Raw genomic sequence first — 57,671 nt, forward strand, 5'->3', positions numbered from 1 at the left:
GAAAACACCGCCGGCATCGATTCACCTGAAGAGATGATTGAAATATTTGGCCTGCTTTACAACCGCTATGCCATTGAGCAGGACAATATTTGTCCGTCCGGATGGAGCGTTCCCTCACGCGACGACTGGCAGGAACTGATTGATTACCTGATCGATCAACACGGATACAGCAATGAAAGAGACGACCCAAAAAGCGTGGGCCAGGCTTTGAAAGTCGCCCGGCAGATCCGGCACCCTTACGGCGGTCCATACGACACCGATGAACACCCGCGATGGGAGCTTAACTCGGATCATTACGGTCTTGACCCATTCGGCTTTTCAGGTCTGCCGGCCGGACTGCGTTCTCAAACCGGAAATTATGGCAGCATCGGAACCCATGCTTTCTGGTGGAGTTTAACCGATGAAGAGCTCTCGCCCATGTCGTCTCCTTTCACCACGATGACAAGTACCCATAACTACATGGGGTACAATGCGGTAATCAACGACCGGTCGGGTTTGTCGGTGCGCTGCGTCAGAGAGGCGCCCCGCGAGGAACCGGATGAGGATAACGGAGATCATGACGATGATAACGGCGACCAGGATGATGGCGATGATAATGGTGACCATGACGATGATAACGGTGACCAGGATGATGAAGATGAACACATTACCGACCGTGACGGCAACCAGTACAAAACGGTGATCATCGACAATCAGGAGTGGATGGCCGAGAATCTGAGGGTAACCCGTTATGCCAATGGTGATGAAATTGCCACCGACCTGAATACTGATCAATGGCCGTTCACCCGTGTTACAGAGCAGGGCGCGTTCAGTATTTATCCCCATACGGGCGGACCAAGAGACGGCGATATTGAAGGCATTGATTCCGATGAAGCAATGGCCGAAGCATATGGATTGCTCTACAACTGGTATGCTGTCACGGATCCCAGGGGCTTGTGTCCTGAGGGATGGCATGTTCCAGGTGAGCAAGAGTGGCTACGGTTGATCGAATATGTTGAAAGCCAGGGCTTTCCGAACGAATCAAGGAACACGGACGGAGCAGGGAATGCTTTGAAGTCCTGTCGCCAGGCGGGATCTCCCCTGGGCGATAATTGCGATACCGGCCAGCATCCCAGATGGAATGAAATTGATCCTCTGATGGGCGGAAATCACTATGGCACCGATCATTTCGGATTCTCTGCGCTGCCAGCAGGCGGCCGATCCGGTAACACCGGCGGGTACTTCGAGATCGGAGCCCAGGCCCGCTTCTGGAGTGCCGATGAAAACAACGAGCTTATGGCACATGCGTTTTATCTGGCCCAGGCCTCAGGGCATGTGCCTGGTATTCCCATGGAGAAGCCCAACGGCATGTCCGTTCGTTGTGTGCGGGAAGAATAGTCCGGTTGTTGCCGTGTCTGTGCCGCAATAAAAAAACGGCCGGGAGCCCCAGTCCTATCAGGCCCCCGGCCGTCCGCCACCAACCGACATGTGTTGTCTGTGTTTATTTCAGTTCGCGGATAATCAGAGACACCGCTTCATCCACTGGCATGGAATCCGTGTCGATGAGCAGAGCGTCTTCTCCCGGCGGTTCATGGGAGGCGTCATACCCCGTTAGCCCGCGGATTTCTCCTTTTTCTGCTTTTTTATACAGGCCCTTCGGGTCACGGGCGATCAGCGTTTCCCGGCTTGCCGTAACATGTATCTCCGTAAAACGGCTTTCGGGAAACAACGCCTTAACAGCTTCGCGATCGGCCCGATACGGCGACACGAAGGTGCAGATGACCACATTGCCATGCTCGAAGAAGAGCCTTGCCAGTTCACCGACCCTGCGGATATTTTCCCTGCGACCGGCCGGATCAAAACCCAGATCACGGTTCAGCCCGTGCCTGACCTGGTCACCGTCCAGCAGCATGGTACGGCGCCCCTCATCCCACAACGTACGCTCCAGCGCCTTTGCAATGGTCGTTTTTCCGGCGCCGGACGGACCGGTGAACCAAAGGACTCTGGCCGTGTGCCCGTTCCGTTCTTCCCGTTCGGTTCGCCCGATATTCCACGGCTCCGGGAATACCTGCCGGCTGCCCGGTGTATCCACAGAAACCCTTCCGGGTGCTTCTGCCGAATCCCTGCCAGGCCCAACCGCCTTACTCTCCGGCAATTGATCCACACTCTCCGGTGCCGTTGTACTGCTGCTGCGAATCATGCCCGCACCGACCGTCACATTGGTATCGGGATCGATCAGTACAAAGCTGCCGGTGGCGTTGTTGAGCTTGTAGGCATCGAAAAAGACCGGCTGTGCCGTCTCCAGGCAGATCCGCCCGATTTCGTTCAAAGTAAGGGTATCGGTCTCTTCACGGTGCAGTGAATCCACATTAATCCGGTATCGGACCCCCGTAACGCGGACCGGGGTTGTCCGAGTGGTATGCATCACGAGATAGTCCTTGTCTGTTCGAAGCGGCTCCTTGTTCATCCAGCTCACTGTCGCCTCGAACCGGGTTTTAACGTTCGGGACATTGTTCCTGCGAACCAGCATATCCCCTCTGCTGATATCAATTTCGTCGGCAATTTCCAGCACTACCGATTCCCCGGCTTTTGCCCGCTCGGCGGCTCCGTCGGGATTCTGGATGGAAACGATCCGGGAGGTTGCACCCGACGGGAGTATCTTCACCTCCTCGCCCACTTCGACCGATCCCGAGACTACCCGCCCGGCAAACCCGCGGTAATCCTGATCGGGTCGAATGACATACTGCACCGGAAATCGGAAATCATTGGGGTTCTTGCGCGAGCCCACCCGCACATGCTCCAGGTGATGCAGCAGCGTCGCTCCCCGGTACCACGGCATCCGCTCGCCGCTGTTCACGATGTTGTCGCCGTTTAGCGCCGAAATGGGTATATAGGTGATATCATCCACTTCCAGATTCTCTGAAAACGCCTTGAAGTCATCGGTGATTTCGTTGAACCGCTCTTCGCTGTAATCGACCAGGTCCATTTTGTTGACGGCTACCACAAGGTGCGGAATCTGCAACAGGGAAGAGAGAAACGCGTGGCGCCGGCTCTGGGTGAGCACGCCTTTCCGGGCATCGATCAGGATGATGGCAAGGTCGGCCGTCGATGCGCCGGTCACCATATTCCGGGTATATTGCTCATGGCCCGGGGTATCGGCAATGATGAACTTGCGGCGGGGAGTCGCGAAATAGCGATAGGCAACATCGATGGTAATACCCTGTTCCCGCTCGGCCCTGAGTCCGTCGGTGAGCAGTGCCAGGTTGACCGGTCCCTCGCCCCGGTTCCGGGTGGTCGTCTCCAGCGCCTCCCACTGATCCTCGAATATCGACTTGCTGTCGTACAGCAGCCTTCCGATGAGCGTGCTCTTGCCATCATCCACACTGCCGGCGGTGGTGAAGCGGAGCAGGTCCATGTTCAGGTATGCGGGATCGACCCCATCGGGGACGGCCTCGCTCGTCAACTCCGGCCGCCCGGCATTGTTTGCATGGGTGGATGAGGATGAAGCCGATGCCTGGCCCGCGTCAGAGTGCTTCCGTTCTGCGGATCCCTTCCCGGTTTCGGTCCGGTTTATGCGGCCGGTTTCCTCTCCGGATCGCCGGTTTCGGGAGGATGTTCCATTGGTCGTAGTCTGTTTTTTGATACTCATATTAAAAATACCCCTGTACTTTACGATCTTCCATGGCCGCCTCCGACCGTTTATCGTCATGTCGGTTTCCCCGTTCGGTTACCCGGGCCGCTGCCACCTCGGCTATGATTTCCTCCATGGTGGACGCGTGTGAAAGTACCGCGCCGGTGCAGGTAGCGTCTCCGATGGTGCGAAACCTTACCACCTTATCCTCAGGCTCCTCTTCCGGATATCTTGAAATAAAATTGGTATCGGCCAGCCAGGTGCCGCGCCGATTGAACACCTTGCGCGTATGGGAAAAATAGAGAGATGGAATGGGGATCCGCTCGGCGGCGATATACTGCCAGATATCCATCTCGGTCCAGTTGCTAAGCGGGAACACACGGAAGTGTTCGCCCACATTCTTGCGCCCGTTGAACAGGCTCCAGAGCTCGGGACGCTGGTTCTTGGGATCCCATTGTCCGAAAGCGTTGCGGTGTGAGAAAAACCGCTCCTTGGCGCGGGCTTTCTCCTCGTCACGACGGCCGCCGCCGAGTGCGCAATCCGCCTGATGCCGTTTAAGCGTATCCAGCAGGGTGACGGTCTGCAGCGCGTTTCTGCTGGCCTCCGGACCGGTTTCCTCCCGTACGCGGCCCTCTCTAATGCTCTCCTCCACACTTCCCACAATCAGACGGGCGCCGGTACGCCGCACCAGTTCGTCCCGGAATTCGATCGTTTCTCGAAAATTATGACCGGTGTCGATGTGCATCAGCGGAAACGGGAACCGGCCGGGGCGAAATGCCTTGACGGCCAGATGAACCATGACAATGGAGTCCTTTCCACCCGAAAATAGCAGAACCGGACGCTCAAACTGCGCCGCCACTTCCCGCATGATGAACAGGGCCTCTTCTTCCAGTACTTTAAGGTGAGAGTTGCGCGGTGCTTCGATTTTTGTTACGTGTTGCATGGGTTGATGTTTGTATTGTTTAAGTCAGTTTTTCAGTTTCAATTAAAAAATTGCCGGACAATTGATTGACCCCGGTTCACACCCAAAGCCAGCTCACCATGCCGACGGTGACCGCCATCAGGATCAGGGTTACCGGAAAACCCGCCTTCATGAAATCGGTAAACCGGTATCCTCCCGGCCCCATCACCATCAAATTGGTTTGATAACCGATAGGTGACAGGAAGCTGGCCGAAGCGGCCACCGCTACAGTCACTCCCACCGCCTGTGGATCCATCCCGAGCGCCGACGACGCGCTCAGCGCCACCGGTATCATCAGTACAGCCGCGGCATTGTTGGTGACCATCTCGGTGAGCAGGTTGGTGATCAGATAAACTCCGGCCAACACCGCTATCACACCAAATCCGGAAGTTTGATGCACGACGGATTGTGCCATTACTGTGGCCAGCCCCGTTTGCTCCATGGCAACTCCCACACCCAGTGCGCAGGCGATCACAACCAGCACGGGCACGTGCACCGCTTTGATGACCCTTCGCAGCGACAGCCTGCCGGTAGCCAGTATGGCCAGCGCGGCACCGATCACCGACCAGTGAACCGGGAGAAGGCCGCTTGCCGAGACCCCGATCATCACCGTGACGATAACCAGTACGGGCAGTGCATTCGACCAGGTTACGCATTGCTCCCGCTCCTGTTTTGCATTTGACGACCGGTATACGCCGCTGGGGACATTCGCACCGGTTTTTGACGTTCCGGTTGCCATCGCATATCGCGTGGTGTAGACTCCGCTGGGCCAGTTGTTATCGCCCAGAGGGTTATGGAACACGAAATTTCCCTGAAAGACCCGCCGTTCGAAGAACCGGTTGCCGGCGCGTGTGACTCTGGCCTCGTTGGCCTCGTAGTAGTCGGCTGCCGGAGCACCGGCCGGATTCTCACGGTCGGGCAGCAGCCGATGGCCGATCGTCGCAAACCAGATGATAACCAGGATGGTGGCGGGAATACCGATCCATGCCAGTTGAAACATCCCGAACGGGGCGTGACCACGATCCGACATCATCTCCGAAACAATCAGATTGGTGGAGGTGCCGATCAGGGTTATTGTGCCGCCGACAATGGCCGCATAGGACAGGGGGATGAGCAGTTTGGATACCGGGATGCCGATGCGCCCCGACCACTGCTGCAGCTGGGGAGTGAACATGGCGACGATCGGAGTGTTATTCAGGAAAGACGACATCGCCGATGTGGATCCCATAATACGTAACAGAGTGGCACCGATTCCCCCTTTGCGTGACAACAGAAGCTTGTCCAGATGAGTGAGCAGCCCCGCCTGTCGGACTCCCTCCGCAACCACGAAAAGGGCCCCGACCGTCAAAACCGCCGTGCTGGTAAAACCGGAAACGGCCTGAACCGGAGTGATGATACCGGCGACCAGCAACAGCAGCAGCACCGCAAGAAACAGATGGTGCGGACGAATCCGGCCTTGTATCAGCAACGCAATCATCGTAACGATGCTCGCTGCGGTAAACCAGGCCTGCCAGTCGATTTGCTCTGAAATCATGGTTTGTTACTTTTTGGGATGTGTTCGATTCATGGAGGACAGTCGGATTGAAGAATCGGGGCGGGGGATCGTCAGGTTTTCAGGCCTTTCCGGAGACCCTTAGGATGGCTCCGTTGCCGATTTGCGGGCAAAAAAAAAGCCCGCGACCTGATGAGGCAGCGGGCTTTCGGAACACTCGTTGATCCTTAAGATCAGAGCATACAACAACCACTACCTCTCCAGCGGGGCATCATACAGCACATACAGAGACAAATATGGCTATGGATCGGGTTGGTTGTCATAAGTATTGAATTATCAATCATTTTTGGTGATGCGAGAAATTTACACCATCTTCGAGTTCATGTCAAACAAAAAGTTTGGCGTTTTAAAAAATCATACCACACGGGCAACACCACCCCGCCGCGGATCGCCTACTCCGTGAAAACCGTCGGGTCCGGATGACACCGAGTGCGTGCCGCCGAAGAAAAGATTGGACTCCCCCCAAATCTTGTGGGCGGGCCAGGCGTTCAGTACCGGTTCAAGCGCCGTGAGGTCAAAGCCATGTTCCACCGACAGGAACTCTTTTTCACAGTGTATGCGCGGACTGTTAACCGCCTCTTCCAGCGACATGCCGTAATCCGTCACATTCAGAATCACCTGGAGGATGGCGGTGCGCAGCCGGTTGGAGCCGCCGGAACCCAGGGCAAACACCGTACCATCGGACCTGTTCAGAATGGCCGGGGCCATCATGGAGGTGATGCGGGAATTCTCCGGCCAGGAACCGAAGCCCATCGGATGCAAATCCTCCTCTCCCAGCATGTTATTCATCATAATGCCGGTGCCGGGAATCAACCGTCCGCACCCTTCGCCGTTGCTGGTGGTCAGACTGGCGGTATTGCCCTCCCGGTCCATTACACTGATGTGAGTGGTTCCCCTGGAGAATCGAAGTCTCTCCCGAATCTGACGCCGAAAAGCTTCCATATACTCCTGATCCAGCATCTCTTCACCGGGCGCGGCCATATTGCGGTTCATCAGAAAATCGAGCCGGGCGGCGTCGGTCTGTTGCTGCACTGCCGCCAGGGTCAGCAGATGTTCCGCAGAACCAAAAGGGCGTGTGTCCGGAGTTGACTCCTCCAGCAGTTTGAGTGCAAACGCGATGAGCGTACCGCCCGAACTCGGACCGGGATTGATTGCCAGACCGCCACCCCTATACCGGATGTTCAGCGGCTTCCTCCGCGCTACCCGGTACGATTCAAAATCGGCCAGGGTGACATGCCCCCCCTTTTCGCGTCCCGCGTGATCCACCAGGCGGGCGATCTCCCCGTTATAGAAAAACTCCTCCCCCTCTTTTACGAGCTGCTCCAGACAGTCCGCGAAATCGGGCAGCTTCAGCACATCGCCCTCGGCAAGCAGCTCCTCGCCGCCATGCACACGGGCGTACCGTTTCATGGCCGCCTTTGACGCGCGGAAAACCGGACTCACGACATCGATGATATACGCCTGGAACCGGTTCATCTCCACACCGAAGCGGGCCAGCCGTACGGCCGGTTCAATCAACCGCGACATGGGCATGGAACAGAGGTCACGGTGGATGGCATAGAGGCCCCGGACCGTTCCGGGCGTCGCGAACGAGCCCATCCCAATGTGAAACTCCTGCCGGGTCTCACCGAAGTCCGCCGTGATGGGGAAAAACTCCACGTCCTCCGGCGGCCGGCGTTTACGGGGGGTCTGCACAAAAAAATCATACAACTGCTGGTCACCTCCGGATGTCTGCGACAGAAGAAAACCACCCCCGGCCAGAGAGGTAAGCACCGGCTCGGCCACACAGGCGGCAAGATGCGCGGCAACTACCGCGTCAAACGCATTCCCTCCATCCTTGAGCATCTCTTCGGCGGCGCGTACCGTTTCCGGGTGGCCCGCTGCAATTACACCATTGGCCTTCATTCCATTACCTCAAATTTCACACTTTCGGACACGCCCGTCGCACCGGCCGGGGGCCGCGTCATGTCCATTATTCGACTTCCGGCTCTGTTCGAACACAGAAACCTGCAAAAAACGAAAGCAGACATTTCCCCCATGACACTCAAACGAAATTCTGGACAGGCCGTTACAACACCGGGAATACTTTTGTCATGCGCCGCTGTACATCCCGCAGAATACGTACGACGCCATCAGGTTTCAGAGATAACCATTCTGGCGGAGAGATACAAGCTGCAGGGGTGAAAGTACGGATACCGCGATAAAATCAACCGAAGAAACGTGCGCTCCGCTGAACAGCAGCAAATCTGCCGAAAAACGGAGAGCCCTATTAATACAGATGCAGGCAGCCGCGTCTTCTGTATGGGTCCGCCGATAACAGAAAAACAGGCAGGTTGAGCCTTCTTCAGTCAGATGTCTGAAGAATTCGTTTGTCGTTTGTCCTTTGAACTTTGGCAGATAAAAAAAATGCGAACCCGGAAGATCTCCGAATTCGCATTTTGTGCTCCCCCGACTGGATTCGAACCAGTAACCCTTCGGTTAACAGCCGAATGCTCTGCCATTGAGCTACGGAGGAGTGGCAGAAATTTTCTTGTTTTCACAAGAATTCTAATATAAGAAGCCTTTTACCTTTGTGTCAAATCCAAAACCGATTTGGGGTAAAAAACTTTTTCAAGGAACAGCCCCCCGGCTGGAGCAAGCGCAATATTATCGATTTCCATTCCTTGATTCAAGTGTTTTTTAAACCAGCTGAACTCTTTTTTACCGCTGGCAACAGAGACCATACCGCCAACAAGTGCTCGCACCATCGACCGGAGAAACCGGTTCGAGCGGATGCGATAGCAGACCATCCCCTCTCCACTCATTTCCATGTCAGATTGCAGGATGGTGCAACGGCTGTGAGGAAGGTCTTCGGTATTTCGGGAAAATCCGGAAAAATCGAGTTCGCCGTCCAGCAGCCCGGCACATCGTCTCATCGTCTTCCAGTCCAGCCCTTCGCCGGGGTACCAGGCGTACATGCGCTGAAACGGATCGGGCTGAAGCAGCAACTGATACCGGTACTGGCGCCAACCGGCATCAAACCGGGCATGGAAGTGCTCGGCAACTTCGCGGATTCCGGCAATGTAAATATCGTCCGGGAGCATCCGCCGAAGGCTGTACAAAAGCTTATCGGTCTCGACCGGAATATGGGTATCGAAGTGAGCAAACTGCTCTTCGGCATGCACTCCCGCATCAGTCCGTCCCGACCCGTATAGCTGTACATCCTCCTGAATCACTCTGGCGGCCGCTTCTTCCACCGCCCCCTGCACGGTCGGCACATTCGGCTGCCGCTGCCATCCGTTATAGCGCGTGCCGTCGTAGCTTAGCTGTATGACATAGCGTGGCATCAGGCGGTGAATTTATTCAGGGCGGATTGGGGGATTATGACATACCGCTCTGTTCCCGTTAAAACGAGACACGAACATGGGCCTGCACACCCTGGTGCTCCGGTCCCGGAGCCAGATGAAGTGACGCCTGCCCTCCGGTGAAGGAGCGGGCCCGGTTGAACGCGCTGACGCCGCTCAACACGCGATTGACCACCATGATGGCGGCAATGGCGGGCAGCTGCTGGTCGAGGTTATCACGCCGCGACCGCAAATCCCGATATTCGTTTTGCAACGCTTCCGATTCCCACTCCCAGCGATAAACCGGGGAGTCGGGGAAATCCTCCAGACGGTGCCAGTTCCTGGTGCGCTCCATATTCTCAATATATGCGTCATAGGACCGGTAGTTGCCTACCGCCAGCTCAAACTCCCTTCCGTAGGCGCGGATATCCACACCAGAATATGCCGCGGCATGGGTGTACATGTTTTTTTCGAGCACAGACGATTGGCGGTTAATTCCAAGCCAGGAGGCCAGCAGTACGACTTCAGCCGCAAGGTGATACTGACCCATGCGCCAGTTGTCCGAATCCACATAATGGTGGCCCCATCCCGGAACGACAAAAGAGCGCAGAAGGGCACCGACGGGCGACGGGCGGTTCATATCGTTGCCGTTGTAACTGACTTCCGATTCCATCGCCGGCAAAGCCGTCAGTGAGACTGCATATCCGTCGGCGGCATCGGGTCCGGCCGGTACCAACTGAGCCCTGGAGTCGGTAACGGTACATAAAAGCATTGCGGCAACCAGCATTGCGCCGGCAAGGGACTGTTTCGGGGGGCGTGTGATCCGGTTTCTCATTACTGATTGATCTCCTCACGGGTACCGGCCAATTCATCCTCCGGCACATCCTTCAAATTAATATTCTGATTCTGATTCTTTTTTTCCTGGCTCTCCCGCTTTTTCTGGTCGGCCCAGCGATACATAATAGCGACACTGAAACCGAACATCAACAAAAAGGTCCCGAGCCAGACCACCGATATCATCGGCTTGTGTTCGGCGGCCAAAAGAATCCATTCGCGCTCGGCCTCCCCTTCCACGCCACGTATTTCCAGGGCGATCTCATCTCGCTCGGGTCGAATTTCGGTGAACCGAACCATGCCGTCCTCAACAAATTCCAGTGGTTCCGGCGGGTTGAAGGCGTACTGCCCGTCTTCCTGCGTAACCAGAACATACTGCGGATGAACCTCCCGGCTCTCCCCGCTTTCCCGGTGCACCATCAGCAGGTCGGCTTTCACCCCGATGATGCTGTTATCAGGCAGTTCCGCCTCATCGATATAAATAAAATTCCGGAAGGTGATGGTATACTCACCCAGCTGCACCGTGCTGCCGCGCCGAATGGTCACCTCGGTCAGGTCCGGATCATACTCAGCCATTTGCGGCCCCAGCTGGTCAATGGACTGGAACTGCCCGGGGTTTTCCCTATTCATGCGCTCGATTTCCCGGTCAACCAGAGAAGAACCCGCCACATACATAAAAATATCCCGGTACCAGCCGGTGCGCACATCCGGATCCACGGTCCACTCCACTGCTCCGGGGGAGGAGTTTGAGAGCATGGGGTAGACCGTCGGCCGCATCACAAAAGTACGCCCGGAATTGATGTCCTCAAACTGTACTTCATACTCCTGCTCCCCTGGCCTTCTGTCCTCTGTGATCTCGGCACTCAGAAACGTGACCATATAGCGTCCGTCGATCAGTTTCGGCAGACCCTTTTCGAGTTCCACAAATTCCACCGGCTGATTAACCCGGAATCCGTCATCATCATACACCTGTCCGGCCGCAACGGCCCTGTTGTACTCTCTTGTCTGCGAATCGACCATGGGCCTGTCGAATGCCGCGCCAAGGAAGCCGATCATGAGTACGGCGAAACCGATATGGGTGAGGGTGCCGCCGATCCGCCTGGGGTTGGAGCGCATCAGGCGGAACATGATGATCCCGTTACCGGCCACTGCGAAAATGGCGGCGAAGAGATAGATCATATAGGCAAGATTCTTCATGTCGAGCCAGACCACCACCGATATGGTGAGAATCGAGGCGGCGAGTGTCGGCGCGATGAGTGCGGAGGCGAGGGATTCTGCGTTATGCCGCTTCCACCACAGGTACTGGGTCACGACCGTGAGCAGACCGATGAGCACTCCGAAGGGCAGGCTCCAGTTGTTGTAGAACTGCTGATCGGGCGGGGTGGGATTGTCGACAAACAGCCGGCCAAGTACCGGTGAGCTGGTTCCGAGGATAATCACCAGTCCGACCAGAAACAGCACCATCGCCCCGGAAAACATCATAAACTCCCGGCTTAACAGCGGGGATTCCTTCTCTGGCTCGGGCAGCTCGCGGTAGCGGTATGCCAGCAGGCCGACACCTGTGGCGGCGGTCACCAGCATGAACATCAGCAGGTAGTTGTAGAGCCCAAGGTCCACGAAACTGTGCACTGAAGAGTCGCCCAGGATGCCGGAGCGCGTCAGGAAGGTCTGGTACACAATGGTGACATACGCCAGGATCGCGAAAATGATGGATGCCTTGTGCGAACTGGCGTGTTTTTTCTGGATGAGCATGGCGTGGATACCGGCCATGCCGAAAATCCAGGGGACCAGCGAGGCGTTCTCCACCGGGTCCCAGGCCCAGTATCCACCGAACGAAAGGGTCACATATGCCCAGTACCCACCGAGAAAGATGGCGGTCAACAGGCACAGATTGGCGCCGAGGGTCCATGGCAGCGCGACATGGATCCACTCGTGGTACTTGCGCTTCCACAGGGAAGCCAGCGCGAAAGCGTAGGGCACGGTCATCATCGCGAACCCCAGAAAAATGACGGGGGGATGGATGATGATCCAGGGGCTGCGAAGCAGGTCGTTCAGACCGCTTCCCTCGGCGGGCACAAAGTCGGGATTGCGCTGGAATATCGGTGAATCGGCCATTTCGGAGGCAAGGGTGCGGAAGGGCGAGGCGCCGAGTTCGCCAAGGCCGGGTACCGGGAAGCCGGACACCATGGAGAGCAGGAATACCTGGGTCAGGCCCATGAAAACCATCACCGGTGCGCGATACTCTTTGGTGGTCCATTTGATGAGAGCCAGCCCTACCAGAAACGAGGAGAGCACCCACAGCAGCAGACTTCCCTCCTGCCCGCTGTAAAACGCCGCCCACAGATAAACATTCTGAAGGTCGGTACTGGTGTAGTTGAATACGTAGTAGTACTGGAACTGATGGGTGAAGAGCAGATAAACCAGCAGCCCGGACGCAAAGAGGGTAAACGACCCTTTCAGGAAAAACAGGACGTTGCCAATGGACTCGTACTTGTCGGCGCGGAGCACCAGTGGATCATGTGCAGCGGATGAAGCGGTACCGGATCCGGTGGTTTCATGTTCGGCGGAAGCGGTGCCGCCATTCGGATTGCCATGAGCAGCGGGGTTGCCGTCAGCGGCCGATCTGGCGCCGCTCGGGGTTTTTCCGTTCTGCGTATGCCCGCCTTTGGCAAGGATATCCCCGATCCGGGAAGCACGATAATAGAACCAGGTGGCAAACAGGGCGCTTACAAAAGCAAGAGAGAGGGCGACGTGGCCGAGAATTCCAATCATGGAAGGTTACTGCAGTTCGGAAAGTTCGGGGGTGACGGCATCGTTATACTTGGACGGGCATTTGACCAGCATGTCGCGCGATACAAACGTTTCACCGCGCATCTCTCCGATTACAACGATCTGGTCTGCCTGCTCGAAATTATTGGGCTTCGGCCGCGGATAGGTCACCCGACGAGAGTTGCCCGCTTCATCGTTCATATAAAAAGAGAACGTCATGGTTTCGGTGGAAAATCTGGCGGGCCGGGTGTTGTCCCATGTACCGATGACATGGATATTGTCACCGCTAAGCGTTGCTGCCTGCTCAAAGTCGACATACGAGCTGATGCTCTGACTGAAGTTGAACATCACCAGAGAGGTGAAGGCGATAATACCGATGATTCCGAAAACAAGTCTGGGTCGCATGGTTAACGTAAGCTGATCTTTGGGGTGATTTCGTATCGCTGTTGCCGTGTGGTCCGGGTCAATGGTCCGGTGCCCAGTTTGCCGGATTCACAGCAGCCAAATGGTGTTGGAGCCTTAGCTGCCCTCCATCCGTTTTTCGAGTTTATCGAGCTTTTTCTCAAGCCGAATCAGATAGGCGGCCAGTACAAACCATATAATAAGGCTTACACCCAGTACGACAAATATCAGGTTGTTGGATGCCATGGCCTGCATGAATACATTGCCCTGTTCCGAAGCCTGGACTCCATCCCACGACTCACCGTAGGCGGTATTCAGTGTATCGGAAACAAAAAGAAAGATGGTGATTAACAGGGAGGAAATTGCGGTCATTGGATTGAGAAACGGATGATCAGATAGAGATATTCTGAAGTTTTTCGGTGATATTCAATGTCGAAGACAGGAGGCGTGTCACGGGATGGTCCCTCGATCCGCCTGAAGCTCAAGCGTCCGGTACCGGTAGCGAAGCTGGATCATCCAGGCGGCCAGTCCGATAAACCCGAGTACCGCCGGATAAAAAACCAGTCGGAGTTCGGGAGCGGTCAAATCGCTGAACGCGGGATTGCCGTCGGCGCCGGGGTGCAGACTCGGTAATTGGCGCGGAACCACATAGAGAAGAAAAGGCACGGTCGTCGCTGCGAAGACATTGTAAACGGCGGCGATTTTAGCTCGCTTTTCGGGATCATCGAAGGCGGAGCGCAGGATAAAGTAGGCCACGTAAATCATCATGGCCATTGCCGAAAGGTTCATCTTGGGTTCGGCGAATGTCCACCAGGTACCCCAGGTAAAACGGGCCCACAGCGAGCCGGTAAGGAGTCCGCAGATGCCGAACAGCAGCCCGATCAGGGTAGCCGATTCGGCAAGCGTATCCATGCGAATGTTATTGCTCGCGAGATAGCGGATACTGAAAACCAGCCCGGCACCGAAAACGACCGTCATGGTAAACCACATCGGCACATGAAAAAACAGGTTCCGGGTCGTTTCGTAGAGGATGGGCATGTCGGGGATGCGGATCAGGAACGCGGCTACGAGTACAACGGTCATCCACAAAAGAACAACATATTTCCAGATGGAGAGTCCGGGCATGATAAACGTGAGCAATTACTTACATAACTTTGCTGACCCGGCTGATTCTTCCGAATTCCTGAATAGCCGGTCAATTAGGGCTAAATTACAAAAAAAACAGAACCGGGACTACGAAAAAGCGAATTTCCCCCGGACCGTAATTGTTGTATTAGCATTAACGGAGAAACCATATGACTACTGGAAAAAATTCCGGCCTCGCTGAAAATGTCTTTCGCCTGAAACCCGACCGCCGGCTGTTTCTTGTGCCGATCGTGCTTGGAATCCTGCTGGTACCTCTGTTAGGATTGGGAATCTGGGTTTTGTACCGATACCATCAGAAGTGGAAACGGATAGCGTACCGGATCACCGATCATGAGGTAACGCTTCAGGACGGCGAACACGAAACGATCATTCCCGTTGCGGAGATCGAATCCTGCGAGGCCACCTCTCCCCGTCTGCTGTCGAAATTCGGCCTCGGCCACATTTTGATCCGCCACAGCGGTGAAACTTCGGTCATGCTGGCGATTGAAAACCCGGAGCCCATAGCCGGGCTGCTGGAACAGGCCGCATCGTCCGAACGCGAGCGCATGAAACTCCGCGAAGAGGTTGAACAGACCCGGCCAACACATCCCACCGGCACGCTTGACAAAAAAAACGAGCTGGTCGGCTACTGGCAGCAAGGGCTGATATCAGAAGAGGATTACCGCCGCGAGCTAAAGAAATTCGAGTAAAAGCGACCGGGGATATCAGCCGTCGGTTACGCACCCTTTCGAAGCGGACGACACATTTCGCAGATACTTCACCAGGGTGCCGCGGGTGGCCTTTAACTCCGGCGCCTTCCATTCGGCACGCCGCCGTTCCAGTTCGGTCTCGTCGAGATCCACCTCCAGCCGGTTTCGGGCGGCATCAATGGTGATGGTGTCGCCGTCCCGTACCAGCGCTATGGTTCCGCCTGCCTGCGCTTCCGGTGTAACATGGCCCACGACAAAGCCGTGCGTACCACCCGAAAATCGTCCATCGGTGATGAGAGCGACGTCATTGCCGAGACCGGCGCCCATGATAGCCGAAGTCACCGAAAGCATTTCGCGCATCCCGGGTCCGCCCTTCGGACCCTCATACCGGATGATCACCACATCACCGGCTCCGACTTTCCCTTTCGATATCCCCTCCAGACACTCCTCCTCGGAGTCGAACGCACGGGCGGTACCGGTAAACTCGGTGCCTTCCTTCCCGGTGATTTTCGCGACAGACCCCTCCTGCGCCAGGTTGCCATATAATATGGAGAGGTGACCGGTTTTTTTGATCGGTGCGGATACGGGCGCGATGACGGTCTGGCCCTCCGACAGCCCGGGCAGTTCTTCCAGATTCTCTTCCAGGGTTTTGCCGGTTACCGTGAGGCAGTCACCATGCAGAAAACCCTCTTTAATCAGAAGCTTCTGCACCGCCGGAACCCCGCCGATATCGTAGAGGTCTTCCATCACAAACTTGCCGCTCGGCTTGAGGTCGGCCAGGAACGGGGTTTTGTCGGAAATTCGCTGGAAATCGTCAATGGACAGTTCCACCCCGGCCGAATGGGCCATGGCGAGCAGATGGAGCACTGCGTTGGTGGAGCCGCCGAGCGCTATCACCACGGTAATGGCGTTCTCGAATGATTTTCGGGTGAGGATTTTGTCGGGGGTGATGTCGCGCTCCAGCAGGATCTTCATGGCGGCGCCTATACGCTCGCACTCCTCGCGCTTGTCGTCGGAGGTAGCCGGGATGGAGGAGCTGTAGGGCAGACTCATGCCGATGGTTTCGATGGCCGAGGCCATGGTATTGGCGGTGTACATGCCTCCGCAGGCTCCGGCGCCCGGACAGGCGTGCTTCAATACATTGTCCAGCTCCTCGTCGTTGATTTTTTTGGTCACATATTGTCCCCAGGCCTCAAAAGCCGAGACAATATCCAGTTTGCTGCTGTGAAAATTTCCGGGACGGATGGTCCCGCCATACAGCATTATTGCAGGGCGATTGAGACGGGCCATGGCCATGACCGAGCCGGGCATGTTCTTGTCGCATCCCGGAAGAGCCACCACACCGTCGTACCACTGGGCGGCTACCACGGTTTCGATGGAGTCGGCGATGATATCCCGTGACTGAAGCGAGTACTTCATACCGGTGGTACCCATGGAGATTCCGTCACTGACCCCGATCGTATGGAAGATGTATCCGATCATGGATTCGGCGATGACTCCGCTCTTGACCAGCTCCGCCAGTTCGTTCAGGTGCATGTTGCAGGGATTACCGTCCCAGCCCATGCTCGCGATTCCAATCTGGGGTTTATCAAAATCCTCTTCCTTGAGTCCTGTTGCGTAAAGCATGGCCTGTGATCCCACCTGGGAGCGCACCTGGGTCAGTCTGCTGCTGTATTTGTTCAATGCCATATGTAATAAGGATAAATAATACGTTACCAATAGGTTCTAATGATGTTACGGCCGGTGCCGATCGCTATGCTACCACATTGCCACCTCATTCTCAACCTGAAATCATGAATTACAGATAACTTTCTTAATTTATTCAAAATAACAGCGATAATTACGCAAGAAGCGCTTACAGATATGAACTAAATCATGCTTATTCGTAAATATCCTGTAATTTATAAGGTAATGACTAATTGGTATTTTACTTTATAATGCAAAACTCCGGCAACTTTTAGTGGTTTTTTATTTTTCTCTGAAACGTGCAGTTGACAAAGCCGATAAAATGATTAGTTTGTGTCGTATCACATTAACAGAAATGCACAAACGGCATATTTGATTTTTTTCTGATGACAACGCATAATCCAAAAACGGTAGCTCGAACACTCCCCTCCGGCGGCTTCTCCGCCCTGAGCAACCGGCTTGTCACTGAAGGTTATGTGAATATACTCTCCGAGTATGTCGATACGGTTGTACGGACATCTGTCGTTGTCGTATCGATTATTCTTGTTATTGACCTACTAATTGGAATTCTATAATTCCACTCAGAGGTCAACCTTAAGCCCACCCCATACAGGTAACAAGAAATCGGATTTTAGGTAACGACCTCTGAAAGAGGAACCAACCCGAAACCGATGATCTCCAGCCATATTACTGTATCTGTTTGTAAAGCAACCCATCCCGGGCCATCTGCTCTCACAGCTGGCGGGCACACTTCATATATATGTGTCAACGGAAAAGCGACGGGCACATAGGTTACTGTATTCCCGAACACACCATCTTTCCCATCTTACGGCACCAACAATCAACACAGATCCCAGATAACACCATGAAACAGTCCCATACGACCCAAACAGCTACGGAAGCGGCAACCAGCCGACAGGCATCCGGTTCCGAATCCGGTAAACAGAACCAACAAACCGCACCTTTCGTAAAAAAGGAGATGAACGGTGGCGAGATTCTGATTCAGTCGCTGCTCGACCAGGGTGTGGATACCATTTTCGGTTACCCCGGAGGTGTGGTCCTGGGAGTGTACGATACTCTGTTTAATACGCCGGAGCTCCGCCATATTCTGGTGCGCCACGAGCAGGCCGGCACCCATGCCGCCGACGGCTATGCCCGTGCGACCGGCAAACCCGGGGTGATACTGGCGACATCCGGTCCCGGAGCCACGAATACGGTAACCGGCATTACCACCGCCATGATGGACTCCATACCGATGGTAGTGCTCACCGGCCAGGTGGCTTCATCGCTCATCGGAAACGATGCTTTCCAGGAAGCAGACATTATCGGGATGACACGTCCGGTCACCAAACACAGCTTTTTGGTAAAGGATGTCGCCGACCTCGCCGATGCCATCCGGGATGCCTTCTACATCGCCACTTCGGGACGGCCGGGCCCGGTACTTGTGGATCTGCCCAAGGATATGCTCTTTACAAAGGCAATGTACGAGAAGAGGGATCCGCAGACCGCACTTCGCGGATATCAGCCCCAGGTGACCGGAGAAAACGACCAGATCCGCAAGGCGGCCGAGCTGATTAATGTTGCCAACAAGCCGCTGCTGTATGTCGGCGGCGGTGCCATCTCAAGCGATGCCCACAAAGAGGTGATCGAACTCGCCCGCAGAAACAACATCCCGGTAACCACTACGCTGATGGGCCTCGGCGCGTTTCCGGAAACGGACCCGCTCTCGGTCGGCATGCTCGGCATGCACGGTACCTGGTACGCCAACATGGCCATCCAGAACTGCGATGTACTGATTGCTGTTGGAGCCCGGTTCGACGACCGGGTAACCGGCCGTGTTGACGGTTTTGCACCGCACTCCCGCAAAATCCACATCGATATCGACCCCTCCTGCGTAAATAAAAACGTGCATGTGGAGGTACCGGTAATCGGGGATGTCAAAGTGGTCCTCAATCAGCTCAATAAACTGGTGGATGGAGTTGATACCACCGAATGGCGGGCCACCATCGACAAATGGCGGGAAGAGCATCCGCTGCGCTACGAACCCAGAGAAAACGAGATCGCCCCGCAATACATGATCCAGGAGATCTCGCGGGTTACCGGCGGCGAAGCCATCATATCGACCGATGTTGGTCAGCACCAGATGTGGGCGGCGCAGTACTACAAATTCAACCATCCGAAATCCTGGTTGTCCTCCGGTGGACTCGGAACAATGGGCTTCGGCTTCCCGGCCGCCATGGGCGCCGCAGTTGCTCGGCCCGACCGCGATGTGTGGAGCATTACCGGCGACGGTGGATTCCAGATGACCGCCATGGAGCTGGCAACCGTGGCCGCGTACAATATCCCTGTCAAAATCGCCATCATGAACAACGGATACCTCGGCATGGTGCGCCAGTGGCAGGAGATGTTCTACGGCGGACGCTATTCCCACTCCTTCCTTGAGGAAAGCAATCCTGATTTTGTGAAAATGGCGGAGTCCTTTGGTGTTACGGCGATGCGGGCCCAAACTCCGGATGAACTCAAAGAGGTACTCGAAAAGGCACACGCGATCAAGGACAGGCCGGTATTAATGGATATCCGGGTATCGCAGGAGGAATGCGTCTATCCGATGATTCCCCCGGGAGCCGCGGTCGACGAGCTGGTTGATACGCCTTACCCTGTTAAACCCCGGAAATAATCTCACATAACCATTAGAACCGAAACCAACATGTCCGAAGGCTCCAAAAAGGGAAAAAAACACACCATCTCGATGATGGTGAACCACAACTTCAACGCGCTGGCCCGGATCGCCGGGCTCTTCACCGGCCGCGGATTCAACATCGACAGCATTAGCATCGGCGAAGCGGAAGAAGAGAAAATGGCCAGCTGTACCATCACCACCCACGGCGATGAACGCATCATCGACCAGATCATCCTCCAGCTCGACAAGCTGGTGGATGTCGTAAGTGTCGAGGATCTCACGTTCCTGCCCCATGTGGAGCGGGAACTGGCGCTGATCAAGGTCAAATCCAGCAAGGAAAAACAGACCGAAATCATCCAGGTGGCCAACGTCTTCCGGGCCAAGGTGATCGACATCAGCACCGAAAGCCTGACCATCGAAATCACCGGCCGGAAGGACAAGGTGGACGCCGCCATCGGCATGTTCGAGCCGTTCGGCATCCGACAGGTAGCCCGAACCGGTACCGTCGCCATGAAACGGGAGTACCGGCCCAAAGAGTGAGTACCATGCTAACCGGCGCTTCCCGCCAGTTGCACAGAATGTCGGGCAATCCACATGTAACGACATATCACATTATATTTCAATACTTTAACCCATAACACACCATCCCCGGATGAACAGCCGTCACTCGACTCAGCCACCCCGCAAGGCAGCAACGGCCGGATTGGTGCTGACGCTCGGGCCGGCATTCAACGGGATGATCCATCCATCTTACATCCAATCATTAAAACTTATACCAACAGATGAAACATCCATGGCCAACAATTCGGCACACAGGCGGATGATTAAACCCATGGATGCTGCATGTGACAGTATGAGTCAAAAAAATTTAAACACATGAAACTTTATTACGACAACGACGCCGACCTTTCCGTCCTGAAAAACAAAACCGTGGCCGTTCTCGGTTACGGCAGTCAGGGACACGCCCATGCGCGCAACCTGCACGAAAGCGGAGTTTCGGTGATCGTCGGTTTGCGAAAGGGGAGCAAATCCTGGAAAACGGCGGAATCCGACGGGCTGACCGTCCATGAAACCGCCGTGGCTGCCGAAAAGGCCGATATTGTGATGGTACTGCTGCCCGATGAAAAGCAGAAGGAGGTGTACGAATCGGATATCGCTCCGAACCTCAAGGCCGGAAACGCGCTGGTATTCGCGCATGGCTTCAACATTCATTTCAGTCAGATCGTACCGCCTGAGAATGTAGGCGTATTCATGGTAGCGCCAAAAGGACCGGGACATCTGGTGCGCCGCGTGTACACCGAGGGGGCCGGCGTACCCTGCCTGTTTGCCATCCACCAGGATCCCGACAACACCATGCGCGAAATTGCCCTGGCCTATGCCAAAGGCATCGGCGGCACCAGGGCGGGTGTTATCGAGACCACCTTCGAGGAAGAGACTGAAACGGACCTGTTCGGCGAGCAGGCGGTATTGTGCGGCGGCGTTACCGAATTGATCAATACCGGTTTTGAAGTGCTGGTGAACGCAGGCTACAAACCGGAAATCGCCTATTTCGAATGTCTGCATGAAATGAAGCTGATCGTGGACCTGATGTACGAGGGCGGTATCGCCGGCATGTACTACTCGGTGAGCGATACGGCGGAGTACGGTGGAATGACGGCCGGCCCGAAGGTGATCGATGCCGGAACCCGCCGTCGTATGGAAGAACTTCTGGAGAATATCCAGAGCGGGAAGTTTGCCCGCGACTGGATCCTGGAAAACAAGGCCGGGCGCCCCTCGCTCGAAGCGTTGCGGAGAAAGCATGATCGGCTCCCCATTGAAAAGGTCGGTGGTGAATTGCGAAACATGATGAGCTGGATCAAAAAGGACTGAACAACTCATGAAACTTCGATCGATAGACCTGTTCGATACCACCTTGCGTGACGGCACCCAGGGCGAGGGCATCTCACTCTCTTCGGAGGATAAGCTGCGCATCGCCCGCCGTCTCGACAAGATGGGCATCGACTATATTGAGGGAGGATGGCCCGGCTCAAACCCGAAGGATATGGATTTCTTCAACCGGGCCCGGGAGCTGTCGTTCGGGCATGCCAGCCTGGTGGCCTTCGGCAGCACCATGCGCCGCGGCAACACCCCCGAAACGGACCCCAACATCCAGGCGCTGGTCCAGGCCGGCACCCCGGCGGTCTCGATCTTCGGCAAAACATGGCTGTTTCATGTAAGGCAGGCCCTGGGCATCTCCGAGGAAGAGAACCTGGAGCTGATCCGCCAGTCGGTCGGCTACATGGCCTCCAACGACAAGGAGGTCATCTACGACGCCGAACATTTCTTCGACGGATACAAGGACAATTCGGCCTACGCGCTGTCCACTCTTGAAGCCGCCGCAGCCTCCGGAGCGTCGGTACTGGTGCTGTGTGACACCAATGGCGGGACTCTTCCACAGGAAGTGGCCGATATTGTACGGATGATTGTCGACCGGTTCCCCGACAAGACGATCGGTATCCACGCGCACAACGACGGTGAACTGGCGGTCGCCAATACGCTGGCGGCGGTCGAAAACGGGTGCCGGCATGTGCAGGGGACCATCAACGGATACGGTGAGCGGTGCGGAAACGTAAACCTTTGCTCGGTGATTCCCAACCTTCAGCTCAAGCTCGGTTACGAGTGTATGGCACCGGAGCAGATCGAAAAACTGACCTCCCTCTCCCATTTCGTAAGCGAAGTGGCCAATGTGGCGCCCTTTGACCATCAGCCGTTTGTCGGCAAGAGCGCATTCGCCCACAAGGGCGGCATTCATGTGAGCGCGGTAATGAAGGATCCGTCCACCTACGAGCACATCCGGCCGGAACAGATCGGTAACAAACGGCGCGTGCTGGTTTCGGATCTATCTGGCAAGAGCAACATCCAGTTCAAGGCACAAGAGCTGGGAATGGATCTGAAGGCGTGCGGTGACAAAATTCCCGAGGTGGTTCAGGCTTTAAAAAAGCTGGAAAACGAAGGCTACCAGTTTGAGGCGGCCGAAGGCTCCCTCGACCTGCTGATCCGCAAGATCACCGGGGAGTGGGAAGATCTGTTCGAGCTCCGCGGCTTCCGCGTGATCATCGAAAAGAACGAGAAAGGCGAAGTTTTTTCGGAGGCGACGATCCGGCTGATTGTCAATGGTGAGGAGGAACACACCGCCGCCGACGGCAACGGCCCGGTCCACGCCCTGGATGCCGCCCTTCGCAAGGCGATTTGCAAATTCTATCCCGAAGTGGATCAGATGCAGCTCTCGGACTACAAGGTCCGGGTTCTAAACGAAAAAGACGGCACCCAGGCCAGGGTCAGGGTGCTCATCGACTCCCAGAACAACAACTCCAGCTGGGGAACGGTCGGTGTTTCGGAAAATATCATTGAGGCCAGCTGGCAGGCGTTAATGGAAAGTATGGCCTATTATCTTCAGCAACATAAACGTACCACTGAAAATCACTCACAATTATGAAAAAACGGATTCAGATTTTCGACACGACTCTGCGCGACGGTGAACAGGCACCCGGGTTCAGCATGAACCTGGAAGAAAAAGTTCGGATGGCGAGTCAACTCGAACTACTGGGGCCGGATGTGATTGAAGCCGGCTTCCCCATCTCTTCCGAGAGTGATTTCATGGCAGTTCGCGAAATTGCGAAGAAAATCAAAAGCTGCACCATTGCAGGACTCTCCCGTGCGATTAAAGGCGACATAGACCGCGCCTGGGAAGCGGTGGAATACGCGGAGAAACCGCGCATTCACACCTTTATCGCCACCTCCGACATCCATATGAAATACAAACTCAAAAAGTCGCGGCAGGAAGTGCTGGACGATGCGGTCTGGGCGGTGGAATACGCCCGCAGCCTTTCGCCCGATGTTGAGTTTTCGGCCGAAGATGCCACCCGCACCGACATCGACTTCCTCTGTCAGATTGTGGAGGCGGCCATCGATGCCGGCGCCAACGTCATCAACATCCCCGACACGGTGGGGTATGCCCTCCCCTGGGAGTTTGGCGAGATGATCCGCACGATTCGGCAGCGTGTATCCAATATCGACAAGGCCATTCTGAGTGTGCATTGCCACGACGATCTCGGCATGGGTGTCGCAAACTCCCTGATGGCCATTCGAAACGGGGCGCAGCAAATCGAGTGCACTGTGAACGGTATCGGCGAACGGGCCGGCAACGCCGCACTTGAGGAAATTGTAATGGCGATCCAGACCCGGAGTCCCGAGTTTGAGCAGGAGACCGGCATCAACGCGACCGAAATCTACCCCACCAGCCGTATGCTCTGCGAAATCACAGGCATGAACGTGCAGGTGAACAAGGCGATTGTCGGAAACAACGCCTTTTCGCACGAGGCGGGAATCCATCAGGACGGCGTGCTTAAAAACCCGCTCACCTACGAGATCATGACACCGCAGTCGGTAGGTATCTCATCCAACAAGATTGTGCTGGGCAAACACTCCGGGCGACGCGCCCTGAGCGCCCGCCTGGAAAACCTGGGCTACAAGTTCACAAAGGAGGAGATGAACGAGGTGTACGAAGCGTTCATCCGGATCACCGACAGCAAAAAGATTGTCGAGGACGATGACCTTCACGGACTCGGTCCCGCCGGAATTTCCGATCTCAGTAACAAGTTTATCAAGGAGACCGTGCAGGAAATCCTTGAAAAGAAATAGCCGGTGGAACTGCCCCCGCTCTTTCGTGAGGCATTTGCGGAAGAGTCCGCCGTGCCACATTATACTATCAACAGCATACGAACTATCTAATTATCTGTAATCATGTCAATGACTTTAACGGAAAAAATCCTGGCCAGGGCATCGGGCCGCACACATGTCGATGCCGGAGAAACCGTATGGGTGAATGTGGACGTTCTCCTGACCCACGACGTCTGCGGACCACCCACCATCGGAATCTTCAAGCGGGAATTTGGTCAGGATGCCCGGGTTTGGGATAAAAACAAGATCGTTATCATCCCCGACCACTATATTTTCACCAACGACAAGTACGCCAATCGCAACATCGACATCCTCCGTGCCTTTGCCGCCGACCAGGACCTGCCGCACTATTATGATGTCGGCACCGACCGGTATAAAGGGGTCTGCCATACCGCCATGCCCGAAGAAGGCTTCACACGTCCCGGCGACGTGCTTTTCGGTACCGATTCGCATACCTGCACCGCGGGAGCGTTCGGACAGTTCGCCACCGGAATCGGAAATACCGACGCCGGATTCATCATGGGTGCGGGCAAGCTCTGGGTAAAAGTGCCGGAGACCATGAAGTTTATTTTTGAAGGAGAAATCCCGCCGTATGTGATGGCCAAGGACCTTATCCTTCAAATTATCGGAGATATCGGTGTGGACGGCGGAACCTATCGTGCCATGGAATTTGCCGGCGACGGTGTGATGAACATGGATATGGAGGGGCGCATGACGCTGACCAACATGGTGATCGAGGGCGGTGGCAAAAACGGAGTGGTTGAACCCGACGAAACAACCTTCGAATACGTACGCAAACGCACCGACTACCAGTTTACGCCAATGTACAACGACCCGGACGCAAAGTATCACAGTGTGCGTACCTATAAAAGCTCCGAGCTTCAGCCCATGGTCGCCAAACCCCATTCGCCGGATAACAAGGCGACCGTATGGGAGGTCAGAAACACGCCCCTTACCCGCGCCTACATCGGCTCGTGCACCGGCGGCAAGCTCTCGGACTTTGAGGCCGCCGCGAAAATCATCAAAGGACACGAGGTTGGTATTGAGACCTACGTGGTTCCCGCAACAACCAAAGTTCGCGAAGATCTCAAAACCACCTATTACGAAGGGGAAACTCTCTGGGATATTTTTGAAAACGCCGGTGCCCGCATGGGTGAAGCCTCCTGCGCGGCCTGTCTGGGCGGCCCCTCCGACACCTTTGGACGCATGCAGGGCGAAGAGGTCTGTATCTCCACCACCAACCGGAATTTCCCGGGGCGGATGGGATCCAAAAAAGCGCAGGTGTATCTGGCTTCGCCCTATACGGTTGCCGCATCGGCCATCACCGGAAAGATCACCGATCCGCGGGAATACCTGCCGGTTGAAAGTGCCGTTTGACGAATTTTGGTGTACCGCAGGACAAAGCCGGTCAACCGGCGGGCCGATAGTCAGGGTACCGGACCGGAACCGCGACTTGCGATGCCTGTCAGGCCGGCCTGTTGTCCGGAAGCGGCCGGGCTGCCCGCACAGACAGCATACCGGTTACCATGCCAATCGATTTTTACCCATTAACCACATTTACTCATGAGCAAAGTTATTAAAGGAAAAGCATTTGTCGTTGGAAACGACATCGACACCGACCAGATCATCCCCGCCGAACACCTCGTGTACAGTCTGGAGGATCCGGAGGAAAAACGGTTCTACGGACGCTATGCGCTTTCGGGAGTGCCGGATGCTCAGTCGGGCCTTCCCGGGGGAAACATTCCGTTTACCGACCCCGACAAGTTCGAATCGGAATTCAAGGTGATTATCGGAGGCAAGAACTTCGGTTGCGGCTCCTCGCGGGAGCACGCTCCGTTCGCGTTGCAGGTTGCCGGCGCCGAAGCGGTAGTGGCCACCGGGTACGCACGGATCTTCTTCCGGAATGCGGTCGACGGCGGTTTCATCATCCCCTACGAAAGTCACGATGACCTCAGCGAGCATATCTCGACCGGTGACGAAGTTGAGATCAACGGGGAACTGGATATCATCAAAAACATCACCACCGGCAAGAGTTATCCGCTGAAAAAACTGGGCGATGTTGTGGACATCGTCGATGCCGGCGGAATCTTCAAATACGCCGCCAAACACGGTATGATTTAGCGGGAAATCCGCTATTTTGCAGGATGGGGAAAGGGGGATTATTTGCCATCCGGGATCCTTCTCCGCCGGTACATCGGTGGGGGCGGGGTCTGAAGGCAGAGACCCGATACCGCCGGAAGCCTTCCGGTGGTTGATTACGGCGCACCTCCTGTCGCCACCAATACAGCATTTTAAAGCAATAAAGGACGTTATGAGTAAAAAAATTGTTCTTCTGCCCGGTGACGGCATCGGTGTGGAAGTTGTGAGGGAAGCGGAAAAAATCATCACCTTCATTTCAGAGCGGTACGGGATGGAGATAGAGACGGAGCGTCACCTGGCAGGTGGTGCCAGTCTGGACGCCCACGACATTCCGGTAAAGGATGAGGTCATCGAAGCGTGCAAAAGATCGGACGCGGTTTTGCTGGGAGCGGTAGGCGGACCAAAATGGGACGATTTTCCTGCCGACAAGCGTCCGGAGAAAGCGTTGCTCAGGCTGCGGAAAGAGCTGGGCCTGTACAACAACCTGCGACCGGTAACCGTGTTTTCCTCCCTTAAAGACGCCTCCCCCCTCCGCCCGGAAGTGGTTGACGGGGTGGATCTGCTGGTGGTGCGCGAACTCACCGGCGGACTCTATTTCGGCGAGCCGAAAGAGATCACGGAAAAAGACGGGGAGGAAGTGGGCGTGGACACCATGGTGTACACGACATCCGAAATCGAACGAATTGCGGTTGCGGCATTTGAAGCGGCTAAAAAACGCCGCAACAAGGTTACCTCGGTTGACAAGGCCAACATCCTGGCGAGTTCGCAACTGTGGCGCAAGACGGTCAGCCGTATTTCCGAATCCTACCCCGATGTGGAGCTGGAACATATGCTGGTGGATAACTGCGCGATGCAGCTAATCCGGGAGCCGGGACAGTTTGATGTGATACTGACGGAAAACATGTTCGGAGACATCCTCAGTGACGAGGCGGCCATGCTCACCGGGTCGATCGGCATGCTGCCATCGGCCAGCCTTGGCGACGGTACCGGCATGTACGAACCTGTGCACGGATCCGCTCCGGATATTGCGGGAAAAGACATCGCCAATCCGCTGGCTACCCTGGCCTCCACTGCCCTGCTCTTCCGCTACTCGCTGAACCACGAAGAGGCGGCGGTGGATATTGAAAAAGCGATCGCCAAAGTGCTGAATGCAGGATACAATTGCAAGGATATGAGCCGACACGCCCGCCACATCCTGTCCACCTCCGAAATGGGCGATCGGATTCTTGAAACCATGAAAGAGTGATATATTATGTTCAAGGCTAAAAGTATTACCGTAATCGGCGGAGGCAAAATGGGGGAAACGCTGATCTCCCGTCTGCTCTCCACAAAAACACTCAAAAAGAAACATCTGTTTGTCGCCGACAAGCACCCGGGACGTATTACTTTCTTCAAGGAGAAACTTGGTGTGTCCGGATCCACCGACAATGCCGAGGCGGCTGAAAAGGGAGACATCATCCTGTTATGTGTCAAGCCCCAGACCGCCACGCAGGTGATCGCCTCCATTCGCGATGTGCTCAGGCCCGACCAGCTGGTGATTTCCATTATGGCCGGCTTTACCTTGCAGCAGCTTCAGGAGGCCATTCAAAAGCCGGTTCCGGTAATACGGGCCATGCCCAACACTCCGAGTGAAATCGGCGCCGGCATGACGGTTCTCGCGGCGGGAAACAAATCCAACGGCGAGCACATTCAACAGGCCCAGAAACTGTTTGACGCGGTCGGAAAAACGCTGGTCCTGGACGAGCATCATTTTGACGCGGTTACGGGACTCAGTGCAAGCGGGCCGGCTTTTTTCTATGTGATTATCGAAGCCCTGGCCGAGGGTGGTGTCAAATGCGGCCTTCCCCGTGACATTTCGACCCTGCTCGTTGCCCAGGCATGTCTCGGTTCGGCAAAGATGGTGGTAGAAACGGGACAGCATCCCGCTATTTTGAAAGACCACGTGACCACCCCGGCCGGATGTACCATCGACGGTTTACTGAAACTGGAGGAAGGCGGCCTGCGAAAAACCCTGATCAAGGCGGTTGACGAAACAGCCCGGCGTGCGAGGGAACTGGGTCAGGAATAGTGATTGGAATTATCCCCGGCCTGAGTTTTCTTCGGCCCGCCTGTTGCTCAACTCCAGTGTAATGCGGTCCATCTTTTCCTGATTCAATGGATAAAATGTCATTAACACGGCTGCCAGCATCGCTATGACTGCCGGAATCCAGCTCATCAGCATGATGATACCCGGAATAGCGCCCTGAATGGCGACGGCATCCTGACCATCATAGTGAAATGCCGCCAGTACCAGTCCAATGATGGCTCCTGCAACTCCGCCACCGAACTTGGTTGCAAATGATCCCGCCGAATAGACCAGGCCGGTGGCACGACGTTTGTTTTGATATTCCGAATAATCCGCGGCATCCCCGAGCATGGCAAAAAACAACGTCGGAAATATGGCTGCCCCTACCTCGGATACGATGCCAATCATAAAAATGGGAATGATATCATCAGGTCCGCAGAAAAAAAACAGTGCATTGATACCCCCTGAAAAGATCAGGGCATAAATAAACAGGCTTTTCTTGCCGAATATACGGCTTAGTGGAGCAGTGATCATTGCCCCACCGATCGAGGCAAGCATCAGTCCGACCATAAACGTACCGGCCATCAGCGGTTCGTTCAAATAGTGGGAAAAATAAATGACAATAATCCCCTGTTTGATGGAATTATAGACACTGAATAACAGTCCGATGACAAGAAGCACCAGCCACGGCCGGTTTTTGATCAAATCCTTTAGATCATTTTTCAGGTTGGTCTGCTGGGATACCGGTGGCGTAACGCGCTCTTTGGTACTGAAAAAAGTAACAATCAGGAACAGCGCCAGAAAAACCGACATCAGGAACATCGAATAACTGTAGCCGCGCTCCTGGTCAATGATCACAATGTCAGCGGCCTGCAGATCCTCCTCCCCCGAAATGATAAACGTATAGGGCTCATTGGCCTCCATGGTAAAACTCATCCCGGGGGCAGGTTCATGGGCAGGGTTCAGCTCATCAGGATCCGCCCATACAAACAGGGCGAGCCCGGCATCGGTGCTGATATTGGCATTTTCCACATTTCTCGATGACGATACCGTGACCCGGAACTCCTCCGTATCCATTTTCGTCACATGAATCTCGGGGCCAACATTACCGAACAATGAAACCAGCAGCAGCAATGAACCCTGTACCAGCATGCCGCCGGCAAAAGCTCCAACCATTCTGAACGATCCGATACTGGCACGCTCCTTGTTATCGCCGGTCATCACCGCCATCAAAGCTCCATAAGGAACGTTATTGGCCGTATATATGAGCGTAAAAAGGATATACGTGGAGTAAGCATAGATCAGTTTACCCGTGTAGCTCAGGTCAGGGACAAAAAACAGCATCGAGAGCATCACGGCCAGGGGAACAGCCGTCCATAAAATCCATGGGCGGAACTTGCCGAATCTGGAATGCGTACGATCTCCGATGATACCCATGGCCACATCGCTGAAGCCATCACTGGAACGGGCAATAAGCATCAACAACCCAACTGATGCCGGATTCAAGCCATAAACATCGGTATAAAAAACAAATAAAAAGGTGGTCACACCTCTCCAGGCAATATTGGCAGCCCCGTCTCCAAGAGCATAACCTGCTTTTTCCCAGAAAGAAAGCCTGCTCTTAGCAGAAAATTCCATACCCGTATGATTAATCCTTTATGAGTTATTTTTTAATAATTCATTTTGATTAATTGAATATAGAAAAATAAATCATTATCCCTGATCCGGAACTGCAGAAATTTGATGTTTACGCATATCCTCCCGCCAGGGACGGGCTGCCTGCATGCGGTGCCAGCGCGACTCTTTCCGGGCCACAATCCACAACCATGCCACTCCTGTTATGATCAACCCGGTGGCCACAACAGGCAACCTCACCATCTTGAAAATGCATGCAATCATCTCTCCTCACTTCACAAACATCATCTGCCTGGTCTCCACATACTCCCCGGCCTTAATCCGGTAGATAAACACACCGCTGGAAAGGGCAGACGCATCAAAGGTGGCATCATGCCAGCCTGCTGACCGGATCCCGTTTACCAGAGTTGCTACCTGCTGGCCGATCAGGTTATATACTGAAAGTTTTACATGAGCCTGTTCCGGAATAGCGAAACGGATCCGGGTGGAAGGGTTGAAGGGGTTGGGGGAGTTTTGGTGCAAAATGAATTGTTCGGGTTGATCATATTCATGTTTTTCTGCAAAAACTTTTATTGATTCTACATCTTCCCAATGCAATGCCGGATAACCTTCGGTTAATAGCCATATTTCTTCAAAGTCAAATTCTTCCATGTTACCATGTGCAGATGTACCGGTTATTTGATCGGTTGATAACCCAATAACTCCTTCAGAAGAGCCTCTGCCAATTCCCTGTTCTTGTTCGCCGGAGTTGGTGTCCCAGTAACAATTTTCTATTGTTCCCCCGTTATATCCTGCAAAGCCACCCACATCCGTATTCCCGGATACGGTACCGGCAGAAAAACTTATTGTAATTTCTCCATCATTTCGGTTTGCACCGACGAGCCCACCAACTTCTTCATCGCCATCAACTGTTCCAAGCGCATAGGAGTCTTGAATCAAACCACCCAAATTGTCACCGATAAAACCTCCTATACGATTCCGCCCGTTAACAACACCTATGCCAAAGGATTCGGTGACATTGCCATAAGCATTCCACCCGATCAGCCCGCCGACGTTATCACCTGTCCCGATGACATTTCCTTCAGCATGGGAACCGGTGACATCGCCGGAAGCATTCCACCCGATCAGTCCACCGGCATTATTACCTGTTCCGATAACATTCCCTTTGGCGTGGGAGCCGGTGACAACGCCGCCTCCATTTCTCCCGATCAACCCGCCGATGGTATTACCTGTTCCGCTCACATCGCCGGTGGCATAGGAATCGGTGACAGTGCCTCCGGGGGCGAACTCACTGCCTATACTCCCGATCAGCCCGGCTGTAAACCAACTCCCGTTCACATCGCCTGTAGCATAGGAATCGATAACAGTGCCTCCGCCATTCTCCCCGATTAACCCGCCTGTAAACCAATTCCCGCTCACTTCACCTGTAGCATGCGAGCCGGTAACATTGCCGTAATAATTATACCCGACCAGCCCACCAACATATTGGCCCTCTACGCTGACATTGCCTGTGGCATACGAATCGGTGACCGTTCCCCCTTCATTATACCCGATCAGTCCACCGATATATTGACCCTCTACGCTCACAGTGTCCGCGCCACCCGTTTGCCCAACAATAGCATTTTCAATCAAGCCGATATTACTGATGGAAGCATCCTTGATGTAACCAAAAAGGCCGGTGTAATACTCACCAGGTCGATTGATGTACAGCCCGTCAATTTCATAGCCGTTGCCGTTATAATTTCCGGTAAACGGTATTGTATCATCCCCGATCGGCTCAAAGCCCGCCCCGTCATTCCATTCGGCTGTTGCGCTTGCATCTATATCGGCGATCTGAATGAAGTGCTGGTCCGGGTGACCGGCCACTTCCTGCAATTGTTCAAGCGTCGCCACCTGAAACGGATCTTCCATTTCGCCGTTGCCTCCTTCGAATTGAGCGGAAACCGAAGCAAACAGCCCCATAAAAACCATCATTCCCGTCACCGTTAGTGCCCTGATTACAGCAGTGGGCGATATGTTCGAAATCGGCTTCCTCATATACCACTCTTGGGAGTTCATAAAATGTAATTTTAAGGAGTAAAAAAAATCTGCCATGTTTCGGTTTTATTGGGTCATCCTGGTTTCAACACCGGAATTCTGAGGTAGTGAATCTAAAGAAACCAGTATAACAGCAACCAACAGGTCACATAATCGCTTACTTATAGTCGATTATGCATTTTATTTCAAGTTCAACTTTATAAATAGTCAGGTCTCTCATAGTTTTAAAAATAACCTTTATCGAATAGTTTGTATCATCTATGTTTATGAATTAAACTCTCACTTTTAAGAGCAGGAGTATCGAAACAACAATTTGTATTCAATGTTTACCATTTCTACTTGAACCAAAGCCAATTAAATAATATTTGGCGAGTGCTAATGACCTGAAACTTGTACGGTAAGGTAGCAGGTTATTTTGATGCTGGTTTATGTCGGATGCTGCTGGAATCAAATCAGTGATTCTTTAGTGGGAATCGGACTGTTTGAAGCAACCGAATCGGACATCATCAAACTGGCGGTATAATAACATACTATCCCTGATCCGGAACGGCAGAAATTTGATGTTTCCGCATATCCTCCTGCCGGGCATGGGCTTCCTTCATTCGGTTCCAGCGCGACTCCCTTGATGCCACAAGCCAGATCCAAAGCACTCCGGCAATAATGAGTCCGGCGGAATAGATCCAGATAGCCTGCCGTAGTGTCAACAGGCCAAACTCCATAATCAATGAGGCTCCGGTAACCGACAGTGCCTGCAAGGAGGTAAACAGCAGCCACTCCGAGCTGAAGATTCGTCCGCGAAACGCGTCCGGTGACCGCTGTTGCAGCAGAACGGTGCTCATCACCCAGTTGGCGCCGGATCCACAGTGCGCCAGAAACACCAGGATCAGCATTACCCAGGCGATCCCGATGGAGCCGATAACCAGGTAGAACAAACCGGCGGAGATCATCGCCAGCCCCATCATCCTGACCCAGTTGCGTTCGTCACTGAAATAGCGTCTCACCAGAACGGGCCCGACGGCCGTTCCGAACCCCCGGCTGGCATACAGCAAACCGAGCCCGATGCTGCCCATCAGCAGGATTTCTTCCGAGACCAGAATCAGCATATACACCAACGCTCCCAGAAAGAACGTAATAGTGCCTTTGGCCAGGGCCGGCCTGAGAATATGCGGGTTGGAAAAAATGAAACGATAGCCGTCGATAATGCCACTGACCGGGTTGCTCAGGGACTGCATCGTCTGTTCATCCCGGTGATGCGGGATGGTCGCCTTGAAAATAAACCAGGTGGACAGGATATATCCGGTTCCGTTGATGACAAAGACGGCATCGGTACCGAACCAGGCGGTGGCCAGGCCGCCAATTCCCATGCCGGTGGTAAAAATGATGCTCCAGGACAGATTGGAAATGATGTTGGCCTTCACCAGCTCGTCCCCGCTGGTGATGTTGGGTATGGAGGCCTGTTTGGCGGGTTCAAAGATGGAAGCGAAGCCCATCTGCATGGTGGTAAGCACATACACCAGCCAGAGCAGCGAGGGATCGCGCACAAAGAGGAAACTGAGCACAACCGCTCCGCGCCCGAAGTCGCAGATTATCATGAGCATGCGGCGGTCGTACCGGTCGGCGAGGTACCCGGCGTAGGGAGAAAGTGCGGCAAAGGCCAGGAACTTGGTGACAATGACCAGCCCCAGCAGGAATTCGGAATCGGAGTACTCAAGGACGATGGTGAACACCGCAATTACCCCGAACCAGTCACCGAAATTGGAAATAATCTGACTCAGCCACACCCTTCGGAACTGATGGTTGCTGCGCAGTACATGAAGATATGGCTGGAGTTTACTCAAGACTTTCCTGTGCTTCCAAAACCGCCGACTCCCCGTTCGGTTTCAGGAAGTTCCTGCACACCGGTCACAATAGCCCTGGTTACCGGTGCGAATACCATTTGGGCGATGCGGTCGCCGTGTTCGATGGTAAAAGGCTCCTCACCCAGGTTTATCGCCAGCACTTTGACTTCGCCACGATAGTCGGCGTCGATGGTTCCGGGGGTATTAAGCATGGTGATTCCGTGTTTGTAGGCCAGCCCGCTGCGCGGCCGGATCTGGGCTTCGTAGCCTCGCTGAATGGCCATCTGGAGGCCGGTGGGAATCAGGGCGCGTTCACCGGGTTTCAGAACCACCGGCCGGCCGGGTGCGGCCCGCAGGTCCATTCCGGCCGAATCCGGCGTTGCGTAGGCGGGAAGGTCCAGGGATTCCGCGTGCGGCAGCTTTTTTATCATTACATGCATGAGTATCACACGAATATTTTAGGTGTCGGCCGGAGCCGTCAAATGGCATTACTACAAAAAGTTGATTCTCAAGATATCGGGATTCAACAGCCAATCAGGGCCAAATCGTTACCCCGGACCAGCGGGGAGATCCGGAGCGGAATTCTCCTCAGCGGATTAATACCGCTCGTACTCCACGAGTCTGACCCTCACGCTGCCCAGCCAGATACTGACTCTGGCTTCCAGCGGTATGCGCAGCTCGTCGTCGCGGAAATAGGCTTCAAATTCTCCTGAAAAGCCGAAGGGTCCTTCGAAATCGGCATTTCCCTCCATATAGTATGCAGAGATGGCTTCATCCGGAAATGCTTTCGATTCATAAGGTTCCTTTCGGCTGGTGAAAGCCATTTCGATTTCAGAGGCCTCATGGTCAATATAGATCGGGTAGGTTCGGTTGCTGTCGGTTCCGGCAAATAAACGGGCGTAGAACATGATGGCGGGTCCGCTGTCGGACGGTCGATCGAGATCCAGCGTATCCACCGGTTCCCCTTCCTCGAAGCTGTAGACCCTGCCCTGTTCGTAATCATAATCATAGAGATACCGTTCCATCATGTCGTGGTGCAGGCTGTTCTGCCAGAATCGCACACCATAGGGAACGGAGTCGTTGAAGGCGATATAGCTGTGGTAATGCACCTCACGATAGCCCACCAGGGGCAGGCGTCGGTTGGAGACCATCTCGGTGACCAGATGCCTCACCGGGGTGTCCCGGTAGACGGTATCCCTTTCAACATACACATGTACATTGCCGAGCCGCAGAAATCCGTATCTCACTTCGTAGGTGAACCGCTCGTTGAGGTGTTCCAGCACCTCCATGCTGGGCGGGCCCGCGCCGGTGCTTTCGGTGTGATTGTTGCCCATAGCAATGCTTCCACCGATTCCGGATGCGATAAAAAACAGGCCGGCCACTCCAAGAGCCACTACGATGGATAACGGTCGCGGCATTACAGGCTTTCCTCCAGGAATATTTCGATGGCGTCTTCATCAAAACCCACCAGTACGGCATCCCCGTAGCGAAGAACCGGCCTTTTGATCATGGTCTGATGCTCCAGGAGCACATCAAACAGGTCGTTGTCGGAAAGTTCTTTATCCGCCAGACCCAACATCTTCCACTTGCGGCCGCGGCGGTTGACCAGTGTGTCCAGCCCCGCCTTCATCACCAGGTCGGCGAGTTCGTTCGGCGTTAGCGGATCCTTCTTCACGTCACGGAAGGAATACTCAATTCCCTGTTCTTCCAGCCAGTCTCTGGTTTTTTTTATGGTATTACAATTGGTTATGCCAATTACTTCCAACATAATTCGTTATTTTTGAGTTACCGCTTCCCCGGGGCATGCCGGATTTCTCATTCCCCGGGTTGCGGGCCTGAACCTGTTTTGTGACACCGGCCAAATATACTGTAGCACTGCAACATCCGGCCCACAGGAAATTACATATTATCGCATGAAACCCCATGTCGATTTTTTAAAATGACCATGAACCGATACAACACTGAAGCACCACTCCTGGCGTTCCTTTTTGCTGCCATCATGATTTCGGCGGCCGCGATGGGATGCAGCCGCAGCGAGGATCAGATAGAATTCGAGCGAAACGCCTTCCGCACACCGGAAAACTTCACCCGGGTATCGTCCGGCGGGGTGGTGGATACCAGCCATGTTGATGACAGCGACTGGCAGATCGGACCCATGTTCCGGATGTTCATAGAGGTGGAAATTCCCGCTTTCCCCAATCCCACCGAAGATCAGCGTGTGGAAATTGAGCTTTTTGCTACCGGCAGCGGTACTATTGAAGGAATATACGCAATGGCTTACCCCGATATGCACGACCTCAGCTACCGAAGGTTGCTCGATGCGGAAGAGCGGACCATCCGTGCGGCGGAACGGGTGGTACTCAGCTTTGAGCCGGCCGACTTCGCCTACAATGGTGTCTACAGGGTGGCCCAGCAGACCAACAACGGGTTGCATCGGGTATTCATCTTCGACCGCAACAACAATCTGATCACCTACGGTGACGTCCAGCTTTTGTAACCATGAGCAACATAACCGAAAGCCAGAGAAGCATTTTGCAGCAGCTGATCTATCCCGAATCGTACCACCATATCCGGGAAGAGACGGGGCTCAGTCCGGGTGAGGTGCGGGACGACCTGACCACCCTGCTGCATCTCAACATGATCGAGGTGTACGAAGGCTTTGGTGGCAATATTGGGCAAAAAGTCCGACATTTCGACAACGACCATCCCGAGTCGTTCTTCTATCGAGCTACAAAAAGCGGCCTGAACGCCATGCACCGGTAGCTTCCATTTTCTGTAACTACACAATCACCCGTATCATTGGACAAATTTGTAATCCTGGGCGGAAGCCCACTGAAGGGGACTATTTCTGTCAGCGGTTCGAAAAATGCCGCCCTGCCGCTCATGGCCGCCGCACTGCTGGCCGATGCTCCCGTCACCATCACCAACATCCCGCTTCTCAAGGACATTTTCACCTTCAACAAGGTGATCTCGGTAACCGGTGCCGGCTTGTCCTTTGATGAGGATCGAAGGGAGCTGACCATCGACCCGACATCATTGACTTCGTACGAGGCGCCCTATGAACAGGTTCGCAAGATGCGGGCGTCGTTTTACATGGCCGGAGCGCTGCTTGGAGCTGCGGGGTATGCCCGTGTATCATTACCGGGGGGATGTGCCTGGGGTCCGAGGCCGGTGAATCTCCACCTGGAAGGGTTGACCGCCCTTGGTGCCGAAATTGAAATGGATCAGGGCTATGTGATTGCCAGGGCACCAAACGGGAGGCTGCCCGGCGGCACGTTTGAGCTGAAGCCCAGCAGCGTCGGGGCAACGGTGAATTTGGTTTTGGCGGCAGTCCGGGCCCGGAAAACCTCCGTGATCCGCAATGCGGCCATGGAGCCGGATGTCGTGAACCTCTGTGACAACCTGAATCGGCTCGGGGCACGCATCGAAGGCGCGGGCACGCCCGTCATTACCGTGGAAGGTGTCGAACGACTGGAAGGCGGCCGCATGGACAACACCCCCGACCGCATCGAAACCGGTACGTTCATGATCGCAGCGGCCATGCTGCCGGGGTCGGACCTGACCCTCACCCACACCCTCCGGGAGGATCTCGGCTCCTTCACCGAAACCTTTGCCAGACTGAATACCGGACTCGACCTTGCGGAGAACACCATCCGGGTCCGTGCCGCCGATACCATCCCCCCTGTGTCTGTTGAAACGGCCATATACCCCGGTTTTCCAACGGATTTGCAGGCCCAATGGGCGACGATGATGACCCAGGCGAAGGGCCTGTCCACAATCACCGACCACATTTACCCCGACCGTTTCAGCTATGTTCCGGAGCTGAACCGCCTGGGTGCGGATGTGCGGCGCAACGACAATCGGGCGACTATTTACGGGAAGTCACACCTCAAGGGGGCGTCGGTGATGAGTACCGACCTCAGGGCAAGCGTGAGCCTGGTGATGGCCGGGATGGCCGCAGAGGGCGAGACCGAAGTGCTTCGCGTCTACCACCTTGACCGAGGCTACGAAGCGCTGGAGAAGAAACTCAACGGTGTCGGTGCGCAGATCCGCCGTGAATCGGAATAACCTCCCGGAGTCCCGGTGCGAGACGAAAGTGACAGTCTGGCCGTAGTCAAAGTGCATATGAAGACTCAAAGACAGGGTGTCATTATTCCGGTATTTACATTATATTGTCATCCAAAGTATCGGTGTTTTTCCGACACATCGCCGCCGGGACAATGAGACCTCCTAACCGAAAACATTCCGGCCGCAGCCCCCGATACCCAGCATTTTTATCATAAGCGAAACAGGATATACACATTGATCCCTCTTCTCTCGGATCTCTGATTGGATGACCGGTGAACAAGACCCGGCACGATGGTTGCCGCTATCGGCGACGAAAAACCGGAGAAGAAATCAGCACACATCTGTTATCGCCCTTTTTACAGGAATTATACGCAAAGCAGAATCGCATGTACGAGTCAAACAACAGTTTTCCAATGACATTATCGGCATACAGAAATCCAATTTCCCTCCCAATCAGAGATTTGGTTTTTGATTCCTGCATCGTCTGCTTTTCAAACTGGAATCCACATGAAAAACCAAATCATTATTCACGCGGCAGCAAATCAAACCCGCGTAGCCCTGATTGAAAATGGTGAATTAGCCCAATTATTCATAGAGTCCCCTGAAAACCAACGTACCGTTGGTAATATTTACCTTGCGGAAGTCCACAAGGTGATGGCCGGTATTCGCGCCGCGTTCATCAACATGGGTACTCAGAAAGACGCCTTTCTTCACTTCTCCGACACCGGCGAGCATCTTGAGGATTACCTTGTGATGCTGAACGGCAAGGAGGCGGTTCCCGATCAGAACCAGCAAAATGCCCGCGTACGCAATATCAAAGGCTCCGGCAGCGGGTCGGTGACCGACGAACAGAACCGTGCCGGCGCGTTGCTGCAATCAAAGCAGAGAGTGCTGGTACAGATAGTCAAGGAGCCGATCGGCTCCAAAGGACCCCGCGTATCGACCAATATCACGGTAGCAGGCCGGTTTCTGGTACTCATTCCGATGGGCGAATACGTTGCGGTTTCCAAACGCATCCGTAGCCACCGTGAGCGCCGGCGCCTGCGAAGCTGCATCTCCTCCGTACTGCCGGACGGATTCGGGGTTATTGTACGGACTCTTGCCGAAAAACAGAGCGAAGAAGCGCTTCACGAAGACCTCAAGGATGTGCTCGACAAGTGGAACAATATACTTGATAAACTGAAAGAGGCGCGCCCTCCCGCCCTTCTGCATCAGGATATGGACATGACCGAGAGTCTCGTTCGTGACCTGTTCGCCAAAGATTACAGCAGAATCCTCATAGACGATGCCAAAATCTACCGGTCGATCAAATCCTACGTCTCCCGGGTTGCTCCGAACATGGTTCCCAACATCGAGTTGTACAAGGGATCGGAGCACATTTTCGACTATATGAAAATCTCCAAAGACGTAGAGTCGGTGTTCAGCCCCAGGGTCAAGATGCCCAGCGGCGGCTATCTTATTTTCGAGCAGACCGAAGCAATGTACGTGGTTGATGTGAACTCCGGCCGATACGCCGCCAAGCGGGAGCAGGAGGAAAACTCGTTGAGAACCAACCTTGAGTCGGCCCGGGAAATTGCCAAACAGCTGCGCCTGCGCGATATCGGCGGTATCATCGTTGTGGATTTCATCGACCTGCGGGAGGACTCCAACCGAAAGAAGGTATTTGACGAGCTGAAGCGTGAGTTCCGGAAAGACCGCGCCAAGACCAACGTACTGCCTATGAGCGACTTCGGACTGGTTCAGATTACGCGGCAGCGCATCCGGCCCAGTGTCGTCAAATCGGTTTCCAAAGTCTGCCCCATGTGCGGCGGCTCGGGCAGCATTGTCTCCCAGAACACCATCTTCGCAGACATCGAAGGATGGCTTACGAAATTCAAGTACAACTACAAGGGTCAATATTCGCTGGATCTTCATCTGAATCCGTACGTGAAATCGATGCTTCAAAAAGGCTGGGTCAGTCAGCGTATTAAATGGTTTTTCTCCTACCGGCTGAATGTGAACCTCGTCAGCGAAGACACCCTTTCCATGAACGACTTCAAGTTCATGCTGCCCAACTCGGAGATTGAAATCACAGATACGGTGCTCAACGATCAGCCTCTGGACAAGGCCATCACCGAGGCGAACCTGGACGAGGAAGCGGGGAGGCAGAAAAAAGAAGACGACCCCGGCCTCGACTACTTCAGGAAGGAACAAAAAAAGGCAGATGGCGGTCAACAGGCCGAAAGAAGCACAAGAGGTACGGCCAATCAGCGCGGCGGCGCCCCTGACAAGAAGAAACACGGAGAGTCCAAATCCGGTGGTGGTACTCCTTCCGGAGGTGGTCGCAAAGAGCGTCCCGACAGTACAAAAACCCGGCGTTCCGACACCAAGGCCAAATACTTCAAGTCCTCGAAAGAATCCGGCGAATCCCCTTCCGGTGACCAGGGGGGAAAATCACAAAGGAACCCCGGACCTCAGCAAGGATCCGGCAAGGACCGCAACAACCCTGCACCTTCTGAGCAGCAGGATAGAAAAAGTTCCTCCAGCAACACATCCAAAGAACAGCCCGGTGAAAAAAAATCGGACAGGGTGATCGATTCACAAAATGAAGCTGTTAAAGGAGAAACTGCGGCTGCCAAATCCGGAAGTTCTCGGGAACCGGAGCAGGAGGACAACTCTCACCTGCCCTCGGCCATTGAAGTTGCCCGCAGGCATCGCATCGAAAAGGAGAAAGCCCGGGAGGCGGACAGGCTAAATGTAGAAAAGGAGACATCGCCCGGAGCTCAGAACGATAAAAACGAAGCCGGTCAAAACAACGAAAACGCGGATAGCGGCTCAAAAGTCAAAGATAACGACAGCCGGAAAACCGAAACTGCCAGGGAGACCAGCCAAAGCGATACCGGTCCAGGCGGTGAAAACGGACAAAATGAGCCGGAGCACGACTCCCGAAACAAATCAAAATCATAGACAACCGGAGTACCATGTCATTTCAACTGGATGCCACCACGGTCATTGGAATTATCCACGAAGGCAAGGCCTGCATCGGTGGCGACGGACAAGCTACCCTGGACAAGGTGGTCATGAAAGCCAATGTGCAGAAAGTCCGCTTTCTTCACGACAAACAGGTGCTTGCCGGATTTGCCGGTTCTACCGCCGATGCCTTCACCCTTTTCGAACTGTTTGAGGACAAACTCAACCAGTATAACGGCACGATCGAGCGCGCCGCGGTGGAGCTGGCCAAGGAGTGGCGACGTGACCGCTACCTGCGCCGTCTTGAAGCGCTCCTGGCGGTAATGAACAAGGATCGAGGACTGCTCATTTCGGGCCAGGGTGATGTTATTGAACCGGACGATCACATTCTGGCTATCGGAAGCGGCGGCTCCTACGCGCAGGCGGCAGCCCGGGCGCTGAAAAGCAAGGCGGCCCATCTCTCGGCCCGGGAAATGGTCGAGGAATCACTGAATATCGCCGCAGACATCTGTATCTACACCAATCATAATTTAACACTGCTTGACCTTGAGTAATCTTACCCTCCTCCACAACGAATCAAATCTGACACCCCGCCAGATTGTTGAAGCGCTGGACGTATACATCATCGGTCAGAGCGAAGCCAAGAAATCGGTTGCCATCGCGTTGCGAAACCGTTGGCGAAGGCTGAATTCGGACGAGTCAATTCGCGACGAGATTGTCCCGAACAACATCATCCTGATCGGTCCGACCGGAGTGGGGAAAACGGAAATCGCCCGCCGGCTGGCCAAACTGGCCAAAGCGCCGTTTGTGAAAGTGGAAGCCTCCAAGTATACCGAGGTCGGCTATGTGGGCCGTGATGTCGAATCCATGATCCGCGACCTCACCGACATCGCCGTGTCGATGGTCAAGTCGGAGATGCAGCAGCGGGTGGTAAAAAAGGCCTCGGAGCTTGTTGAGGAGCGTATACTGGATCTGCTCATACCGCCGATGAAAAAATCGCGCGGAGAATCCCGCACCGGCTTTCAGTCCACCGACAGTACCTTCGACCCCGATCATGCCGGAGATGAGGAGCTCAACCAGCGCACACGGGAGAAGTTCCGTGAAAAGCTCCGGAACGGAGATTTGGAAGACCGCAAGATCGAGATTCAGGTACAGCCCTCCGGGCAAAACCCCATGATGCAGATCTTCGGGCCCGGCGGCATGGAAGAGATGGGGGTTAACCTGCAGGATATGCTCGGGAACCTGACCAAATCCCGCAGCAAGAAACGTCAGATGAAGATCAGCGATGCCAGGCCGATTCTGCTCAATGAAGAGACCGAGAAGCTGATCGACCACGATGCCGCGACCGGCGAGGCGATCGACCGGGTACAGAACTCCGGCATTGTCTTTATCGATGAAATTGACAAGGTAGCGGCAGGATCATCCGGCGACGGCAGAGGCGGCCCGGATGTCAGCCGCCAGGGAGTGCAGCGCGACATGCTTCCGATTGTGGAAGGGTCCAATGTCTCCACCAAACACGGCATGGTAAAGACCGACCACATCCTGTTCATCGCATCCGGCGCGTTTCATACGGCAAAGCCGTCTGACCTGATCCCCGAACTTCAGGGCCGATTCCCCATCCGCGTGGAGATGGACTCACTCACCGAGGAGGATTTTTACAACATCCTCACCCGTCCAAAAAACGCACTCACCAAGCAGTATGTCGCAATGCTGAAAAGTGAGAAAGTGGATCTGGAGTTCACCGACGAAGCCATCCGTGAAATCGCCCGGGTCGCCGCCCAGGTCAACGCATCGGTCGAAAACATAGGCGCCCGGCGGCTTCACACCATCCTCTCGACGGTGCTGGAAGAGTTGCAGTTCTCCATTCCCGACGACATCAGCAGCGGGAAGATCACCATCGACAAATCATACGTGGACAAGCAGCTTGAGCGGCTCACCAGAGACAAAGACCTCAGCCATTACATTTTATAAAGCACCGGTTTCATTACATTCCATGATGAAACTTTTTCGAACCGACGAGGTATAGTCATAAAGTCGTGCATGGAACGCTCCCTTATCATTACATCCCCATCGTCCATTGGAATGAATGATAATTCGGGATAACAATGTTATCAGGGAAGCGTTAAAATGAATGTAATTATCTGAATACGAAATCCAACCCTTCTCGCATAATGAGTCTGAAACGATTTGTAACTCCGCCGCTGGTTTCCATCCTGGTACTCTCCTTTCTTTACATCAGCGGTCTGGACCGGGTCACGACCAGTAACAATTCCCACGAAATCAATCTCCGGAAGTACACCGAAGTCCAGAGTAAAATATATGAGAATCATGTGGATGAAATCAGCATCCTGGATTTGCATGTCAACAGTCTGAAGGGTTTTGTCGGGAATATCGCGGACACCACCCTGGATATTTCAGGCACGCCGCTCGACACCACATTCGCCGACCCTGATTTCTCTATCGGCTCCCTGCGTGAATCGGTTTCCCGTTTTGAACGCGCCTACCTGTTCCTCAAGAACAACTCTTCGGAGGAGGAAGACATGGTAGCCCGCACCGAAGACGCCATTAACGCGATGTTCCGGCCCCTCGATCCGCATTCGGTCTATATCGAGCCGGAAACCAGCGAGCGTATTCAGGATGAGTTCTCCGCCAGATTTGAAGGCGTCGGTATACAGTTTCAGGTCATTGACGATACGATTACGGTGATTTCCGCAATTTCCAACGGACCAAGCGACCAGCTCGGAATCCGGTCAGGCGATCGGATCGTCACCATCGACGGCGAAAGCTCCGTAGGGTTCAGTGAGCAGGATGTGGTGAGCAGCCTCAGAGGTCCCAAGGGAACCCAGGTGAATGTCGGTATCCTGCGGCCCGGCATCGATCGGATGCTGGATTTTGAAATCACCAGGGATGAGATACCGCTCTACACGCTTGACAGCTCCTACATGCTGGATGAAAAAACCGGCTATATACGCGTTAACCGCTTCGCCGCAACCACGCACCAGGAATTCACCGAGGCGATGACCGACCTCCGGCGGGAGAATATGGAGCGGCTGATCCTCGACCTCAGAGGAAACCCCGGCGGCTATCTGGAGCAGGCCGTGAGAATGACCAACGACTTTTTCCCCAGAGGCACCCGTCTTGTGGCAACACAAAGTCGCCACTCGCGCTTCACTTCGGAGTACCGGGCCCGCTACAACGGCCCATACCGCGATATTCCGCTCATCGTACTGGTGGATGAAGGGTCGGCATCCGGAAGTGAAATCGTCAGCGGCGCTATTCAGGACCACGACCGCGGGCTGGTCGTAGGGCGACGAACCTTCGGCAAAGGACTGGTTCAACAGCAGTACGAACTCCCCGACAAAAGTAACATCCGTATTACCATCTCGCGATATCTCACGCCGAGCGGACGGGAAATTCAGAAACCCTACAAGGATGGCCGCGAGCAGTATGCCTATGAAATCTATGCGCGGGACCGTCAGGACGCCAGTGGAGATGTCAGCAAATTCATCCAGAATGTCCCCGATTCGCTGCGGTACACAACCTCGGCCGGCCGTGAAGTGTTTGGCGGCGGCGGAGTGGTGCCGGACCATATCGTCGATCTCGAGCCCACCAACGAGCTGTTTGTGCTGATGCGGCGGAACAACGTCGGTTCGACTTTCGTCCGCGAATACATCGACCGTAAAGGCGAGTCTTTCCGGGACGAATGGCTGGAGCGCTTTGACGATTACCGAAGTGATTTCAGCTGGTCGGAGAGCAACCGGAACGAGTTCGTCAGCCGGCTTGAAAGCAAGGGACTGGTGGTTGCGGATACCGTCACGGCCGCCCGCATGGAGGATGACAAGCTCTACCTGAACCAGGAACTGCTGAAGGAGCAGCTTACCATACCCCTGGGTTTCATGAAAGCGGATCTTTCCCGCCAGGTCTGGGGAAATGAGTATTTCTATCCCGTGATCAATGACGAGGTGGATGATATGGTGCGCATCGCCCTGACACTCTGGCCAGAAGTTCAGGAACTCAGGGTTATGCGTGAAAGCATCGAGGAGCGCTGGTAGCCGGCCGAATCCATCCGTTTTTAGGGGCTCTGTTCCCCTCACCGGCATTCCAGCAACGCCAGCAGAGCACAGACCGCCGTCTCCGCGCGCAGACGGGCACTGCCAAGGCTCACTTCTCCCGCCCCGGCGGTAACCGCGTCAGCTATCTCCTCTTCGGAGAAACCACCCTCGGGACCCACCAGCAGCAACGACGGAGCATCATTACTCCTTCCTGCGGATGGATCCTGCAGCCCGGACTCCTCGCTTGACAGATGAGCCATTAGCACCTGCCGGCCGGGGCCGTAATCCAAAAGTACCGATTTGAAATCATCACGCTCCTCCCACGCCGGAAGGTGGCAGCGGCGACTCTGTTTCATGGCCGAAAGGATGGTTGCGGCAACCCGTGACGGACGAATTCCTGTTTTTTCGGCATGGTCGGAGTGAACCAGTACGATACGCGATGCCCCGAGTTCCACCGCTTTTTCGATAGCAAACTCCAGCCGGTCGCGCTGTTTGATGACTCCCATGGCAAGAATCCGGTCCGGTCCGGGCGGTATCGCCACCCGCGAAATCACCTCTCCGGTCACGGACTTCCTGTCGGCATGTGTCAGCCTTACCTCCAGCAGGTTTCCCGTGCCATCGGTTACCTGCACGAGATCCCCGGCCCGTTTTCTGAGCACCCGGACCATGTGATGCGCCTCCTCCTCCGGAAACACGATGTGGTCAGACCGACTCTGCTCCGGGGGCACATAAAACAGAAAATGTGAATCCATAGGTAAAATCTCCCGGTGTCATTCCCGGAAATGCTTCCCAAGCTTCAGTGACTGGCCCTGATAATTGCTTTTCAGATCCTGTCCGTAGAGATCATCCGGCAGTACGGTATTCGGCTCAAACACCATCCGAAAAAACGTCTGGCCGTCCTCAACGAGGAACGGAACGTCGTGAGAGCGCACTTCCAGTACCGCCTTGGCTCCGCCCTGGTCGACATCCCCCCCGAACCCGCTGTCGAAAAAGCCGGCGTAGTGGGTACGCAGTTCGCCGGAACCGGTATCGTAGGGAACCATTTCCGCGGCGAGATGGCGCGGGATACGGCAACGCTCCCTGGAGGCAAAAATGTAGAACGCCTCCGGTTCCAGGATCATGTAATCGTCCTTGCGGGCATAAATGGGGTCCCAAAATTCCCGGACGCCGTAACAGCCGGTTCTATCAAGATCGATAAGGTCGCGGTGCTTTTTGGCCTTGTACCCGACGATATCTCCCTCCTTTCCCTGGAGGCTGACCCTCATGAAAAGTCCGTCGCGGACATTCAGGTCATCCACCGGCAGCGCTATACCCTCTTCGTTAAACAGGATCGGGTCCTTGATATGGGTGTGCAGAATATCCTGGTCGCTTAGCATTGCCTGGCCATGTCGAATCCGCAGCTGATTGAGCCGCTGACCGGTTTTAACCCGCACCGGGAATGATTTCGGAACAACTTCCAGGTAGAGCTCGCCCCGGTATCCGCCCATGATTTCCTCAAAGCGATGCGAATAGTCGGTGATCAGCCGGGTGAAGATGTCGAGCCGTCCGGTGCTGCTTTTGGGATTGGCCTTGGCGGTAAGCGGCACTTCGGTGGAGAGCGTGCCCATCGATCCGCCGTCGAACAGGCCGGGCGGCGGAAGCTCAAGAGTTTCCAGCAGCGGAATCAGATAGGCGCAATTCTGTTCCAGCACCGCCCCGTCCCGGATGTCCAGGGTATGCTGGGTGAGGCGTTCCATTTTGCTTTGCACCGTCTCGTTTTCCGGCAGAAAGCTGCATCTGACACGGTAGGCGGTGGTGCCCAACCGCAAATCCAGGGAGTTGGGCTGAAACTGATCCTTCCGGATGGGATAGTCCGGGTGTGACCGTATGATCCCCAGGTCGCACAATTTCCTCAGATGCTGAATGGGCAGGATGCCGCGGGTGCGGATGGAGAGTGAGCCGGACATGTTACCCGGTTTATCGGCGGCTGTTTTGCTCATTTCGGATCCACCCCGGCCAGTTCATGGATGATCTTCCACTCCTGCTCGGTCACCGGCTGAATGGAAAGTCTGCTTCCCTTGCGAATGACCATCATATCCTCCAGGCCCGGTGTCTCCTTGATCTGCTCGCGGGTTACCGGCGGATCGAATTTCGCCGTGAACTGCACATCCACCAGAATCCACCGGGGGTTGTCTTTCGAGCTTTTCGGGTCGAAGTATTTGGAGCCGGGGTCAAACTGGGATGGATCGGGATAAGGTTCGCCGGCAACATTCATCGTACCGACAACCGCCAGCGGTTTCGCTCTCGAATGGTAGAACAGTACTCCGTCACCCACTTTCATCTCATCCCGCATGAAGTTCCTTGCCTGGTAGTTACGGATTCCCTCCCAATAGGTGGTGCCGTTTTCCCGGCTGATCAGGTCGTCGATGCTGAATTCGTAGGGTTCCGACTTCATCAGCCAATAATTTCTCGCCATGGTCTCCTTCGTTTTAATCTGTGTGTTACGTTCGTGCCGCCTGGCTCAAGAATAGCGGTTGATGTACCAGGCAACGGTTTGCCGAAGCTGGTCTTCAAAATTCATTTTGGGCTTCCAGCCAAGTTCCCCGGATATTTTGGACGGATCGATGGCGTAGCGCAGATCGTGTCCCGCCCGGTCGGTTACAAAGCTGATGAGGTTGTTGTAATCGCCATCGGGGCCTTCGCCTTTCTCCTCATTCAGAAGGTTGCAGAGGAGCCGCACCAGGTCGATGTTCTTCCACTCGTTATGCCCGCCGATGATGTAGGTCTCCCCGGTCCTTCCGCGCTCAAACACATCCAGGATGGCGCTGCAATGATCATCCACATAGAGCCAGTCACGCACATTTTCCCCTTTGCCGTAGACCGGAATCGGCTCGTGCGCCAGCGCTTTCCGGATAACGGTGGGAATCAGCTTTTCGTCGTGCTGATGCGGACCGAAATTGTTTGAGCAGTTGGTGGTAACGACATTCATGCCGAAGGTTTTGTGATACGACCGCACCAGGAAGTCGCTTCCCGCTTTGGTGGCCGAGTAGGGAGAGTTCGGCGCGTAGGGTGTTTTTTCGGTGAATACCCCATCCCGGCCCAGCGATCCGTACACTTCGTCGGTGGATACATGCAGGAACCGTTTGGTGGCGAAGGTGTCGGGATCCTTGAGCCAGAACTGCCGGCACTCCTCCAGCAGGTTGAAGGTACCGACCACATTGGACATCACAAACGGTTCGGGTCCCTTGATGGAGTTGTCCACATGGGATTCGGCCGCCAGATGCATCACCGCGTCGGGACGAAATTCCCGGACAACTTTGCTGACGGTGCTGCGATCGACCAGGTCGGCCTGGACAAACCGGTAGGCCGGATTGCCCTCCACCGGTTTGAGGTACTCCGGATCGGATGCGTACGTCAGCTTGTCCAGGTTCAGGATTTCAAAATCATTCTGCTGCGAGAGCAGGAACAAAATCAGGTTTGAGCCGATAAAGCCGGCACCGCCGGTCACAATTAGTTTCATAGTAACGGATTTTTCAGGGTAAGGGGCCGTACATCCGGGGATAATCTCGGAAAGAACACGCCGGAAGCACAAATGGGCTATCTGTTGCCGGGAGCCGTTTAGTGCACATCCTGCCGACCGGTGACATCACCCCCCGAAATCATCGGACTTGAGTTCAGAAAGAAACGGAAGTTTTTGATCTTTTGCAGATAAAATGGGCGTCGAAGAGGGCCATTCGATTCCGATTTCCGGATCGTTCCAGCGAATGCCCCGTTCCCCTTCAGGGTGATAGTAATCGCTGCATTTGTAGAGGAAAGTCGCTTCCGCGGAGAGTACAAAAAAACCGTGTGCGAAACCCTCGGGGATGTAGAGCATCTCCTTGTTGGCTTCGGAGAGACGGCAGCTTACGTGCCTCCCGAATGTCGGGGAATTCCGGCGCACATCCACCGCTACATCCAGGATTTCGCCGGAGGTGACCATCACCAGTTTGGCCTGGGGCCGCTCTGCCTGGTAATGGAGCCCGCGCAAGGTACCCTGCACCGACCGCGATATGTTGTCCTGTATAAAACGCTTGTCAATTCCCGCTTGCTCAAACAATTCCTGTCGATATGTCTCTGCAAAAAAACCGCGGCGATCCTTGAAAATTTTGGGCCTGACCAGCACCACTTCTTCCAGTTCTGTGGGAACAAACTCCATTGCTGCTATTCTGTTAATTCGTTAATTATTTCGAAACCGGATTTCAGTCCGGCAGGTCCCGCATGAATTCCGCCAGCTCTTCCTGCCAGGGCAAAATACGTGATCCTTTTACTTCCGCCAATCTTTTGATGCACAATCGTGACCATTCCGGCCTGGCGGCTTTGGTCGGGTACTCCGAGGTCGGAATGGGGATCACCGAAACCGGGCCATGGTTCCGGTCGGTACCGTTTCCCCGGCTTCTGTGCTTTTCGAAGACGGCTTTGGCGAAATCGTACCATGTTGTCTCTCCCGCAGATGAAATGTGCCAGGTTCCCCGCTGTTCCGCTTCGATCAGAGCCATGGTATTGAGGACGGCGGGCCGGGTAAAGGTGGGACACCCGTGCTGGTCGTTGACTACGTTTATCTGTTTTTTTTCGCGAGCCAGTCTCAGCATGGTATGGATGAAATTATTGCCGTAATGGCCGCACAGCCAGGAAACCCGAACGATGAGATGCGGGCACCTTTCTTGCTGAATCGCCTTTTCCCCCATCCACTTGGTTTCACCGTACCTGTTCACGGGATGTGGCTCGGCGGCTTCCGGATACCCTTCAGGGTAGGCGGCGCGGTCTTCCAGCTTCCCGGCAAAAACATAATCCGTGGAGTAATGGACCAGCAGTGTGCCGTGGTCCGCGCATAGCCGGGCCAGATTGCCGGCAGCCACCGAATTGACCTTGCCGGCGGTAACCGCGTCCTCTTCGGCCTGGTCGACCGCCGTGTATGCCGCCGCATTGATTACAATATCCGGACGAAATTTCGCGATCACACCGCGCACCTCATCGGGACGGGTGATGTCCACCTCCTTGCGGGTACATGCTTTGTACGCATAGCCGTGGGTTTTGAGATACCGGGCCCATTCCGCGCCAAGCTGACCACCCGCGCCAAGGAGCAGCCAGCGCTGATTTTCAGGTGTCATCGGGTCCATATCCTGATTCGGGTTTGATTTAGGTTAGTTTTTGCGGTTAGCGGATGTAAAACAAAGGCTCTGTTTGCCGGCGGATCGTGCCGGCGACTCTGTCCTCTTCAGCGAGATCGTTCGCTTCAGCGTTTCCGTCTGTTTCAGCAAAACCGGCTGCTTCAGGGAATGCATTCTGCTGATCGATTACGGCTGTTTCAGCATAATAGGACATTCCCGCCAATTGCTAAAGGATGGCTTTCTGCTTCCGGGAGCAACAGCTGCAAGGAAACACCCTCTTATTGCGGCACAGCCCTGGCAACAAGTATCACCAATGATCCCGTATAATCTCTGGTAGCAATAAGATGGGCGTCATCGCCCATGCGGCACTGAAGTTTTTTGTAGAGCTGATCGACGGTCAGGGGAAAACCGCGCCGGTGAATATGTACGCAGCGCATGCCCATACCGGACAACCATTTATTGACTTGCTTCGGCTTGTACGGAAGTATTGCATCGACCCTGTACGTGCGTCCGGGAAAATCTTCGATTGTCCTGTTGCCGGTTAGATAACCGATCTCCGGATGTACTCGACGCAGGCCAAACCGTCCGGAGAGCGCATCAATCAGGCGCATTTTAAATAATGCCGGATCCGCTTCAAAAAGATATGTGCCGACAGCATCGACCTCGGGGGCGGGCGTGCCGGTTTGCTCCCCGGCCAGGCGAAACCGCACGGTACCATCTCTGTGAAGCAATACCGACTCAAATATAACAGCGGAACGGGCGGGCCGCGCCGGGTTGCAGTCAGCCAGCAGCTCCTTGACCTCACCATCGACCGAAATGGCCATCAGGCGCTCCGCATCAGGGAGCAACCGTGCTGTTTCGGCCGGATCCACCATCGGTGACAGCTTAATCAGGTAGCGGTCAGCTGAAGAGCGAAGCAGATCCAGGTGATCCAGCACCGGTGGATCGCTCTCCTGCAGAGCATACACACGTCGGCCGGAAAATCGGCGGGACGGATCGACGTAGATCAGCGAGCCTGTTCGAGGAACTTCCGGAGTGCCGGTGGTTTTTCCGATGGCTGCTGTGGATGGGGCCGAACCGTGTTCCGAACCCTGGCCGGCAAATGTGTGTGCATGGGTTTCAAGCCACCTGATCGCATCCCCACTGAAATATTTGATGCGGTCTGTCAGTTCCTGCAAGCGGTGATTATGCCGCGCCAGGCCGGCCAGCACGGTATTGCGCTCACAGTAAAATACGCGGGCACCCGCCGATGCCCATGCTGCGGAATCGATTCCGAGTCCGCCGGTAAGATCGGTCACCACGGCGGCGGGCCACTCCGAGGCCCTGAAAACGGCAGCGGCGAACCCGGATGACTGTTCAAGCGCCTCGCGGGTGTAGATCATTCCCGGTCGGTGAAACGCTCCGAGTTTTGATTCTGCCCTGGGGTAGCAATGCAGCTGGTCGGCGATCTCCCGGGCGGGGAAGTCTCCATTGTCACGAAAACGCAGCGCAAAGTCCGCCGGATCCGCATCCTGATGCTCCTCCAGCACTTCAAGCCAGTTCCTGCAAGCAATCAGCGGATGCGTTTCGGATGCCGGAGAATCAGGCATGGGGTACGGTTGGGTTGTTGTCAGTTATTCGCGGGCAGCAGCCGGTGAATAACACCCGGGTGCTCCACGGCGATATAAAGATAACCATCCGGGGCGAGACGTACATCACGAACCCTTCCAATTCCATCCAGCAGTTCTTCCTGTTCAATCACCTCTTCTCCGTCAAGCACCACCCGGTGGAGATACCTGGGAGCCAGGGTGCCGACCATGATGTCGCCCTGCCATCCGGGATACCGGTTGCCGGTTACAAATGCCATTCCGGACGGGGCGATGGAGGGCGTCCAGTGCAGAAGCGGCTGCTCCATACCATCTCTGGCGGTATCCGGTGTGATGATAGATCCGTCGTAATTGGTTCCGTGCGTGATTTCTGGCCAGCCGTAATTGAGTCCGGCCCCGATGATGTTGATTTCATCGCCGCCACGCGGACCGTGTTTGTGTGACCAGATTTCGCGGGTTTCCGGATGGATCGCCATCCCCTGGATATTTCGCAGGCCGTACGCGTAGATCTCCGGAAGCGCCCCGGGCTCATCAACAAACGGGTTATCGGACGGGACCGAGCCGTCGTCGTGCAGCCGGATGACCACAGCGGTGTGCGAATCCAGCTCCTGCGAGGACTCCATCACGCCCCGGTCACCAATGGAGAAATAGACATATCCGTCGTCGTCAAAAGCGATCCGGCTGCCGAAATGTTGCCCGGTATGATAGCCAGGGGTGCCGGTGAACAACTCCTGGAAATCAATGGCCCGGTTATCCTCAAGCCGGAATCGTGCCAGAGCGGTATTGGCTCCGCCTTGCGGCAGCGTCCGGGAATAGGTGACATAAATCCAGCCGTTCTCGTCATAATCGGGATGCAGAAGGATGTCGAGCATGCCGCCCTGTCCGCTGGCATACACCTCGGGGGTTCCTTCGATCGGTTCGGAACGGCGTTCCCCATTCTCAATGACATAAATTTCACCCGACCGCTCGGTTACGAGCACTTCTCCGTCGGGCAGGAATGCCATCGCCCAGGGAACCGAAAACCCTTCGGCGACGGTCTGAACATGAAAGCGCTGATCGCGGGACTCGACAACGTCCGGAGTCTCATCCGGCATCGGGAAATAAAACGTATCGCCTACCAGCGGATCCTCGTCTTCTATTCCCGAGTCAGACGCACATGCCTGCATTGTTAACGCTGAAAGGATGAGCAATGGAAGTAGCTTTTTCATAAGAAACTGCTTTTAGTGACGGGCCACACGGTGCAATCCCGCGTTTGCCCAATACAATTATTATTCGTAACTGATGGAAATAACTATTATTTTAAAGCATATTTATATTGAATTTGCAACAATAAACAAGGCAGTATCATTTCGATCGTTAATTATTGTTGTTTGAATTGGCAAGACCTGTTTTTATATGACACTTTTGCACACGTTCCACATACCGGTCATGGGAACCGGGCACTCAATCGACACTCCCATACGCGTAGCCCCTTTTGGAATTGATTCGGTTATCTCCGTTGTTGACGACCTTCTGGTTGAGCGCATCCGGAAATACTATGCCGGAGAATTTGACCTCCCTTTTGAAAGCATCCCCCGCAACGCCGAAGACGGGCGCGCACGACGTATCACCGCCTATCTGAACACAGTAGAAGAGGTGGTTCGCAAGAAGTTTGATGACATCTGCAGTCAGCCCTTCTTTTCGGATAACGACAAGGCCCGTTTCTTCGAAATGCTTCCGGACACATCCACCCTGAAAAACGGATGGCAGCAATTGATGGACATGGCCCCGTCGTTTGAACGCGAGGAGCTTGAGAAAAAGCTCACGCAAAGGATGAAACCCGGTTCCATCGATGTAAACATTATGGCCAAGGTGGATCGGCTCCTCAACAACGACGAGGGCAAGCCGCTCAGCAATGAATTCAGTGATGCCAATGCGGCATTTCGAGGTTTCGCGCGCAGCAATCTGCGTGCGTCCGTTATCCTGTCGGCCGGTTTCAATCCCCGTCTGTACAACTACATGTCCGAGTTCCGGGATTTCTATCGCGACGCCACCGGCGACTTGAAGAAACGCATTGTGCTGAAGGTCAGCGACTTCCGCTCAGCGCTTATACAGGGCAAGTTTCTGGCCAAGAAAGGATTGGAGATCTCGGAGTTCCGGATTGAGTCGGGTCTGAATTGCGGCGGACACGCGTTTGCATCCGAAGGCCAGCTGCTTCCGGTCATACTGCGTGAATTCCGGGACAAGAAAGACCAGCTGAACAAGACCTTCCAGCCGATGATCCGGTCGTTTTATGATAATATGGGCTGGGAGTATCCCGAGTCAGCCGCCGCCGAAGAGCCGCTGGTAACGGTTCAGGGAGGCATCGGCACCCATGGCGAGACGCGCCGCCTGATGGAGCAATACGGCATGGACAAAACCGGCTGGGCCACTCCGTTTCTGCTGGTACCGGAAGCGACTCCGGTGGACGGCCCCACACGTGAGCTGCTGCGCGATGCCGGAGAAGAGGATTTGTACCTGAGCGGGGTATCGCCGCTGGGCATTCCGTTCAACAATGTGCGCAATACCGGATCGGAAACCTGGACCAAAAACAGGGCGCAAACCGACAAACCCGGCTCACCGTGCCCGAAAGGATTCCTGCAGTTCAACACCGAGTTCACCGAGAACCCGATCTGCACGGCTTCGAGTCAGTATCAGCTGCTTAAAATTGATGAGATCAACCGGTCCGAGCTGGATGATGGCGAGAAAGAGAGCAAGCGCAACGCCGTACTGGAAAAGACCTGCCTGTGTGATCACCTGGGCAACGGAGCCCTGATCTCGCTGGGCATATTGAAGGAGCACCGCGGTCCGCAGGCGGTGTGCCCGGGTCCCAATCTGGCGTGGTTCAACCGGTTCTACTCGCTGCGCGAGATGATCGACCACATCTACGGGCGGGGCAAATCACTTGTTCCCGAAGAGCGGCCCCACATGTTCGCCAAGGAGATGTCGATGTACGTCGACTATGTCGGTGAACAGCTTCGGCAGCTCGATTTCTCGGATGCAAAGGCCGTCAAAAAGATCAAAACCCTCCGTGACAACCTGGTGGACAGCATGGTGTACTGCCGTGAACTGGCTTCTGGCGAACGGTACGGGGATGAAAATCTGATGTCGCTGATGGAGGCCGCCGACCGGGAGGAAAAACGCCTGCATCAACTGTTTGAAGCGGAGCCGGTTTTTGCCTGAGACAACCTGCGGATCCGGGCTGCACAGGCTACACTGCTTTTAGTTAAGTGATTGACAGACAGCCAGACCGTTGACCGGGGGTATCAGCCCTTGTAATCGCGAAGGGCACGGTGGATCTGGCGGGTGGCCTGCCGGATCCGGTGGATGTTCTCCACCAGACTCATTCGAACGTACCCTTCGCCCGCTTCACCGAATCCGGTTCCGGGCGTTACCAGCACTTCGGCTTCATCGAGCAGCCACTCTGCAAAACGGTAGGAGCCCATTTTCCGGAAGGCTTCCGGTATCTGGGCCCAGACAAACATGGCGCCCCGCTGAAGCGGAACATCCCATCCCGCCCTGGCAAGACCTTCGATCATGGCGTCGCGCCGAAGCTCGTACTTGTGGGCCAGTTCCCGCACCTCCGACTGGTCTTTTTTCAGAGACACGATAGCCGCCACCTGGATTGGAGTAAACATGCCATAATCGAAAAAAGCCTTTATACGCGATAGCATTGCGATGATTTCGGCATTGCCGAGGCAAAAACCCACACGCCACCCGGCCATGTTATAGGACTTGCTCATGGTAAAGAACTCCACGGCAATATCGCGTGCGCCGGGAACCTGCATGACGCTGGGCGCCTTGTAATCACCGAATGTGATGTCCTTGTAGGCAAAATCATGGATCAGGATAACCGACTCAGCCCGGCACCAGGCGACCATCTTCTCGAAAAAGGGCAATTCAACCGTGATTCCCGTAGGGTTGTGGGGATAGTTCAGATAGAGAACCTTGGGACGCTCATCCAGCTTTTCCAGAGACCGGATAAGCTCATCGGCGTCATTGGTCACCGGAATATTGATAACCCTGGCCCCGGCGATCACCGCGCTCCACATATGCACCGGGAAATAGGGCTCCGGTACCACACAGGTATCACCGGCACCCAGCAGCGCCAGCGACAGGTGCGATAATCCCTCCTTGCTGCCGATGGTGGAGATGATTTCGGTTTCGGCGTCCAGATCGACATTGTACCAACTTTTGTAGTGGGTAGCCACCGCTCTAAGCAGATGAGGGATGCCGGTAGCGCGGGAATAGCGGTGCGACTTGTCATCCTCAAGGACCTCCCTGATTTTTTCCACCGCGTCGCGCGATGCGGGCATATCGGGGTTCCCCATGCCGAAGTCGATAATATCAACCCCCTCGGATCGCCGTTTCTGTTTCTCGGCATTCAGGCGGCCGAAGACATATTCCGGCAACTGACGCATCCGGTCGGCCGGTTTAATTACGGGTTTTTTATCCGTCATCATTCGGAATTAGCTGTATGTTTCTCTGGTAGTCAATTGCGCAATATACAAATAAGCTGGTTCTATGTGGACGGGAAAACCGGTACCTATCCATATTGAATAAACCGGTTTCGGTCGGCGCGTGCCGTTATCCTGTTCGTCCCGGCAATATGCCGCCCACCTGCAACTTATCGACGGTTTACCGAAGCGAGTCTTCCAGAGCCAGCGACGCGTCGCTCTTCTCATCCCTGTACTTGATAATCAGGGCGCAGCTCATTTGAAATCCGGACTCCCGGGCCCATGACAGACGTTCTGAAACCGGCCGGGTACCCGAAACCACCACGGCCCGCTCGGGAATGGGCTCCCCTCGCTCCAGAACTCTTTCATTGACACAATCGTACACCGGAACACCCTGTGACAGGACCACCCCCGGAGCGATAACCGCTCCTTTCAAAACCTGAACCCCTTCAACCAGAACCGCGCCGGCACCGACAAATGCACCGTCCTCCACAATTACCGGCGACTGATTCACCGGCTCCAGAACTCCGCCAATCTGTACGCCCGCCGACAAATGCACCTTCTTGCCGATCTGCGCACAGGATCCGACCAGCACATGGGAGTCGATCATAGTTCCTTCATCCACATACGCTCCGATATTCACGTAGGATGGCGGCATGATGATGACCCCGGAGGCAACGTACGAACCGGTGCGCACCGAGGTACCGCCGGGAACCACCCTTACATTTCTGTCCAGGGTGAATTTCTGCGGAAGCAGATTGTGCTTGTCGACAAACGCTTCATGTTCCACCATCTCTCCGGCCTTGAACGCCGAAAGAATTGCCTGCTTTACTTCGGTGTTTGCCTTCCAGGTGCCGTTTTCCTTGTTCGCGCTGCGAACCGTTCCTTTTTCCAGTTCCTGAAGAGTCGTTTTCCAGTCACTCATACACGTTGTTTTCTTTAAGATTTAGATTTCAGTTCACCATCCCGGTGTGTGGCTCCGCAAGTCCGATATACGCCCGGATCACACAGGAGCTGTGACAGCCGCTTCCGGCTGGAACCGGGGATTTACAATTTGTTGATTGCCGGCAATTGAAGCGATTGTCGATCAGCTTACCGAAAGACCGGCATGACTTCTTTTTCCATGCCACTCACGAACCTCTTCGGAGAGTCTGATGAGCCTGTCCAGGGAGTTCATGTCATCGGCATGCAGCGGAAGCTTCACATTGGGGGTTCGGATACGCCCTTCCCTGTGCATAACGGCCTTGGCAGGAACCGGGTTGGGAGCTACGAACAGCTCATTGCTGGTACGTTTCCAGAACGTTCGGTCTTCTTCCGACAATTCGCCTGC

47 protein-coding genes and 1 tRNA gene (2 of these 48 only partly in view) are annotated in these 57,671 nt (G+C 54.9%); 19 read left to right on the forward strand and 29 right to left on the reverse strand.

The genetic code is table 11. The annotated features are described in order from the left end of the window. Nucleotides 1-1,377, forward strand: partial view of a fibrobacter succinogenes major paralogous domain-containing protein gene (locus tag QA596_09780; protein ID MDG5767755.1) — the 3' portion only. 306 nt of this gene lie to the left of the window's left edge; the window shows 1,377 of its 1,683 coding nt (coding positions 307-1,683); its start codon lies beyond the left edge, outside the window; the stop codon is at nt 1,375-1,377. Nucleotides 1,378-1,480: 103 nt separating this feature from the next. On the opposite strand, the gene cysN is transcribed toward QA596_09780, so the two are convergent. The 11 genes from cysN to ccsA (QA596_09835) form a co-directional block, all read right to left on the reverse strand. Further along, complete coding sequence (cysN, locus tag QA596_09785; protein ID MDG5767756.1) at nt 1,481-3,628, reverse strand: sulfate adenylyltransferase subunit CysN; 2,148 nt, start codon at nt 3,626-3,628, stop codon at nt 1,481-1,483. A gap of 1 nt (nt 3,629) precedes the next feature. Continuing rightward, nucleotides 3,630-4,553 (reverse strand): sulfate adenylyltransferase subunit CysD, encoded by a 924-nt coding sequence (gene cysD / locus QA596_09790; GenBank protein MDG5767757.1) that lies wholly within the window; start codon nt 4,551-4,553, stop codon nt 3,630-3,632. A gap of 76 nt (nt 4,554-4,629) precedes the next feature. After that, nucleotides 4,630-6,105: an SLC13 family permease gene (locus QA596_09795; GenBank protein MDG5767758.1), complete on the reverse strand. Its 1,476-nt coding sequence runs from the start codon at nt 6,103-6,105 to the stop codon at nt 4,630-4,632. 372 nt (nt 6,106-6,477) lie between these two features. After that, nucleotides 6,478-8,028 carry a gamma-glutamyltransferase gene (gene ggt, locus QA596_09800; protein MDG5767759.1) on the reverse strand — a complete coding sequence of 517 codons (1,551 nt, stop codon included), beginning with the start codon at nt 8,026-8,028 and terminating at the stop codon, nt 6,478-6,480. A 538-nt stretch (nt 8,029-8,566) separates the two neighbouring features. Beyond that, nucleotides 8,567-8,638: transfer RNA gene (locus QA596_09805), tRNA-Asn, on the reverse strand. Nucleotides 8,639-8,687: 49 nt separating this feature from the next. Beyond that, complete coding sequence (gene truA, locus QA596_09810; GenBank protein MDG5767760.1) at nt 8,688-9,449, reverse strand: tRNA pseudouridine(38-40) synthase TruA; 762 nt, start codon at nt 9,447-9,449, stop codon at nt 8,688-8,690. 58 nt (nt 9,450-9,507) lie between these two features. Then, on the reverse strand, nt 9,508-10,281 hold the full coding sequence (locus QA596_09815; protein ID MDG5767761.1) for a hypothetical protein: 774 nt from the start codon (nt 10,279-10,281) through the stop codon (nt 9,508-9,510). Continuing rightward, nucleotides 10,281-13,052 (reverse strand): cytochrome c biogenesis protein CcsA, encoded by a 2,772-nt coding sequence (gene ccsA / locus QA596_09820; GenBank protein MDG5767762.1) that lies wholly within the window; start codon nt 13,050-13,052, stop codon nt 10,281-10,283. The genes QA596_09815 and ccsA (QA596_09820) overlap by 1 nt, the downstream gene beginning before the upstream one ends. Nucleotides 13,053-13,058: 6 nt before the next feature. After that, nucleotides 13,059-13,454: a cytochrome c maturation protein CcmE gene (locus tag QA596_09825; GenBank protein ID MDG5767763.1), complete on the reverse strand. Its 396-nt coding sequence runs from the start codon at nt 13,452-13,454 to the stop codon at nt 13,059-13,061. A gap of 114 nt (nt 13,455-13,568) precedes the next feature. Next, the gene (locus QA596_09830; GenBank protein ID MDG5767764.1) at nt 13,569-13,823 is read right to left on the reverse strand and encodes a hypothetical protein; all 255 of its coding nucleotides are present in this window, start codon (nt 13,821-13,823) and stop codon (nt 13,569-13,571) included. Nucleotides 13,824-13,901: 78 nt separating this feature from the next. Next, nucleotides 13,902-14,534, reverse strand: coding sequence for a cytochrome c biogenesis protein CcsA (gene ccsA, locus QA596_09835; protein ID MDG5767765.1), 633 nt, complete (start codon nt 14,532-14,534; stop codon nt 13,902-13,904). 212 nt (nt 14,535-14,746) lie between these two features. On the opposite strand from ccsA (QA596_09835), the gene QA596_09840 reads away from it, so the two are divergent. Further along, nucleotides 14,747-15,286: a hypothetical protein gene (locus QA596_09840; GenBank protein MDG5767766.1), complete on the forward strand. Its 540-nt coding sequence runs from the start codon at nt 14,747-14,749 to the stop codon at nt 15,284-15,286. Nucleotides 15,287-15,301: 15 nt separating this feature from the next. Here QA596_09840 and ilvD read toward each other — a convergent pair whose 3' ends face one another. Further along, on the reverse strand, nt 15,302-16,975 hold the full coding sequence (gene ilvD / locus QA596_09845) for a dihydroxy-acid dehydratase (GenBank protein ID MDG5767767.1): 1,674 nt from the start codon (nt 16,973-16,975) through the stop codon (nt 15,302-15,304). A gap of 862 nt (nt 16,976-17,837) precedes the next feature. Between ilvD and ilvB the strand changes: the two genes are divergently transcribed. The 9 genes from ilvB (at nt 17,838) to proC (ending at nt 28,578) form a co-directional block, all read left to right on the forward strand. Next, nucleotides 17,838-19,649, forward strand: a complete 1,812-nt coding sequence (ilvB, locus tag QA596_09850) for a biosynthetic-type acetolactate synthase large subunit (protein ID MDG5767768.1) — start codon at nt 17,838-17,840, stop codon at nt 19,647-19,649. A 30-nt stretch (nt 19,650-19,679) separates the two neighbouring features. After that, on the forward strand, nt 19,680-20,192 hold the full coding sequence (gene ilvN, locus QA596_09855) for an acetolactate synthase small subunit (GenBank protein ID MDG5767769.1): 513 nt from the start codon (nt 19,680-19,682) through the stop codon (nt 20,190-20,192). A 336-nt stretch (nt 20,193-20,528) separates the two neighbouring features. Next, nucleotides 20,529-21,521, forward strand: coding sequence for a ketol-acid reductoisomerase (gene ilvC, locus QA596_09860; protein MDG5767770.1), 993 nt, complete (start codon nt 20,529-20,531; stop codon nt 21,519-21,521). A gap of 7 nt (nt 21,522-21,528) precedes the next feature. Continuing rightward, nucleotides 21,529-23,127 carry a citramalate synthase gene (gene cimA / locus QA596_09865; protein ID MDG5767771.1) on the forward strand — a complete coding sequence of 533 codons (1,599 nt, stop codon included), beginning with the start codon at nt 21,529-21,531 and terminating at the stop codon, nt 23,125-23,127. Then, nucleotides 23,124-24,332, forward strand: coding sequence for a 2-isopropylmalate synthase (locus QA596_09870; GenBank protein MDG5767772.1), 1,209 nt, complete (start codon nt 23,124-23,126; stop codon nt 24,330-24,332). The genes cimA and QA596_09870 overlap by 4 nt, the downstream gene beginning before the upstream one ends. A 108-nt stretch (nt 24,333-24,440) precedes the next feature. Beyond that, entirely contained in the window at nt 24,441-25,748 is a 1,308-nt protein-coding gene (locus QA596_09875) for a 3-isopropylmalate dehydratase large subunit (protein ID MDG5767773.1), read from the forward strand. 186 nt (nt 25,749-25,934) lie between these two features. Next, nucleotides 25,935-26,492, forward strand: coding sequence for a 3-isopropylmalate dehydratase (locus QA596_09880; protein MDG5767774.1), 558 nt, complete (start codon nt 25,935-25,937; stop codon nt 26,490-26,492). 190 nt (nt 26,493-26,682) lie between these two features. Continuing rightward, complete coding sequence (gene leuB / locus QA596_09885; GenBank protein ID MDG5767775.1) at nt 26,683-27,756, forward strand: 3-isopropylmalate dehydrogenase; 1,074 nt, start codon at nt 26,683-26,685, stop codon at nt 27,754-27,756. 6 nt (nt 27,757-27,762) lie between these two features. Then, nucleotides 27,763-28,578, forward strand: coding sequence for a pyrroline-5-carboxylate reductase (proC, locus tag QA596_09890; GenBank protein ID MDG5767776.1), 816 nt, complete (start codon nt 27,763-27,765; stop codon nt 28,576-28,578). A gap of 9 nt (nt 28,579-28,587) precedes the next feature. On the opposite strand, the gene QA596_09895 is transcribed toward proC, so the two are convergent. The 6 genes from QA596_09895 to QA596_09920 all read right to left on the reverse strand — a co-directional run bounded on the left by QA596_09895 (nt 28,588) and on the right by QA596_09920 (nt 35,853). Continuing rightward, nucleotides 28,588-30,213 (reverse strand): MFS transporter, encoded by a 1,626-nt coding sequence (locus QA596_09895; protein MDG5767777.1) that lies wholly within the window; start codon nt 30,211-30,213, stop codon nt 28,588-28,590. A 267-nt stretch (nt 30,214-30,480) separates the two neighbouring features. Beyond that, nucleotides 30,481-32,184 (reverse strand): T9SS type A sorting domain-containing protein, encoded by a 1,704-nt coding sequence (locus QA596_09900; protein MDG5767778.1) that lies wholly within the window; start codon nt 32,182-32,184, stop codon nt 30,481-30,483. Nucleotides 32,185-32,777: 593 nt separating this feature from the next. Beyond that, nucleotides 32,778-34,085: an MFS transporter gene (locus QA596_09905; protein MDG5767779.1), complete on the reverse strand. Its 1,308-nt coding sequence runs from the start codon at nt 34,083-34,085 to the stop codon at nt 32,778-32,780. Further along, nucleotides 34,082-34,516 carry a dUTP diphosphatase gene (dut, locus tag QA596_09910; protein ID MDG5767780.1) on the reverse strand — a complete coding sequence of 145 codons (435 nt, stop codon included), beginning with the start codon at nt 34,514-34,516 and terminating at the stop codon, nt 34,082-34,084. The genes QA596_09905 and dut overlap by 4 nt, the downstream gene beginning before the upstream one ends. Before the next feature lie 165 nt (nt 34,517-34,681). Next, nucleotides 34,682-35,503: a DUF3108 domain-containing protein gene (locus QA596_09915; GenBank protein ID MDG5767781.1), complete on the reverse strand. Its 822-nt coding sequence runs from the start codon at nt 35,501-35,503 to the stop codon at nt 34,682-34,684. Continuing rightward, nucleotides 35,503-35,853: an arsenate reductase family protein gene (locus QA596_09920; GenBank protein MDG5767782.1), complete on the reverse strand. Its 351-nt coding sequence runs from the start codon at nt 35,851-35,853 to the stop codon at nt 35,503-35,505. The genes QA596_09915 and QA596_09920 overlap by 1 nt, the downstream gene beginning before the upstream one ends. A gap of 177 nt (nt 35,854-36,030) precedes the next feature. Here QA596_09920 and QA596_09925 point away from each other — a divergent pair, with 177 nt between their 5' ends. From QA596_09925 to QA596_09955, 7 genes are all read left to right on the forward strand, one after another. After that, a complete protein-coding gene (locus tag QA596_09925; GenBank protein ID MDG5767783.1) occupies nt 36,031-36,582 on the forward strand; it encodes a hypothetical protein in 552 nt (183 codons plus the stop codon). A 2-nt stretch (nt 36,583-36,584) separates the two neighbouring features. Beyond that, complete coding sequence (locus tag QA596_09930; protein MDG5767784.1) at nt 36,585-36,848, forward strand: hypothetical protein; 264 nt, start codon at nt 36,585-36,587, stop codon at nt 36,846-36,848. 36 nt (nt 36,849-36,884) lie between these two features. Further along, entirely contained in the window at nt 36,885-38,153 is a 1,269-nt protein-coding gene (gene murA / locus QA596_09935) for a UDP-N-acetylglucosamine 1-carboxyvinyltransferase (GenBank protein MDG5767785.1), read from the forward strand. A 507-nt stretch (nt 38,154-38,660) separates the two neighbouring features. After that, on the forward strand, nt 38,661-41,099 hold the full coding sequence (locus QA596_09940) for an Rne/Rng family ribonuclease (protein MDG5767786.1): 2,439 nt from the start codon (nt 38,661-38,663) through the stop codon (nt 41,097-41,099). A 14-nt stretch (nt 41,100-41,113) separates the two neighbouring features. Beyond that, nucleotides 41,114-41,656, forward strand: coding sequence for an ATP-dependent protease subunit HslV (hslV, locus tag QA596_09945; GenBank protein MDG5767787.1), 543 nt, complete (start codon nt 41,114-41,116; stop codon nt 41,654-41,656). Then, nucleotides 41,649-43,073 (forward strand): ATP-dependent protease ATPase subunit HslU, encoded by a 1,425-nt coding sequence (gene hslU, locus QA596_09950; GenBank protein MDG5767788.1) that lies wholly within the window; start codon nt 41,649-41,651, stop codon nt 43,071-43,073. Before hslV ends, hslU begins: the two co-directional genes overlap by 8 nt. A 200-nt stretch (nt 43,074-43,273) precedes the next feature. Then, nucleotides 43,274-45,154, forward strand: a complete 1,881-nt coding sequence (locus tag QA596_09955; GenBank protein ID MDG5767789.1) for a S41 family peptidase — start codon at nt 43,274-43,276, stop codon at nt 45,152-45,154. A gap of 38 nt (nt 45,155-45,192) precedes the next feature. Here the strand turns inward: QA596_09955 and QA596_09960 are convergent, their stop codons facing one another. From QA596_09960 to QA596_09995, 8 genes are all read right to left on the reverse strand, one after another. Continuing rightward, nucleotides 45,193-45,906, reverse strand: coding sequence for an RsmE family RNA methyltransferase (locus QA596_09960; GenBank protein ID MDG5767790.1), 714 nt, complete (start codon nt 45,904-45,906; stop codon nt 45,193-45,195). An 18-nt stretch (nt 45,907-45,924) separates the two neighbouring features. Further along, complete coding sequence (locus tag QA596_09965; GenBank protein MDG5767791.1) at nt 45,925-47,133, reverse strand: 2'-deoxycytidine 5'-triphosphate deaminase; 1,209 nt, start codon at nt 47,131-47,133, stop codon at nt 45,925-45,927. Further along, a complete protein-coding gene (locus QA596_09970) occupies nt 47,130-47,609 on the reverse strand; it encodes an EVE domain-containing protein (protein ID MDG5767792.1) in 480 nt (159 codons plus the stop codon). Before QA596_09970 ends, QA596_09965 begins: the two co-directional genes overlap by 4 nt. A gap of 45 nt (nt 47,610-47,654) precedes the next feature. Further along, nucleotides 47,655-48,653, reverse strand: a complete 999-nt coding sequence (gene rfbB, locus QA596_09975; GenBank protein MDG5767793.1) for a dTDP-glucose 4,6-dehydratase — start codon at nt 48,651-48,653, stop codon at nt 47,655-47,657. 126 nt (nt 48,654-48,779) lie between these two features. After that, entirely contained in the window at nt 48,780-49,328 is a 549-nt protein-coding gene (gene rfbC / locus QA596_09980; GenBank protein ID MDG5767794.1) for a dTDP-4-dehydrorhamnose 3,5-epimerase, read from the reverse strand. Nucleotides 49,329-49,371: 43 nt separating this feature from the next. Then, nucleotides 49,372-50,280 (reverse strand): dTDP-4-dehydrorhamnose reductase, encoded by a 909-nt coding sequence (gene rfbD / locus QA596_09985; protein MDG5767795.1) that lies wholly within the window; start codon nt 50,278-50,280, stop codon nt 49,372-49,374. Nucleotides 50,281-50,558: 278 nt separating this feature from the next. Continuing rightward, nucleotides 50,559-51,869, reverse strand: coding sequence for a class I SAM-dependent methyltransferase (locus QA596_09990; GenBank protein ID MDG5767796.1), 1,311 nt, complete (start codon nt 51,867-51,869; stop codon nt 50,559-50,561). A gap of 20 nt (nt 51,870-51,889) precedes the next feature. Then, nucleotides 51,890-53,074 (reverse strand): PQQ-dependent sugar dehydrogenase, encoded by a 1,185-nt coding sequence (locus tag QA596_09995; protein ID MDG5767797.1) that lies wholly within the window; start codon nt 53,072-53,074, stop codon nt 51,890-51,892. A gap of 187 nt (nt 53,075-53,261) precedes the next feature. On the opposite strand from QA596_09995, the gene QA596_10000 reads away from it, so the two are divergent. Beyond that, a complete protein-coding gene (locus QA596_10000) occupies nt 53,262-55,067 on the forward strand; it encodes a hypothetical protein (protein MDG5767798.1) in 1,806 nt (601 codons plus the stop codon). An 83-nt stretch (nt 55,068-55,150) separates the two neighbouring features. Here QA596_10000 and QA596_10005 read toward each other — a convergent pair whose 3' ends face one another. The 3 genes from QA596_10005 to dapA all read right to left on the reverse strand — a co-directional run. Further along, the gene (locus QA596_10005) at nt 55,151-56,347 is read right to left on the reverse strand and encodes an aminotransferase class I/II-fold pyridoxal phosphate-dependent enzyme (GenBank protein MDG5767799.1); all 1,197 of its coding nucleotides are present in this window, start codon (nt 56,345-56,347) and stop codon (nt 55,151-55,153) included. A gap of 175 nt (nt 56,348-56,522) precedes the next feature. Then, the gene (locus QA596_10010) at nt 56,523-57,266 is read right to left on the reverse strand and encodes a 2,3,4,5-tetrahydropyridine-2,6-dicarboxylate N-succinyltransferase (GenBank protein MDG5767800.1); all 744 of its coding nucleotides are present in this window, start codon (nt 57,264-57,266) and stop codon (nt 56,523-56,525) included. Nucleotides 57,267-57,428: 162 nt separating this feature from the next. Further along, a protein-coding gene (gene dapA, locus QA596_10015) for a 4-hydroxy-tetrahydrodipicolinate synthase (GenBank protein MDG5767801.1) crosses the window boundary here: on the reverse strand, nt 57,429-57,671 show its final stretch. The gene runs 678 nt beyond the window's last position; 243 of the gene's 921 nt are visible here — the last part of the coding sequence; the start codon falls outside the window, past its right edge — the gene reads right to left on this strand; it ends in the stop codon at nt 57,429-57,431.

This window comes from Balneolales bacterium ANBcel1, from assembly GCA_029688905.1.
Taxonomy (GTDB): Bacteria; Bacteroidota; Rhodothermia; order Balneolales; family Natronogracilivirgulaceae; genus SLLW01.

Bases quoted from the DNA above. Each gene is read 5' to 3' on its own strand.
- QA596_09995 (MDG5767797.1), bottom strand. From the start codon at position 53,074: ATGAAAAAGCTACTTCCATTGCTCATCCTTTCAGCGTTAACAATGCAG.
- ilvN (MDG5767769.1), top strand. From the start codon at position 19,680: ATGTCCGAAGGCTCCAAAAAGGGAAAAAAACACACCATCTCGATGATG.
- QA596_09965 (MDG5767791.1), bottom strand. From the start codon at position 47,133: ATGAGCAAAACAGCCGCCGATAAACCGGGTAACATGTCCGGCTCACTC.
- QA596_09795 (MDG5767758.1), bottom strand. From the start codon at position 6,105: ATGATTTCAGAGCAAATCGACTGGCAGGCCTGGTTTACCGCAGCGAGC.
- QA596_09990 (MDG5767796.1), bottom strand. From the start codon at position 51,869: ATGCCTGATTCTCCGGCATCCGAAACGCATCCGCTGATTGCTTGCAGG.
- QA596_09925 (MDG5767783.1), top strand. From the start codon at position 36,031: ATGAACCGATACAACACTGAAGCACCACTCCTGGCGTTCCTTTTTGCT.
- ccsA (MDG5767762.1), bottom strand. From the start codon at position 13,052: ATGATTGGAATTCTCGGCCACGTCGCCCTCTCTCTTGCTTTTGTAAGC.
- truA (MDG5767760.1), bottom strand. From the start codon at position 9,449: ATGCCACGCTATGTCATACAGCTAAGCTACGACGGCACGCGCTATAAC.
- dut (MDG5767780.1), bottom strand. From the start codon at position 34,516: ATGATAAAAAAGCTGCCGCACGCGGAATCCCTGGACCTTCCCGCCTAC.
- cimA (MDG5767771.1), top strand. From the start codon at position 21,529: ATGAAACTTCGATCGATAGACCTGTTCGATACCACCTTGCGTGACGGC.
- QA596_10005 (MDG5767799.1), bottom strand. From the start codon at position 56,347: ATGATGACGGATAAAAAACCCGTAATTAAACCGGCCGACCGGATGCGT.
- QA596_09920 (MDG5767782.1), bottom strand. From the start codon at position 35,853: ATGTTGGAAGTAATTGGCATAACCAATTGTAATACCATAAAAAAAACC.
- ggt (MDG5767759.1), bottom strand. From the start codon at position 8,028: ATGAAGGCCAATGGTGTAATTGCAGCGGGCCACCCGGAAACGGTACGC.
- proC (MDG5767776.1), top strand. From the start codon at position 27,763: ATGTTCAAGGCTAAAAGTATTACCGTAATCGGCGGAGGCAAAATGGGG.
- QA596_09955 (MDG5767789.1), top strand. From the start codon at position 43,274: ATGAGTCTGAAACGATTTGTAACTCCGCCGCTGGTTTCCATCCTGGTA.
- QA596_09915 (MDG5767781.1), bottom strand. From the start codon at position 35,503: ATGCCGCGACCGTTATCCATCGTAGTGGCTCTTGGAGTGGCCGGCCTG.
- cysN (MDG5767756.1), bottom strand. From the start codon at position 3,628: ATGAGTATCAAAAAACAGACTACGACCAATGGAACATCCTCCCGAAAC.
- QA596_09870 (MDG5767772.1), top strand. From the start codon at position 23,124: ATGAAAAAACGGATTCAGATTTTCGACACGACTCTGCGCGACGGTGAA.
- QA596_09930 (MDG5767784.1), top strand. From the start codon at position 36,585: ATGAGCAACATAACCGAAAGCCAGAGAAGCATTTTGCAGCAGCTGATC.
- QA596_09960 (MDG5767790.1), bottom strand. From the start codon at position 45,906: ATGGATTCACATTTTCTGTTTTATGTGCCCCCGGAGCAGAGTCGGTCT.
- rfbB (MDG5767793.1), bottom strand. From the start codon at position 48,653: ATGAAACTAATTGTGACCGGCGGTGCCGGCTTTATCGGCTCAAACCTG.
- QA596_10010 (MDG5767800.1), bottom strand. From the start codon at position 57,266: ATGAGTGACTGGAAAACGACTCTTCAGGAACTGGAAAAAGGAACGGTT.
- QA596_10000 (MDG5767798.1), top strand. From the start codon at position 53,262: ATGACACTTTTGCACACGTTCCACATACCGGTCATGGGAACCGGGCAC.
- ilvB (MDG5767768.1), top strand. From the start codon at position 17,838: ATGAAACAGTCCCATACGACCCAAACAGCTACGGAAGCGGCAACCAGC.
- QA596_09830 (MDG5767764.1), bottom strand. From the start codon at position 13,823: ATGACCGCAATTTCCTCCCTGTTAATCACCATCTTTCTTTTTGTTTCC.
- QA596_09970 (MDG5767792.1), bottom strand. From the start codon at position 47,609: ATGGCGAGAAATTATTGGCTGATGAAGTCGGAACCCTACGAATTCAGC.
- QA596_09895 (MDG5767777.1), bottom strand. From the start codon at position 30,213: ATGGAATTTTCTGCTAAGAGCAGGCTTTCTTTCTGGGAAAAAGCAGGT.
- QA596_09875 (MDG5767773.1), top strand. From the start codon at position 24,441: ATGACTTTAACGGAAAAAATCCTGGCCAGGGCATCGGGCCGCACACAT.
- ccsA (MDG5767765.1), bottom strand. From the start codon at position 14,534: ATGACCGTTGTACTCGTAGCCGCGTTCCTGATCCGCATCCCCGACATG.
- ilvD (MDG5767767.1), bottom strand. From the start codon at position 16,975: ATGGCATTGAACAAATACAGCAGCAGACTGACCCAGGTGCGCTCCCAG.
- rfbC (MDG5767794.1), bottom strand. From the start codon at position 49,328: ATGGAGTTTGTTCCCACAGAACTGGAAGAAGTGGTGCTGGTCAGGCCC.
- QA596_09940 (MDG5767786.1), top strand. From the start codon at position 38,661: ATGAAAAACCAAATCATTATTCACGCGGCAGCAAATCAAACCCGCGTA.
- ilvC (MDG5767770.1), top strand. From the start codon at position 20,529: ATGAAACTTTATTACGACAACGACGCCGACCTTTCCGTCCTGAAAAAC.
- QA596_09880 (MDG5767774.1), top strand. From the start codon at position 25,935: ATGAGCAAAGTTATTAAAGGAAAAGCATTTGTCGTTGGAAACGACATC.
- leuB (MDG5767775.1), top strand. From the start codon at position 26,683: ATGAGTAAAAAAATTGTTCTTCTGCCCGGTGACGGCATCGGTGTGGAA.
- QA596_09900 (MDG5767778.1), bottom strand. From the start codon at position 32,184: ATGATGGTTTTTATGGGGCTGTTTGCTTCGGTTTCCGCTCAATTCGAA.
- rfbD (MDG5767795.1), bottom strand. From the start codon at position 50,280: ATGACACCTGAAAATCAGCGCTGGCTGCTCCTTGGCGCGGGTGGTCAG.
- QA596_09815 (MDG5767761.1), bottom strand. From the start codon at position 10,281: ATGAGAAACCGGATCACACGCCCCCCGAAACAGTCCCTTGCCGGCGCA.
- QA596_09840 (MDG5767766.1), top strand. From the start codon at position 14,747: ATGACTACTGGAAAAAATTCCGGCCTCGCTGAAAATGTCTTTCGCCTG.
- hslV (MDG5767787.1), top strand. From the start codon at position 41,114: ATGTCATTTCAACTGGATGCCACCACGGTCATTGGAATTATCCACGAA.
- QA596_09825 (MDG5767763.1), bottom strand. From the start codon at position 13,454: ATGCGACCCAGACTTGTTTTCGGAATCATCGGTATTATCGCCTTCACC.
- cysD (MDG5767757.1), bottom strand. From the start codon at position 4,553: ATGCAACACGTAACAAAAATCGAAGCACCGCGCAACTCTCACCTTAAA.